The sequence below is a fragment of the Streptomyces sp. NPDC054872 genome (assembly GCF_053610705.1).
This window is the reverse complement of sequence record NZ_JBSGYY010000012.1, coordinates 201,570-243,053: the sequence shown is the minus strand read 5'-3', so window position 1 is coordinate 243,053 and position 41,484 is coordinate 201,570. Positions and strand designations below refer to the sequence as shown.

Annotated in this window: 48 protein-coding genes, 1 tRNA gene and 1 pseudogene; 5 read left to right on the top strand and 45 right to left on the bottom strand. The window is 66.3% G+C overall.

The features are described from left to right. Window positions 1-236: 236 nt before the first annotated feature. From rpsK to rpsJ, 28 genes are all read right to left on the bottom strand, one after another. Complete coding sequence (rpsK, locus tag ACWGIH_RS17590; RefSeq protein WP_003948617.1) at window positions 237-641, bottom strand: 30S ribosomal protein S11; 405 nt, start codon at window positions 639-641, stop codon at window positions 237-239. 65 nt (window positions 642-706) lie between these two features. Then, window positions 707-1,087, bottom strand: a complete 381-nt coding sequence (gene rpsM / locus ACWGIH_RS17585) for a 30S ribosomal protein S13 (RefSeq protein ID WP_135332566.1) — start codon at window positions 1,085-1,087, stop codon at window positions 707-709. Window positions 1,088-1,266: 179 nt separating this feature from the next. After that, complete coding sequence (gene rpmJ / locus ACWGIH_RS17580; RefSeq protein ID WP_003948619.1) at window positions 1,267-1,380, bottom strand: 50S ribosomal protein L36; 114 nt, start codon at window positions 1,378-1,380, stop codon at window positions 1,267-1,269. Window positions 1,381-1,438: 58 nt separating this feature from the next. Further along, window positions 1,439-1,660, bottom strand: a complete 222-nt coding sequence (gene infA, locus ACWGIH_RS17575; protein ID WP_003948620.1) for a translation initiation factor IF-1 — start codon at window positions 1,658-1,660, stop codon at window positions 1,439-1,441. Between the two features lie 165 nt (window positions 1,661-1,825). After that, complete coding sequence (gene map / locus ACWGIH_RS17570) at window positions 1,826-2,662, bottom strand: type I methionyl aminopeptidase (RefSeq protein ID WP_453451894.1); 837 nt, start codon at window positions 2,660-2,662, stop codon at window positions 1,826-1,828. A gap of 114 nt (window positions 2,663-2,776) precedes the next feature. Then, window positions 2,777-3,430 carry an adenylate kinase gene (locus tag ACWGIH_RS17565; RefSeq protein ID WP_453451893.1) on the bottom strand — a complete coding sequence of 218 codons (654 nt, stop codon included), beginning with the start codon at window positions 3,428-3,430 and terminating at the stop codon, window positions 2,777-2,779. After that, a complete protein-coding gene (gene secY, locus ACWGIH_RS17560; RefSeq protein WP_453451892.1) occupies window positions 3,430-4,743 on the bottom strand; it encodes a preprotein translocase subunit SecY in 1,314 nt (437 codons plus the stop codon). The genes ACWGIH_RS17565 and secY overlap by 1 nt, the downstream gene beginning before the upstream one ends. Window positions 4,744-4,967: 224 nt before the next feature. Continuing rightward, on the bottom strand, window positions 4,968-5,423 hold the full coding sequence (gene rplO / locus ACWGIH_RS17555) for a 50S ribosomal protein L15 (RefSeq protein WP_098244248.1): 456 nt from the start codon (window positions 5,421-5,423) through the stop codon (window positions 4,968-4,970). A gap of 1 nt (window position 5,424) precedes the next feature. Next, complete coding sequence (gene rpmD / locus ACWGIH_RS17550) at window positions 5,425-5,607, bottom strand: 50S ribosomal protein L30 (RefSeq protein WP_056552385.1); 183 nt, start codon at window positions 5,605-5,607, stop codon at window positions 5,425-5,427. Next, window positions 5,607-6,209 carry a 30S ribosomal protein S5 gene (gene rpsE / locus ACWGIH_RS17545; protein WP_160506669.1) on the bottom strand — a complete coding sequence of 201 codons (603 nt, stop codon included), beginning with the start codon at window positions 6,207-6,209 and terminating at the stop codon, window positions 5,607-5,609. The genes rpmD and rpsE overlap by 1 nt, the downstream gene beginning before the upstream one ends. Before the next feature lie 46 nt (window positions 6,210-6,255). After that, window positions 6,256-6,639, bottom strand: a complete 384-nt coding sequence (gene rplR / locus ACWGIH_RS17540; protein ID WP_160506668.1) for a 50S ribosomal protein L18 — start codon at window positions 6,637-6,639, stop codon at window positions 6,256-6,258. Window positions 6,640-6,642: 3 nt separating this feature from the next. Next, window positions 6,643-7,182 carry a 50S ribosomal protein L6 gene (gene rplF / locus ACWGIH_RS17535; protein WP_363212682.1) on the bottom strand — a complete coding sequence of 180 codons (540 nt, stop codon included), beginning with the start codon at window positions 7,180-7,182 and terminating at the stop codon, window positions 6,643-6,645. Between the two features lie 21 nt (window positions 7,183-7,203). After that, the gene (rpsH, locus tag ACWGIH_RS17530; protein ID WP_160506666.1) at window positions 7,204-7,602 is read right to left on the bottom strand and encodes a 30S ribosomal protein S8; all 399 of its coding nucleotides are present in this window, start codon (window positions 7,600-7,602) and stop codon (window positions 7,204-7,206) included. 223 nt (window positions 7,603-7,825) lie between these two features. Beyond that, window positions 7,826-8,011, bottom strand: a complete 186-nt coding sequence (locus ACWGIH_RS17525) for a type Z 30S ribosomal protein S14 (RefSeq protein ID WP_003948630.1) — start codon at window positions 8,009-8,011, stop codon at window positions 7,826-7,828. Window positions 8,012-8,016: 5 nt separating this feature from the next. After that, the gene (rplE, locus tag ACWGIH_RS17520) at window positions 8,017-8,574 is read right to left on the bottom strand and encodes a 50S ribosomal protein L5 (protein ID WP_160506665.1); all 558 of its coding nucleotides are present in this window, start codon (window positions 8,572-8,574) and stop codon (window positions 8,017-8,019) included. Next, a complete protein-coding gene (gene rplX / locus ACWGIH_RS17515; RefSeq protein ID WP_160506664.1) occupies window positions 8,574-8,897 on the bottom strand; it encodes a 50S ribosomal protein L24 in 324 nt (107 codons plus the stop codon). Before rplX ends, rplE begins: the two co-directional genes overlap by 1 nt. 2 nt (window positions 8,898-8,899) lie before the next feature. Next, window positions 8,900-9,268 (bottom strand): 50S ribosomal protein L14, encoded by a 369-nt coding sequence (gene rplN, locus ACWGIH_RS17510; RefSeq protein ID WP_073768975.1) that lies wholly within the window; start codon window positions 9,266-9,268, stop codon window positions 8,900-8,902. Between the two features lie 107 nt (window positions 9,269-9,375). After that, complete coding sequence (rpsQ, locus tag ACWGIH_RS17505) at window positions 9,376-9,660, bottom strand: 30S ribosomal protein S17 (RefSeq protein ID WP_055564830.1); 285 nt, start codon at window positions 9,658-9,660, stop codon at window positions 9,376-9,378. Then, complete coding sequence (rpmC, locus tag ACWGIH_RS17500; protein WP_010036720.1) at window positions 9,660-9,884, bottom strand: 50S ribosomal protein L29; 225 nt, start codon at window positions 9,882-9,884, stop codon at window positions 9,660-9,662. The genes rpsQ and rpmC overlap by 1 nt, the downstream gene beginning before the upstream one ends. Continuing rightward, on the bottom strand, window positions 9,884-10,303 hold the full coding sequence (gene rplP / locus ACWGIH_RS17495; RefSeq protein ID WP_135332557.1) for a 50S ribosomal protein L16: 420 nt from the start codon (window positions 10,301-10,303) through the stop codon (window positions 9,884-9,886). The genes rpmC and rplP overlap by 1 nt, the downstream gene beginning before the upstream one ends. Before the next feature lie 5 nt (window positions 10,304-10,308). Continuing rightward, a complete protein-coding gene (gene rpsC / locus ACWGIH_RS17490) occupies window positions 10,309-11,151 on the bottom strand; it encodes a 30S ribosomal protein S3 (protein WP_160506663.1) in 843 nt (280 codons plus the stop codon). Then, a complete protein-coding gene (rplV, locus tag ACWGIH_RS17485; RefSeq protein ID WP_016645177.1) occupies window positions 11,151-11,498 on the bottom strand; it encodes a 50S ribosomal protein L22 in 348 nt (115 codons plus the stop codon). The genes rpsC and rplV overlap by 1 nt, the downstream gene beginning before the upstream one ends. Window positions 11,499-11,539: 41 nt before the next feature. Continuing rightward, a complete protein-coding gene (gene rpsS / locus ACWGIH_RS17480; RefSeq protein WP_160506662.1) occupies window positions 11,540-11,821 on the bottom strand; it encodes a 30S ribosomal protein S19 in 282 nt (93 codons plus the stop codon). 12 nt (window positions 11,822-11,833) lie between these two features. Further along, window positions 11,834-12,670, bottom strand: a complete 837-nt coding sequence (gene rplB, locus ACWGIH_RS17475) for a 50S ribosomal protein L2 (RefSeq protein WP_160506661.1) — start codon at window positions 12,668-12,670, stop codon at window positions 11,834-11,836. Window positions 12,671-12,709: 39 nt separating this feature from the next. Further along, window positions 12,710-13,126 (bottom strand): 50S ribosomal protein L23, encoded by a 417-nt coding sequence (rplW, locus tag ACWGIH_RS17470; RefSeq protein ID WP_190084419.1) that lies wholly within the window; start codon window positions 13,124-13,126, stop codon window positions 12,710-12,712. Next, the gene (gene rplD, locus ACWGIH_RS17465) at window positions 13,126-13,779 is read right to left on the bottom strand and encodes a 50S ribosomal protein L4 (RefSeq protein ID WP_363212684.1); all 654 of its coding nucleotides are present in this window, start codon (window positions 13,777-13,779) and stop codon (window positions 13,126-13,128) included. The genes rplW and rplD overlap by 1 nt, the downstream gene beginning before the upstream one ends. A gap of 7 nt (window positions 13,780-13,786) precedes the next feature. Next, entirely contained in the window at window positions 13,787-14,431 is a 645-nt protein-coding gene (rplC, locus tag ACWGIH_RS17460) for a 50S ribosomal protein L3 (protein WP_363212685.1), read from the bottom strand. A 13-nt stretch (window positions 14,432-14,444) separates the two neighbouring features. Continuing rightward, window positions 14,445-14,753, bottom strand: a complete 309-nt coding sequence (gene rpsJ, locus ACWGIH_RS17455; protein WP_003948644.1) for a 30S ribosomal protein S10 — start codon at window positions 14,751-14,753, stop codon at window positions 14,445-14,447. A gap of 823 nt (window positions 14,754-15,576) precedes the next feature. On the opposite strand from rpsJ, the gene ACWGIH_RS17450 reads away from it, so the two are divergent. Continuing rightward, entirely contained in the window at window positions 15,577-16,503 is a 927-nt protein-coding gene (locus ACWGIH_RS17450; protein WP_453451891.1) for a helix-turn-helix domain-containing protein, read from the top strand. Between the two features lie 89 nt (window positions 16,504-16,592). Beyond that, a pseudogene (locus ACWGIH_RS17445) lies at window positions 16,593-16,949 on the top strand (hypothetical protein). 205 nt (window positions 16,950-17,154) lie between these two features. Here ACWGIH_RS17445 and tuf read toward each other — a convergent pair. The 15 genes from tuf to ACWGIH_RS17370 all read right to left on the bottom strand — a co-directional run bounded on the left by tuf (window position 17,155) and on the right by ACWGIH_RS17370 (window position 36,396). Beyond that, the gene (gene tuf / locus ACWGIH_RS17440) at window positions 17,155-18,348 is read right to left on the bottom strand and encodes an elongation factor Tu (protein WP_351170407.1); all 1,194 of its coding nucleotides are present in this window, start codon (window positions 18,346-18,348) and stop codon (window positions 17,155-17,157) included. Between the two features lie 144 nt (window positions 18,349-18,492). Continuing rightward, entirely contained in the window at window positions 18,493-20,619 is a 2,127-nt protein-coding gene (gene fusA / locus ACWGIH_RS17435; RefSeq protein WP_453451890.1) for an elongation factor G, read from the bottom strand. 39 nt (window positions 20,620-20,658) lie between these two features. After that, window positions 20,659-21,129: a 30S ribosomal protein S7 gene (gene rpsG, locus ACWGIH_RS17430; protein WP_003974303.1), complete on the bottom strand. Its 471-nt coding sequence runs from the start codon at window positions 21,127-21,129 to the stop codon at window positions 20,659-20,661. 2 nt (window positions 21,130-21,131) lie between these two features. After that, window positions 21,132-21,503, bottom strand: coding sequence for a 30S ribosomal protein S12 (gene rpsL, locus ACWGIH_RS17425; protein ID WP_003948652.1), 372 nt, complete (start codon window positions 21,501-21,503; stop codon window positions 21,132-21,134). 501 nt (window positions 21,504-22,004) lie between these two features. Further along, complete coding sequence (locus ACWGIH_RS17420) at window positions 22,005-25,904, bottom strand: DNA-directed RNA polymerase subunit beta' (protein ID WP_361837202.1); 3,900 nt, start codon at window positions 25,902-25,904, stop codon at window positions 22,005-22,007. Between the two features lie 96 nt (window positions 25,905-26,000). Then, window positions 26,001-29,486, bottom strand: coding sequence for a DNA-directed RNA polymerase subunit beta (gene rpoB / locus ACWGIH_RS17415; RefSeq protein WP_365823555.1), 3,486 nt, complete (start codon window positions 29,484-29,486; stop codon window positions 26,001-26,003). A 588-nt stretch (window positions 29,487-30,074) separates the two neighbouring features. Further along, complete coding sequence (gene rplL / locus ACWGIH_RS17410; protein ID WP_365823557.1) at window positions 30,075-30,455, bottom strand: 50S ribosomal protein L7/L12; 381 nt, start codon at window positions 30,453-30,455, stop codon at window positions 30,075-30,077. Between the two features lie 113 nt (window positions 30,456-30,568). Beyond that, window positions 30,569-31,099 (bottom strand): 50S ribosomal protein L10, encoded by a 531-nt coding sequence (gene rplJ, locus ACWGIH_RS17405; protein WP_363212695.1) that lies wholly within the window; start codon window positions 31,097-31,099, stop codon window positions 30,569-30,571. A 261-nt stretch (window positions 31,100-31,360) separates the two neighbouring features. Further along, window positions 31,361-32,344: a hypothetical protein gene (locus tag ACWGIH_RS17400; RefSeq protein ID WP_453451889.1), complete on the bottom strand. Its 984-nt coding sequence runs from the start codon at window positions 32,342-32,344 to the stop codon at window positions 31,361-31,363. Between the two features lie 65 nt (window positions 32,345-32,409). Then, window positions 32,410-33,303, bottom strand: a complete 894-nt coding sequence (locus ACWGIH_RS17395; protein WP_453451888.1) for a hypothetical protein — start codon at window positions 33,301-33,303, stop codon at window positions 32,410-32,412. 157 nt (window positions 33,304-33,460) lie between these two features. Further along, window positions 33,461-34,183, bottom strand: coding sequence for a 50S ribosomal protein L1 (gene rplA / locus ACWGIH_RS17390; protein WP_160506642.1), 723 nt, complete (start codon window positions 34,181-34,183; stop codon window positions 33,461-33,463). A 113-nt stretch (window positions 34,184-34,296) separates the two neighbouring features. Then, entirely contained in the window at window positions 34,297-34,731 is a 435-nt protein-coding gene (rplK, locus tag ACWGIH_RS17385) for a 50S ribosomal protein L11 (protein ID WP_355803871.1), read from the bottom strand. 174 nt (window positions 34,732-34,905) lie between these two features. Next, window positions 34,906-35,835: a transcription termination/antitermination protein NusG gene (gene nusG, locus ACWGIH_RS17380; RefSeq protein WP_453451887.1), complete on the bottom strand. Its 930-nt coding sequence runs from the start codon at window positions 35,833-35,835 to the stop codon at window positions 34,906-34,908. Between the two features lie 89 nt (window positions 35,836-35,924). After that, window positions 35,925-36,212, bottom strand: a complete 288-nt coding sequence (gene secE, locus ACWGIH_RS17375; RefSeq protein WP_190084400.1) for a preprotein translocase subunit SecE — start codon at window positions 36,210-36,212, stop codon at window positions 35,925-35,927. 111 nt (window positions 36,213-36,323) lie between these two features. After that, window positions 36,324-36,396 (bottom strand) — tRNA-Trp (locus ACWGIH_RS17370). A gap of 181 nt (window positions 36,397-36,577) precedes the next feature. Here ACWGIH_RS17370 and ACWGIH_RS17365 point away from each other — a divergent pair. Then, complete coding sequence (locus tag ACWGIH_RS17365; RefSeq protein ID WP_453451886.1) at window positions 36,578-37,804, top strand: pyridoxal phosphate-dependent aminotransferase; 1,227 nt, start codon at window positions 36,578-36,580, stop codon at window positions 37,802-37,804. Between the two features lie 125 nt (window positions 37,805-37,929). Then, complete coding sequence (locus ACWGIH_RS17360; protein WP_453451885.1) at window positions 37,930-38,949, top strand: adenosine deaminase; 1,020 nt, start codon at window positions 37,930-37,932, stop codon at window positions 38,947-38,949. Here the strand turns inward: ACWGIH_RS17360 and ACWGIH_RS17355 are convergent. Then, entirely contained in the window at window positions 38,939-39,538 is a 600-nt protein-coding gene (locus tag ACWGIH_RS17355; protein ID WP_453451884.1) for a TetR/AcrR family transcriptional regulator, read from the bottom strand. The genes ACWGIH_RS17360 and ACWGIH_RS17355 overlap by 11 nt on opposite strands. Before the next feature lie 87 nt (window positions 39,539-39,625). Between ACWGIH_RS17355 and ACWGIH_RS17350 the strand changes: the two genes are divergently transcribed. Beyond that, window positions 39,626-40,258, top strand: a complete 633-nt coding sequence (locus ACWGIH_RS17350; RefSeq protein WP_453451883.1) for an NAD(P)-dependent oxidoreductase — start codon at window positions 39,626-39,628, stop codon at window positions 40,256-40,258. A gap of 46 nt (window positions 40,259-40,304) precedes the next feature. On the opposite strand, the gene ACWGIH_RS17345 is transcribed toward ACWGIH_RS17350, so the two are convergent. Continuing rightward, the coding region (locus tag ACWGIH_RS17345) for a UDP-N-acetylmuramate dehydrogenase (RefSeq protein ID WP_453691659.1) at window positions 40,305-41,484 on the bottom strand (1,180 nt) is incomplete at its 5' end.

Sequence of the window (41,484 nt, the reverse complement as noted above, 5' to 3'; positions counted from 1 at the left end):
GAAGCCCGGCTCCAGCGGCTCGATCACGAACCGGGAGCGGAATTCGTCGACGACCTCTTCGGTCAACGAGGGACGCTGAGCGATCAGCATGAAGTGTTTCCTTCAGTCAGGGACACCCACTATTTGATGTCCTTGCCACTGGGCGGCAGCCCAATGTTCATACAGTTACAAGGGTACGGGCGGTACGGCTCCGAGGAGCCGCACCGCCCGAAAATCCCTGGATCAAGCGACGTGCGTCAGACGCGGCGACGCTTGGGGGGACGGCAGCCGTTGTGCGGCGTCGGCGTGACGTCCTGGATCGAGCCGACCTCGAGGCCGGTCGCCTGCAGCGAACGGATGGCGGTCTCGCGACCGGAACCCGGACCCTTGACGAAGACGTCAACCTTGCGCATGCCGTGCTCCTGGGCGCGACGCGCGGCCGACTCGGCGGCCATCTGCGCGGCGAACGGAGTCGACTTGCGCGAGCCCTTGAAGCCGACGTGGCCGGCGGAGGCCCAGCTGATCACGTTGCCCGTGGGGTCCGTGATCGAGACGATGGTGTTGTTGAACGTGCTCTTGATGTGGGCGTGCCCATGAGCGACGTTCTTCTTTTCCTTGCGGCGCACCTTCTTGGCAGCGCCCTGACGACCCTTGGGGGGCATCTATTACTCCTACGGGAGGTGGTCGGTCCTGCAGCGACAGCTGTCGATAGACCGCTGAGCGAGGACTACTTCTTGCCCGGCTTCTTCTTACCGGCGATGGCGCGACGCGGGCCCTTACGGGTACGAGCGTTCGTGCTGGTGCGCTGACCGCGGACGGGCAGGCCACGACGGTGACGAAGACCCTGGTAGCAACCGATCTCGACCTTGCGGCGGATGTCGGCCTGGATCTCGCGGCGGAGGTCACCCTCCGTCTGGATGTTGGCGTCCACGTACTCGCGGATCTTGATCAGGTCCTCTTCGGACAGATCACGAACACGGGTGTTGCGGTCCACACCGGTGGCGTCCAGCGTCTGCTGGGACAGCGTGCGGCCAATGCCGAACACGTACGTGAGGGCGACCTCGACACGCTTTTCGCGCGGGAGGTCAACACCTTCAAGGCGTGCCATTCAAGGCTCCTGTTGATTTTCGGAGGTCTTCAGCAGGACCGTTCCCAGGTGCCGTACGAGGTACATCCTGGGTCCCCGGCCTCCGACCGGGGGTGTCGCCCTCCATCACTGAAGAGGGACGGGTCCTGCACATGTGCTTTACGTGCGTCGCGCGAAAATCTGCGAACTGCAGTCGTGCGTCAGCCCTGGCGCTGCTTGTGGCGCGGGTTGTCGCAGATGATCATGACCCGGCCGTGACGGCGGATCACCCTGCACTTGTCGCAGATCTTCTTGACGCTCGGCTTGACCTTCATTGGGTGAGGTTCTCCGGGTCAGTGCCATCACCCCACGTGAATGGGGTGCGGGCAAGATCTACTTGTACCGGTAGACGATCCGGCCACGCGTCAGGTCGTACGGAGACAGCTCCACCACGACCCGGTCGTCAGGGAGGATGCGGATGTAGTGCATGCGCATCTTGCCGCTGATGTGTGCCAGGACCTGGTGGCCGTTCTGGAGCTCAACCTTGAACATGGCGTTCGGAAGAGACTCAACGACAGTGCCCTCGATCTCGATGGCACCTTGCTTCTTGGCCACGCTTTGCCCTTCGAATCGACTACCTTGATCGACCGCGTACTTCCGTATCCCCGCAAGCAGGCACACGGATGCACGAGAGCCGACGAGTCAGTCTACGTCAGGCACCCCGGAAAGACGAATCGAGGAAGAATGCCCCACAGACAAGATCCTTAAGCGGCCGGGGTCCTACCCCAGCGGGTCCGGCGCCGTCGTAACCCCGTACTCCGCCAGCTTCGCCTTGCCGCAGTCCGGAGACGTGAGGACCAGCGGCCCTTCCTCCGTGAGAGCGATCGTGTGCTCCCAGTGCGAGGACCACGTGCCGTCCGTCGTGATGACCGTCCAGTCGTCCTCCAGGACCTCCGTGCGGGGCGTTCCGAGGGAGACCATGGGCTCGATGGCCAGGCAGAGGCCGGGGACCAGCTTGGGGCCCTTGCCGCGGCGGCGCTCGACGTAGTTCAGGACGTGCGGGTCCATGTGCATCTCGGTGCCGATGCCGTGGCCGCCGTAGTCCTCGACGATCCCGTACTTGCCGCCGCCGGGCTTCGGCTGGCGGCGGATGTACGTCTCGACCGCGCGGGAGATGTCCACGAGCCGGTTGCCCTGCTTCATGGCGGCAAGGCCCGCCCACATCGACTCCTCGGTCACCCGGGAGAGCTCGATCAGCTCCGGGGAGTGACCGGTGCCCACGAACGCGGTGTAGGCGGCGTCGCCGTGCCAGCCCTCGATGATCGCGCCGGCGTCGATGGAGATGATGTCGCCGTCCTTCAGGACGGTCTTGTCGTCCGGGATGCCGTGCACGACGACCTCGTTGACCGAGGTGCAGATCGTCGCCGGAAAGCCGCCGTACCCGAGGAAGTTGGACTTCGCGCCGTGCTCGGCGATCACCTTGCGGGCGACGTCGTCCAAGTCCTTCGTGGTGGCACCCGGCACCGCCGCCTCACGTGTCGCGGCGTGGATGGCAGCGACCACAAGGCCCGCCTCACGCATCTTCGCGATCTGCTCGGGGGTCTTGATCTGCACCATGGGGCTTCCGCTCTCCGTCATCCGTCCGACAACCGGCCACGTACGTAACCGCTACGTACACAACACTACGGCCGCGGTCCCCCGAGGGGCACCGCGGCCGAGACAGCGTACTGGCTACTTGTCGCCCTTGAGCGCGTCCATCGCGCGCTTGGTGACCTCGTCCACCTTGCCGAGCGCCGAGATCGTCACGACGAGGCCCTGGGCCTTGTAGTGGTCGATGATCGGCTCGGTCTCACGGTGGTACACGTCGAGACGCTTGCGCACGGTCTCTTCCTTGTCGTCACCGCGCTGGTAGAGCTCGCCGCCGCAGACGTCGCAGACGCCCTCGGCCTTCGGCTTGCTGTACGTCACGTGGAAAACGTGGCTGGAATCGTTCCGGCAGATGCGGCGGCCGGCGATGCGCTTGACCACCTCGTCCTCGGGGACCTCGAGGTCGAGCACCGCGTCGAGCCTCTGGCCGTCCGCCTTCAGCGACTCGTCCAGGGCCTCGGCCTGCGACACGTTCCGCGGGAAGCCGTCGAGCAGGAAGCCGTTCTCGGCGTCCGGCTGCGTCATGCGGTCGTGGGCCATGCCGATGGTGACCTCGTCGGGTACGAGGTTGCCGGCGTCCATGAACGCCTTCGCCTGCTTGCCCAGCTCCGTGCCCTGGCTGATGTTGGCGCGGAAGAGGTCGCCCGTGGAGATGTGCGGGATCTTCAGGTTCTTGGCGAGGAACGCGGCCTGCGTTCCCTTGCCCGCACCGGGCGGCCCGACGAGGACGATTCGCATCAGCGGAGGAACCCTTCGTAATTGCGCTGCTGGAGCTGGCTCTCGATCTGCTTCACGGTCTCCAGACCCACACCCACGATGATCAGGATGCTTGTCCCGCCGAACGGGAAGTTCTGGTTCGCGCCGAAGCCCACCAACGCCATCGTCGGTACGAGAGCGATCAGACCCAGATACAGCGAGCCCGGCCACGTGATCCGGTTGAGTACGTAGCTCAAGTACTCAGCGGTCGGACGGCCAGCCCGGATGCCCGGGATGAAGCCACCATACTTCTTCATGTTGTCCGCGACTTCCTCGGGGTTGAACGAGATAGCCACGTAGAAGAAGGCGAAGAACACGATCAACAAGAAGTACGTCGCGATGTAAATCGGGTGGTCGCCCTTGGTCAGGTTCGCCTCGATCCACTGCTTCCACCCGGAGTTGCCACCCGCGAACTGGGCGACGAGAGCGGGGATATAGAGCAGCGAAGAGGCGAAGATCACAGGGATGATGCCCGCCTGATTGACCTTCAGCGGAATGTACGTCGAAGTACCGCCGTAGGACCGGCGACCGATCATGCGCTTCGCGTACTGGACGGGAATGCGGCGCTGAGCCTGCTCCACGAAGACGACCAGACCGACCATGACAAGACCGACCGCGATGACCGTGCCGAACTCGATCCAGCCACCGGCCAGCGAGCCCTGACTCTTGATCGCCCACAGGGCGCTCGGGAAGGTCGCGGCGATCGAGATGAACATCAGGATCGACATGCCGTTGCCGATGCCGCGGTCGGTGATGAGCTCACCGAGCCACATGACACAGGCCGTGCCCGCGGTCATCGTGATCACCATGGTGATGGTCACGAAGATCGACTGGTCCGGCACGATCTCGGTGGCGACGGGGCAGCCGGAGAACAGCGAGCCCGTGCGTGCGGTCGCCACGAGGCCGGTGCCCTGGAGGATCGCGAGCGCGACGGTGAGATAACGCGTGTACTGCGTGATCTTCGCCGTGCCGGCCTGGCCCTCCTTCTTCAGCGCCTCGAGCCGCGGGATCACGACGGTCAGCAGCTGCAGGATGATGCTCGCCGTGATGTACGGCATGATGCCGAGCGCGAAGATCGTGATCTGCAGCAGCGCCCCGCCACTCATCATGTTGACCAGACCGAACAACCCCTGGTTGGAGTTGGCCTGGTCCATACATACCTGGACGTTCTTGTAGCTCACGCCCGGGATCGGAATGTGCGTTCCGAGCCGGTAGATCACGATGATGCCGAGAGTGAAGAGCAGCTTCTTGCGCAGGTCGGGCGTCTTGAACGCCCGGGCGAACGCGGTGAGCACGGTGCCTCCTGCGACCCCCGCGCGCGTGCGTCAGAGGTAGTGGTCTGAGGATCGACGAATACGTATCAGTCAGAAAAACCGCACGGGCAGACCGCACGGAGCTTAGACAGTGCACGCCACCTTACCGGCGACCGTGCCCCCCTTGGAACGACCAACCGGGGATGCCCCTTTTGTGGGGCATCCCCGGCTGGGAATCGCTCAAGTCATCGAGTGGCCTGAAGAATTCAGACGAGCTCGGTGACAGTACCGCCGGCGGCGGTGATCTTCTCCTTGGCGGAGCCGGAGACGGCGTCAACCGTCACCTGCAGCGCCACGGTGACCTCACCCTGGCCGAGGACCTTGACGAGGCTGTTCTTGCGAACCGCACCCTTGGCCACGAGGGCCTCGACGGTGACCTCGCCACCCTCGGGGAACAGCGCGCTCAGCTTGTCGAGGTTCACGACCTGGAACTCGGTCTTGAACGGGTTCTTGAAGCCCTTGAGCTTCGGGAGGCGCATGTGGAGGGGCATCTGCCCACCCTCGAAGCGCTCCGGAACCTGGTAACGGGCCTTGGTGCCCTTGGTACCACGACCAGCGGTCTTACCCTTGGACGCCTCACCACGACCCACACGGGTCTTGGCGGTCTTGGCGCCCGGGGCGGGCCGGAGGTTGTGGACCTTCAGCGGGTTCTGCTCCGCCATGTCAGTCGACCTCCTCAACCGTCACGAGGTGGCGGACGGTGTGCACCATTCCGCGGAACTCGGGGCGGTCTTCCTTGACGACCACGTCGTTGACCCGCTTGAGGCCAAGCGAACGCAGCGTGTCGCGGTGGTTCTGCTTGCTGCCGATGTACGACTTCGTCTGCGTGACCTTGAGGCGAGCCATTACGCACCCGCCCCGGCACGTGCACGCAGCAGAGCCGCGGGGGCCACGTCCTCGAGGGGCAGACCACGGCGAGCCGCGATCTCCTCGGGACGCTGCAGGCCCTTGAGGGCCGCCACGGTCGCGTGCACGATGTTGATCGCGTTCGACGAACCGAGCGACTTCGACAGGATGTCGTGCACGCCCGCGCACTCGAGCACGGCACGCACCGGGCCACCGGCGATAACACCGGTACCGGGGGAAGCAGGCTTGAGCAGGACGACGCCCGCGGCCTTCTCGCCCGTGATCGGGTGCGGGATGGTGCCCTGGATACGCGGAACCTTGAAGAAGTTCTTCTTGGCCTCTTCAACGCCCTTGGCGATGGCCGCGGGAACTTCCTTGGCCTTGCCGTATCCGACACCTACGGTGCCGTCACCGTCGCCCACCACGACCAGCGCGGTGAAGCTGAAGCGGCGACCACCCTTGACAACCTTGGCGACACGGTTGATCGCGACAACGCGCTCAACGTATGCGGTCTTCTCGGCGGCAGCGCCACCGTCGCGACCCTTCCGGTCCCGCCGCTCGCCGCCACCGGCACCGCTTCCGCGGCGCTGGGGTCCAGCCATTGGAATTACCTCTCTCTGTTACGTCCGCTAGCTCCGGAACCGGGGCTTAGAACTTCAGCCCGGCTTCGCGGGCGGCGTCCGCCAGAGCGGCAATGCGCCCGGCGTACTTGTTGCCACCGCGGTCGAACACGACGGCCTCGACACCCGCAGCCTTGGCACGCTCGGCGACGAGCGCGCCGACCTGCTTGGCCTGCGCGGACTTGTCGGCCTCGCCACCGCGGATCGTCGCGTCCAGGGTCGACGCCGACGCAAGGGTGTGACCCTTGAGGTCGTCGATGACCTGAGCAACGATGTTGCGGTTCGAGCGAGTCACGACGAGGCGCGGACGCTCCGCCGTACCCGACACGTTCTTGCGGATGCGGATGTGGCGGCGGGCCTTGGCGGCACGCTTGTAAGCGTCGCCCTTGGCGATCTTCACACCGTATGCCATGGCTTACTTACCTGCCTTTCCGACCTTGCGCCGGATGACTTCGCCCTCGTACTTGACGCCCTTGGCCTTGTACGGGTCGGGCTTGCGCAGCTTGCGGATGTTGGCCGCAACCTCGCCGACCTTCTGCTTGTCGATGCCCTCGACCGAAAGCTTGGTCGCGGACTCCACCTTGAAGGTGATGCCCTCGGGGGCCTCGACCAGGATCGGGTGGCTGTAACCCAGCGAGAACTCCAGGTTGGAGCCCTTCGCGAGGACGCGGTAACCGACACCGCTGATCTCGAGCTTCTTCACGTAACCCGCGGTCACGCCGGTGATCATGTTCGCCACCAGCGTGCGGGACAGGCCGTGCAGGGCCTTGTTCTGACGCTCGTCGTTCGGGCGGGTGACGTTCAGGACGCCGTCCTCACCCTTAGCGATGTCGATCGGCGCGACGACGGTGTGGGAAAGGGAGCCCTTGGGACCCTTAACCGAGACCGTCCGGCCGTCGATGGTGACGTCCACGCCGGCGGGAACCGTGATGGGGAGCTTGCCAATACGCGACATTAGCTATTCCTCCGTTCCCGACTACCAGACGTAGGCGAGGACTTCCCCACCTACGCCCTTCTTGCCTGCCTGCTGGCCGGTGAGCAGACCGTGCGACGTGGAGATGATCGCCACGCCCAGGCCGCCGAGCACCTTCGGCAGGTTGGTGGACTTCGCGTAAACCCGGAGACCGGGCTTGGAGATCCGCTTGATGCCCGCGATGGAGCGCTCACGGTTCGGGCCGAACTTCAGCTCGAGGACGAGGTTCTTGCCGACCTCGGCGTCCTCGGTCTTCCAGCCCGTGATGAAGCCCTCCTGCTGGAGGATCTCCGCGATGTGAGACTTGATCTTGCTGTGCGGCATCGCCACGGAGTCGTGGTACGCCGAGTTCGCGTTACGCAGACGAGTCAGCATGTCCGCGATCGGATCAGTCATGGTCATGAATTGGCCTTCGGCCTCTCTCGCCGTGGTTTCCTATCTGCGCCATCCCTCTCCCCACTCAGAGGCGGGACGGGTGCGGCGCGGGGACCTACGGCGTAGTAAGTCGGTCAGGGCGGCAGGCGCCCAACCCTCCTAGCCTAAGCCATGGAGAGGTGGGCCACCTACCGACCAGATACTTACCGAGAGCCTCCGGTAATTCCCAAGTCCCTTAGGACAGGGGGAATTACCAGGAGCTCTTGGTCACGCCCGGCAGCTCGCCACGGTGAGCCATCTCACGAAGGCAGACGCGGCACAGGCCGAACTTGCGGTACACGGAGTGCGGACGGCCGCAGCGCTGGCAGCGGGTGTAGCCGCGCACACCGAACTTGGGCTTACGAGCAGCCTTGGCAATAAGAGCCTTCTTCGCCATCTCGCTTACGCCTCCTTGAAGGGGAAGCCGAGGTGACGGAGAAGGGCACGGCCCTCAGCGTCGTTGGTCGCCGTGGTGACCACGGTGATGTCCATACCCCGGACGCGGTCGATCTTGTCCTGGTCGATCTCGTGGAACATGACCTGCTCCGTGAGACCGAAGGTGTAGTTGCCACGGCCGTCGAACTGCTTGGGGGACAGACCACGGAAGTCGCGGATGCGCGGAAGCGCGAGCGACAGGGTGCGGTCCAGGAACTCCCACATGCGGTCGCCACGGAGCGTGACGTGGCAGCCGATCGGCTGACCCTCGCGCAGCTTGAACTGCGCGATGGACTTCCGGGCCTTCGTGATGGCCGGCTTCTGACCCGTGATGGTGGTCAGGTCACGGACGGCACCGTCCATGAGCTTCGAGTCACGGGCGGCGTCGCCGACACCCATGTTGACCACGATCTTGACGAGGCCGGGCGTCTGCATGACGTTCTCGTACGAGAACTCTTCCTGCAGCTTCGCCGCGATCTCCTCGCGGTACTTCGTCTTCAGACGCGGGCTGGTGGTGGTCGTCATCAGATGTCCTCACCCGTCCGCTTGGCAACGCGGATCTTGTTGCCGTCATCGTCGAAGCGGAAACCGACACGCGTGACGACCTTGTTGCCGTCCTTCTCCACGACGAGCTGAACGTTGCTCACGTGGACAGGGGCCTCGGTGGTCACGATGCCGCCGGCCTGCGAACCGCTGGCGGTCGGGCCGGCCTTCGTGTGCTTCTTGACCCGGTTGACACCCTCGACCAGGACGCGCTCGTCGCGCGGGTAAGCGGCAATGACCTTGCCCTGCTTGCCCTTGTCCTTACCGGTGATGACCTGAACCAGGTCGCCCTTCTTGATCTTCATGCTTACAGCACCTCCGGCGCGAGCGAGATGATCTTCATGAACTTCTTCTCGCGCAGCTCACGGCCCACCGGGCCGAAGATACGGGTGCCGCGAGGGTCGCCGTCGTTCTTCAGAATGACGGCGGCGTTCTCGTCGAAGCGGATGTACGAGCCGTCGGGACGGCGGCGCTCCTTGACGGTGCGAACGATGACCGCCTTGACGACGTCACCCTTCTTCACGTTGCCACCGGGGATCGCGTCCTTGACGGTGGCGACGATGACGTCACCGATACCCGCGTAGCGGCGACCCGAGCCACCGAGAACACGGATGGTGAGAATTTCCTTCGCACCCGTGTTGTCAGCGATCCGAAGTCGCGACTCCTGCTGGATCACGTCTATCTCCTGTTTGTCTGCCGGTTCCCGGCGGGGGCGAATCCCTTACGGGAGCCGGCCCCCGCCGAGCCTGGCGGAACTGATCCGAGGGGAGATCCCCTCGGAAATTACTTGGCCTTCTCGAGGATCTCGACGATGCGCCAGCGCTTGGTCGCCGACAGCGGACGCGTCTCCATCAGGAGGACGCGGTCGCCGACGCCGGCAGCGTTCTGCTCGTCGTGCGCCTTGAGCTTGTTCGTACGGCGGATGACCTTGCCGTACAGCGCGTGCTTCACGCGGTCCTCGACAGCGACGACGACGGTCTTGTCCATCTTGTCGCTGACGACCAGACCCTCACGGGTCTTGCGGAAACCGCGGTCGGTCTTCGTCTCAGTCACGTTGCTCTCGCTCATCAGGCGCTCTCCACCGTCTCGATGCCCAGCTCGCGCTCACGCATGAGGGTGTAGATCCGCGCGATGTCCTTACGGACGGCCTTCAGCCGACCGTGGTTCTCGAGCTGACCGGTCGCCGCCTGGAAGCGGAGGTTGAACAGCTCTTCCTTGGCCTCGCGGAGCTTGTTGAGAAGCTCCTCGTTGCCCAGTTCGCGCAGCTCGGACGCCTTGGTACCGGCCGACATCACGACTCACCTGCCTCGCGCCGAACAATCCGGCACTTCATCGGAAGCTTGTGAGCAGCGCGGGTAAGCGCCTCACGCGCAGTCTTCTCATTCGGGTAGGACAGCTCGAACATCACCCGTCCGGGCTTGACGTTCGCGACCCACCACTCGGGGGAACCCTTACCGGAACCCATGCGGGTCTCGGCGGGCTTCTTCGTCAGCGGGCGGTCCGGGTAGATGTTGATCCAGACCTTGCCGCCACGCTTGATGTGGCGGGTCATCGCGATACGAGCCGCCTCGATCTGGCGGTTGGTCACGTACGCCGGAGTGAGGGCCTGAATGCCGTACTCGCCGAACGCAACCTGCGTACCACCCTTTGACATACCGCTGCGCTTGGGGTGGTGCTGCTTGCGGTGCTTGACCCTACGAGGGATCAGCATGTCGGTCAGGCCTCCGTTCCGGTGCTCTCAGCCGGAGCGGCAGCTGCGGCGGGAGCGTCGGCCTTGGGGGCCTCGGCAGCCGGCGCGGACTGCTGCTGCGGCTTGCGGCCGCGGCCGCCACGCTCGCCACCACGGCCACCACGGGCCGGGCGGTCGTTGCCGCCACCACGGGCCGGGCGGTTACCCGCACGGGCCGCGGCGTTCTCGGCGCGGACCTCGGCGATGTTCTTGACGTCGCCCTTGTAGATCCAGACCTTCACGCCGATACGGCCGAAGGTCGTCTTGGCCTCGAAGAAGCCGTAGTCGACGTTCGCACGGAGGGTGTGCAGGGGCACGCGGCCCTCGCGGTAGAACTCCGAGCGGGACATCTCGGCGCCGCCGAGACGGCCACCACACTGGATCTTGATGCCCTTGGCGCCGGCCTTCATCGTCGACTGCATGCTCTTACGCATGGCGCGACGGAAGGAGACGCGGGAGGACAGCTGCTCTGCAACGGCCTGCGCGACCAGCTGAGCGTCGACCTCGGGGTTCTTGACCTCGAGGATGTTCAGCTGAACCTGCTTGCCCGTGAGCTTCTCGAGGTCACCGCGGATGCGGTCGGCCTCGGCGCCACGGCGGCCGATGACGATGCCGGGACGCGCGGTGTGGATGTCCACCCGCACGCGGTCACGGGTGCGCTCGATCTCAACCTTCGAGATGCCGGCGCGCTCCATGCCGGACGTCATCATCCGACGGATGGCGACGTCTTCCTTGACGTAGTCCTTGTACAGCTTGTCGGCGTACCAACGCGACTTGAAGTCGGTGGTAATGCCGAGCCGGAACCCGTGCGGGTTTACCTTCTGGCCCATTACCGGGTTCCTTCCTTGCTGCTGACGACCACGGTGATGTGGCTGGTCCGCTTACGGATCCGGTAGGCACGGCCCTGTGCACGCGGACGGAACCGCTTCAGGGTCGGGCCCTCATCCACGTACGCCTCGCTGATGACCAGCGAAGAGGCGTCACTGTGGTCGTAGTTGTGTGCAGCGTTGGCGATGGCGCTGTCAAGCACCTTGCCAACCGGCACGCTCGCGGCCTGCGGGGCGAAACGCAGGACCGCCTGAGCCTCCGTGGCATCCATGCCACGGATGAGGTCCACCACTCGGCGGGCCTTCATGGGCGTGACGCGGATGTACCGCGCCTGGGCCCTGGCTTCCATGGTTGTCCCTTCGGTGTAAGTCATAGTCGTTCCACCCCGCGCTAGCGGCGCTTCGACTTCCGGTCGTCCTTGACGTGGCCGCGGAAGGTGCGAGTCGGCGAGAACTCGCCGAGCTTGTGGCCGACCATCGCCTCGGTGACGAACACCGGGATGTGGGTCTTGCCGTTGTGCACCGCGATCGTGTGGCCCAGCATGGCCGGGACGATCATCGAGCGACGGGACCAGGTCTTGATGACGTTCTTGGAACCTGCTTCGTTCTGGACATCCACCTTCTTGATGAGGTGTCCGTCGACGAAGGGCCCCTTCTTGAGACTGCGCGGCATCTAAACCCGCTCCTAGCGCTTCTTGTTCGTCTTGCGGCGGCGGACGATGTACTTGTTGCTCGCCTTCTTCGGCGAACGAGTACGACCCTCCTTCTGACCCCAGGGCGAGACCGGGTGGCGACCACCGGAGGTCTTGCCCTCACCACCACCGTGCGGGTGGTCGACCGGGTTCATCGCCACACCGCGAACGGTCGGGCGAACGCCCAGCCAGCGCTTACGGCCGGCCTTGCCCCAGTTGATGTTCGACTGCTCGGCGTTGCCGACCTCGCCAATCGTGGCGCGGCAGCGGACGTCGACCAGACGGATCTCACCGGACGGCATACGAAGGTGGGCCATGGAGCCCTCCTTCGCCAGCAGCTGCACGGAGGCACCCGCGGAACGGGCGAACTTCGCGCCGCCGCCGGGCCGCAGCTCGATGGCGTGGATGGTCGTACCGACCGGGATGTTGCGGAGGGCCAGGTTGTTGCCCGGCTTGATGTCCGCGCCCGGTCCGTTCTCGACCCGGTCACCCTGCGACAGGTTGCGGGGGGCCAGGATGTAGCGCTTCTCGCCGTCCGCGTAGTGCAGGAGCGCGATGCGCGCGGTGCGGTTCGGGTCGTACTCGATGTGCGCGACCTTCGCCGGCACGCCGTCCTTGTCGTGACGACGGAAGTCGATCACTCGGTAGGCGCGCTTGTGTCCGCCACCCTGGTGGCGAACGGTCACACGACCGGCGTTGTTACGGCCGCCCTTGCTGTGCAGCGGGCGGACCAGCGACTTCTCCGGCGTGGACCGCGTTACCTCGACGAAGTCGGCGACGCTGGAGCCACGACGGCCCGGCGTAGTCGGCTTGTACTTGCGGATTCCCATTTCTCAGTCCTCGTCCGATATTCGGACCAGGGCGCTCCGTTAGGAGGCCTGGCCGAAGATGTCGATACGGTCGCCCTCAGCAAGGGTCACGATCGCGCGCTTGGTGTCAGCGCGCTTACCGAACCCCGTGCGGGTGCGCTTGCGCTTGCCCTGGCGGTTGATCGTGTTGACCCCAGTGACCTTGACCGAGAAGACCGCCTCGACGGCCTGCTTGATCTGGGTCTTGTTGGCGCCGGGCGCGACGACGAAGGTGTACTTGCCCTCGTCGAGAAGCGCGTAGCTCTTCTCAGAGACGACCGGCTTGACGAGGACGTCACGGGGGTCCGTGAAGCTCTTGCTCAGCGGCGTCTCAACGGTGTTCTTGCCCTCGGTGGCGTGGCGCTTCGCCTTGGCGAGGCGCGCGGCCTTGGCGGCCTTGGCCGCCTTGGGGGCGATGCTCGGGTGACGCGTAGCCATCAGGCTTCGCTCCCTTCGGTCTCAGCGGCCTGGGGGCCAGACACGAAGGACTCGAAAGCGGCCTTGGTGAAGACCACGTCGTCCGAGACGAGCACGTCGTACGTGTTCAGCTGGCCCGGCTCCAGGATGTGCACCTGGGGCAGGTTGCGGGCGGAGAGCAGCGAAGTCTCGTCCGCGCGGTCGATGACCAGGAGCACGTTCTTGCGCTCGCTGACCTTGCCGAGCAGCGTCTTCGCGGCCTTCGTGGAGATGTCGCCCTCGACCACGTTGGTGACAACGTGGATACGAGCGTTGCGGGCCCGGTCGGTGAGGGCGTGGCGCAGGGCCGCGGCCTTCATCTTCTTCGGGGTCCGCTGCGAGTAGTCACGCGGCTGCGGGCCGTGGACGACGCCACCGCCGGCGAACTGCGGCGCACGGGTCGAACCCTGGCGCGCGCGGCCGGTGCCCTTCTGGCGGTACGGCTTCTTGCCACCACCGCGGACTTCACCGCGGCGCTTGGTCTTGTGCGTGCCCTGACGGGCAGCGGCCAGCTGAGCGACAACGACCTGGTGGATCAGCGGAATGCTGATCTTCTCGACGTCGAAGATCTCCGAGGGGAGCTCGACGGTCCCGGCCTTGTCGCCTGCCGGCGAAAGGATGTCAATGGTGCTCATCGGTTCCTCAAGCCCCCTTGGCCGCGGTACGGACCAGGACGAGGCCGCCGTTCGGACCGGGAACTGCGCCCTTGATCAGGAGCAGGCCCTTCTCCGCGTCAACGGCGTGAACGGTCAGGTTCTGGGTGGTGACCCGCTCGTTGCCCATACGGCCCGCCATGCGGAGGCCCTTGAACACGCGACCCGGGGTGGCGCAGCCACCGATCGAGCCCGGCGAGCGGTGCTTGCGCTGGGTGCCGTGACCGGCGCCGAGTCCCTTGAAGTTGTGACGCTTCATGACACCGGCGAAGCCCTTGCCCTTGCTCTTGCCCGTGACGTCAACCTTGACGCCGGACTCGAACACCTCGGCAGTCACCTCCTGGCCCAGCGTGTACTCGCTGGCACCGGGGGTGCGGATCTCCACCAGGTGGCGGCGGGGGGTCACGTCGGCCTTGGCGAAGTGACCCTTGAGGGGCTTGTTCACCTTGCGAGGGTCGATCTCGCCGAAGGCGATCTGGACCGACTCGTAGCCGTCGGAGTCATTCGTACGGACCTGGGTAACGACGCAGGGCCCGGCCTTGACGACGGTGACCGGGACGACACGGTTGTTCTCGTCCCAGACCTGGGTCATGCCGAGCTTCTCGCCCAGGACGCCCTTGATCTGCTTAGTCATCTGTCCGCGCCTCTCAGAGCTTGATCTCGATGTCGACGCCGGCCGGAAGGTCCAGGCGCATCAACGAGTCAACGGTCTTGGGCGTCGGGTCGAGGATGTCGATCAGGCGCTTGTGCGTGCGCATCTCGAAGTGCTCGCGCGAGTCCTTGTACTTGTGCGGCGACTTGATGACGCAGTACACGTTCTTCTCAGTGGGCAGCGGCACCGGGCCTGCGACCGACGCACCAGTGCGAGTCACCGTCTCGACGATCTTCTTCGCCGAAGAGTCGATGACCTCGTGGTCGTAGGCCTTGAGCCGGATGCGGATCTTCTGTCCCGCCATGGCTACTTGGTAGTCCTTTGTCTCGAAGGCTCTGGCTCCCGGGAGGCCCTTTTTTCTACTTCCTCCGACCCACGCGGTCGGGCGTGTCGCAGTCCCGCTCACGGAGATTTCCCGAAGGATTTCCCTGCTAGGGGCTGCGGCCCAGCTGACCGCGGGTCCGGGGGAAGAAACCCACCGGGCGCCTGGTTAAGTCTCCGCACCGCACTTCCCAGAAGATTCCCGTACGTCCGCTCCAGCGCTGCCTTACGGCAGATGGGGCGACGAGTACTGTGGGACTCGCTTCCGGTCCTCCCGGCGGGAGGCGCGCAGCATCGGCACTCAACCGAGCAACCCCGACAGTCTGCCATACGGGGCACGGGCCTGGCCAATCGAAGCTTGGGATCGTACCCGTAGGGCGCCGGAGATCAAACCTGGGCCCCCGCAGGGCGCGCCCTGAACCTCACGCCACCGGATCCCGTTCCCGCGTGCTCCGGTGCCACCGGCGCCTTTCTCCAAGAACCGGAGAGGGAGAAAGAACCCCACCAGGCCCCACCCCACCCGCCCACGGTCAGACGCGCTCGGCCCCGGTCGGGACCTGGTCGGGGTCTGGGTCTGGGTCTGGGTCTGGGTCTGGGTCTGGGTCTGGTCAGGGTCTGGTCGGCAACGCACGGGACCACGCTCACTCACGCGAGTGAACATCACCAGGTCGGCTGGCTTTCCGCTCCCCCAACTGCCCTACTCTCAGCCCCAGTAGGCGCAAACAACAGCAGACATGCGACGGCCCCCGCCGGGACGGCAATCCCGAGGCGAGGGCCTGACCACCGAGGAAGAAGCGAGCTTCCCGATGGACACCCAAAACCCTAGCGCGCCCCCGCGCGCCCAGTCCGCCGCGGGCGGCAGTCAATCCCACGCACGAGCGACCCGGCGCCCCCGCAGCCAGCCCCGCCCCACCGCTGCGCGCCCCTCCGGCATCTCCCACGAGAACGCCCGCCACACCACCCGCTTCACGGTGATCGGCAACCACCTCACGCAGCACCAGGAGCTCTCCCTCCTGGCCATCGGCCTGGGCTGCCACATGCAGTCGCTGCCCGCCGGAGCCCGCGTCGACATCAAGACTCTCGCCGCCCGCTTCCCCGAAGGCGCGACCCGCATCGCAGCCGCCCTGCGCGAGCTGGAGGCCCACGGCTACCTGCGCCGGGAGCGTGAGCGCACCCTCGCCGGCCGCATCGTCACCCGCACGATCTCCTGCAACCAGCCGCACGCGGCGGCCCAGCGAAGCTCGCACACGCCCGCCGCGGCCCAGCCCCCGCCTCGCGGGACCAACGGGACTCCGGCCCCAAAGGCCCGCCCCAAACAACCCCGCCCCCTCCCCGCCGTACCGCACCCGGCCTTCCCCACCTCCACCCTCCTCCAGCAGGCCACCGACCTCCTCGCCGATCTGCGCCGAGAGGACCCGCGCCTGCTTCTCTCAGCCCGCGACACCGCCCACCTCGCCTCCGGCGTCGCCACCTGGCTGGAATGCGACGTCGCCCCCACCTCCGTAGTCCATGCCCTCACTCACGACCTGCCGCCCGAAGGCCCACGCCGCCCCGCGGCCCTGCTCGCCCACCGCCTGACAGCGCTGCTCCCACCTCCACCCCCCTTCCACGGCCCGCAGCCCGCCCGGCACCCCCTCCAGAACTGCGAGGGCTGCGACCGCGCCTTCCGCGCACCAGCGCCAGGCCACTGCCGCGACTGCCACCACTCCCCGTACACCCCCTACACCCGCTGACCAGGGGGAAACACTCAGCAATGTTCGCGTCCCCACACCCCGCGAGCCCCGGCCGACCAACCTGGCCAGTGCACTCCCGGGAGGACTCCATGAGCACGCAGGCCGATCACGGACACGAGCTGGCGCCCCGCCCCGAACAGACCCCGGACGCCCTGCGCGCCGCCCTCGCCGTGGTTGCCCCCCGCGCGCCTGCCGGAGATGCAGCGGACCAAGGACGAGGCCTTCGCCAAGGCAGTCGAGTGGCAGTCCCTCAGCCCGGTGCAGAGCTGGGTCCTCACCTGGGCACCTGGGCCCGGGACATCGAGATCGCCCGCCGCCCCGACCTCTCCACCCGGCACGCCCGCGCCACACGGGATCTGGAGCATGAGGACGCCGCCGTCGCCCAGGAGGCATTGCGCGAGCTGAGCGCCGTCCTGGACCAGGCCATAAAGGCAGTACGGACTTGAGCTGGAGCTGGGAGTACGCCTTCGCGGCAGAGGAAGCCGCTCGCACCGCGTCACCAGCCTTTCTCACTGAAGTGGAGCGCAAGGCCGCGCAACTAAAAAGGGCCCGCACGACCGAAGTCGTACGGGCCCTTCCGTTACCGCGTGTACTGCTGTGCTCTCAGTTCAGAGCAACCGGGTCTCCCCGATCAACGTGCAAGCGAAATGCTTACTTGTTGATCTTGGTGACCTGGCCGGCGCCGACGGTCCGGCCACCCTCACGGATGGCGAACTTCAGGCCCTCTTCCATCGCGACGGGCTGGATGAGCTCAACGGTCATCTCAGTGTTGTCGCCCGGCATGACCATCTCGGTGCCCTCGGGGAGGGTCACGACGCCGGTCACGTCCGTGGTGCGGAAGTAGAACTGCGGGCGGTAGTTGTTGAAGAAGGGGGTGTGACGGCCACCCTCGTCCTTCGACAGGATGTAGGCCTGGGCCTCGAACTCGGTGTGCGGCGTGACCGAACCGGGCTTGATGATGACCTGGCCGCGCTCGACGTCCTCGCGCTTGATGCCACGGAGGAGCAGACCGACGTTCTCACCGGCCTGGCCCTCGTCGAGCAGCTTGCGGAACATCTCGATGCCGGTGACCGTGGTGGTGGTCTTCTCGGTCTTGATGCCGATGATGTCGACGGTCTCGTTGACCTTGAGGATGCCACGCTCGATACGACCGGTGACGACGGTGCCACGACCGGTGATCGTGAAGACGTCCTCGATCGGCATCAGGAACGGCTTGTCGACGTCACGCTCGGGCTCCGGGATGGACTCGTCGACAGCCTTCATCAGGTTGAGGACGGACTCACCCCACTCCTTGTCGCCCTCGAGCGCCTTGAGCGCCGAGACCTTGACGACCGGCAGGTCGTCGCCCGGGAACTCGTACTCGGAGAGGAGCTCACGGACCTCGAGCTCGACGAGCTCCAGGATCTCCTCGTCGTCCACCATGTCGGCCTTGTTCAGGGCGACGACGATGTACGGAACGCCGACCTGGCGGGCCAGGAGCACGTGCTCCTTGGTCTGCGGCATCGGGCCGTCGGTGGCGGCAACCACGAGGATCGCGCCGTCCATCTGCGCGGCACCCGTGATCATGTTCTTGATGTAGTCCGCGTGACCGGGGCAGTCGACGTGCGCGTAGTGACGCGTCTCCGTCTGGTACTCGACGTGCGCGATCGAGATCGTGATACCGCGCTGGCGCTCTTCGGGAGCCTTGTCGATCTGGTCGAAGGCCGAGGCCTCGTTCAGGTCCGGGTACGCGTCGTGCAGCACCTTGGTAATGGCGGCCGTGAGGGTCGTCTTACCGTGGTCGATGTGACCGATGGTGCCGATGTTGACGTGCGGCTTAGTCCGCTCGAACTTTGCCTTCGCCACTGAATCCTCCTGCGGAGTGGTTCTGTACGCCTTGCTTCATCGGCGCCAGGTGATCTTTGCTGGGAAGCCAGCCGCCGGGGTTCTTGCCTTATGGGGTCGAACCCCGGCGGATGGTGTCAAGCCTAAAGCGTCAACTCGGGTGAGTTACTCGCCCTTGGCCTTCGCGATGATCTCCTCGGCGACGTTCCGCGGAACCTCGGCGTAGGAGTCGAACTGCATTGAGTAGCTTGCGCGACCCGACGTCTTGCTGCGGAGGTCTCCGACGTAGCCGAACATCTCCGAGAGGGGCACGAGGCCCTTCACGACGCGAGCGCCGCTGCGCTCCTCCATGGCCTGAATCTGGCCACGACGGGAGTTGATGTCACCGATGACATCGCCCATGTAGTCCTCGGGCGTGGTGACCTCGACGGCCATCATCGGCTCGAGCAGCACGGGCTTGGCCTGACGCGCGGCCTCCTTGAAGGCCTGCGAACCGGCGATCTTGAAGGCGAGCTCGGAGGAGTCGACCTCGTGGTAGGCGCCGTCGAGAAGCGTGATGCGAACACCAGTCATCTCGTAGCCCGCCAGGATGCCGAACTGCATGGCCTCCTGCGCACCGGCGTCCACCGACGGGATGTACTCCCGCGGGATACGGCCACCGGTGACCTTGTTGACGAACTCGTACGACGCCTCGCCGCCCTCGATGGGCTCGATCGCGATCTGCACCTTGGCGAACTGACCGGTACCACCGGTCTGCTTCTTGTGGGTGTAGTCCACGCGCTCGACGGCCCGACGGATCGTCTCGCGGTACGCGACCTGGGGCTTGCCGACGTTCGCCTCGACGCGGAATTCGCGCTTCATGCGGTCGACGAGCACCTCGAGGTGAAGCTCACCCATACCACCGATGATGGTCTGGCCGGTCTCCTCGTCCGAGTGGACCTGGAAGGAGGGGTCCTCCTCCGAGAGACGCTGGATGGCTACACCCAGCTTCTCCTGGTCACCCTTGGACTTGGGCTCGATGGCGACCTGAATGACCGGCGCCGGGAAGTCCATGGACTCCAGGATGACCGGCTTCTTGTCGTCACACAGCGTCTCACCGGTGGTGGTCTGCTTCAGGCCCATGACGGCGACGATGTCGCCGGCGCCCACCGACTCGATCTCCTCACGCTTGTTCGCGTGCATGCGGTAGATCTTGCCGATGCGCTCCTTCTTGCCCTTGACCGAGTTCAGCACCGCGGTGCCGGCCTGCAGGCGACCGGAGTAGATCCGGACGAAGGTGAGCTTGCCGAGGTGCGGGTCGCTCGCGATCTTGAACGCGAGAGCCGAAAGCGGCTCCTCGTCCGAAGGCTTGCGCTTGACGACGACCTCGGGGTCCTTGACGTCGTGGCCCTCGATGGCCTCGACGTCCAGGGGCGACGGGAGGTAACGCACGACCGCGTCGAGCAGGGGCTGGACGCCCTTGTTCTTGAACGCGGTGCCGCAGAACACGGGGGTGACAGTGGTGTCGCCGCCCTTGCCGGAGGCGATGGTGACGCGGCGAATGGCCTCGTACAGCTGGTCCTCGGTGGGCTCCTGGCCCTCGAGGTACAGCTCCATCATCTGCTCGTCGTTCTCGGCGACGGCCTCAAGGAGCTTGCCGCGCCACTCTTCGGCAGCCTCGGCGTGCGTCGCCGGGATGTCGACGATGTCGTACGCCTCGCCCATCTTGGTCTCTGCGGACCAGACGAAGGCCTTCATCGTGACGAGGTCGACGACACCCTTGAAGTCAGCCTCTGCGCCGATGGGCAGCTGCATGACGATCGGGGTCGCACCGAGGCGGTCGACGATCATGTCGACGCAGCGGTGGAACTCGGCACCCGTACGGTCGAGCTTGTTGACGAAGCAGATACGCGGGACGCCGTAGCGGTCCGCCTGACGCCACACGGTCTCGGACTGGGGCTCAACACCGGCGACGCCGTCGAACACCGTCACGGCACCGTCGAGCACACGGAGCGAACGCTCGACCTCGACGGTGAAGTCGACGTGGCCCGGGGTGTCGATGATGTTGATGGTGTGGTCGACGTCGTTCATCGGCCAGTGACAGGTGGTGGCAGCAGAGGTGATCGTGATGCCACGCTCCTGCTCCTGCTCCATCCAGTCCATCGTGGCGGCGCCGTCGTGGACCTCACCGATCTTGTACGACACACCCGTGTAGAACAGGATCCGCTCGGTGGTCGTCGTCTTGCCCGCGTCGATGTGGGCCATGATGCCGATGTTGCGCACCTTGGCCAGGTCAAGTGAAGTGGTAGCCATATCGGCTCAGTCTTCTCTCGGTCTCGATGTGGGTAGCGACTACCAGCGGTAGTGCGCGAAGGCCTTGTTGGACTCGGCCATCTTGTGGGTGTCCTCACGCTTCTTCACAGCGGCACCAAGGCCGTTGGAGGCGTCGAGGAGCTCGTTGAGCAGACGCTCGGTCATGGTCTTCTCGCGACGGGCGCGGGAGTAACCGACCAGCCAGCGCAGGGCGAGCGTGTTCGCACGGCCCGGCTTGACCTCGATCGGGACCTGGTAGGTCGCGCCACCGACACGGCGGGACTTGACCTCGAGAGTCGGCTTGATGTTTTCCAGCGCGCGCTTGAGCGTGATGACCGGGTCGTTGCCGGTCTTCTCGCGCAGGCCCTCCATGGCGCCGTACACGATGCGCTCGGCGGTGGAGCGCTTGCCGTTCAGCAGCACCTTGTTGATGAGGGAGGTCACCAGAGGAGAACCGTAGACCGGGTCGATGATGACCGGGCGCTTCGGGGCGGGGCCCTTACGAGGCATTCTTACTTCTCCTTCTTGGCGCCGTAGCGGCTGCGGGCCTGCTTGCGGTTCTTGACGCCCTGGGTGTCAAGGGAGCCGCGGATGATCTTGTAGCGAACACCCGGCAGGTCCTTCACACGGCCACCACGCACGAGCACGATGGAGTGCTCCTGCAGGTTGTGTCCCTCACCCGGAATGTAAGCGGTGACCTCGATCCCGCTGGTCAGACGCACACGCGCGACCTTACGCAGGGCCGAGTTCGGCTTCTTCGGGGTGGTCGTGAACACACGCGTGCAGACGCCGCGGCGCTGGGGCGAACCCTCGAGTGCGGGCGTCTTGTTCTTCTCGACCTTGTCCTGCCGGCCCTTCCGGACCAGCTGCTGGATCGTAGGCACTACTTCTCCGGTTTCTGTGTGCCGAATGGTAAAGCTAACCTGGAACATCGCCGACCCACGCGGTCGGGTGTGTCGAATCCTGCAGACTCCCGCCGCAAGGCGAGGAGGGGCGCAGATTTACGGTGGCCGTTCTCGGACTCGCGATGCGGCTGAAGACACGCGCGCGAGCCCAGGCACACCCCAGGCACAAGGTCTGAGCGTACCTACCTCATCGGGTTCGGTCAAAACAAATGCGATCGACCCCGACACGCCGGGCTTCTGAACCCATCAGGGACGCCGCACGGAAAGCCTTGACAGCGACCCTCGCGGCCACTACACAGCCTGCGGCCGCAAGCTGCGGACCAGCGGCTTTCGCCCCCGAGAACGGCTGCTCAGCCCCACTGCGCCCCCTCCCCCAGGGCCGCGACGCACGCCGTCAGTCCGTGTCGTACGTCATACCGCCGGCCAACGCCGAAGGGCGGCCACCCTCACGGGGTGACCGCCCTTCAACAGACCTGGGTCCTACTGGTTGTACGGCCCGTAGTCGTAGTCCTCCAGCGGCACAGCCTGGCCCGAACCCGTCCCGAAGGGCGAGTAGTCGATGTCGTCGTAGCCGACGGCCGAGTACATCGCGGCCTTGGCCTCTTCGGTCGGCTCGACCCGGATGTTGCGGTAGCGGGAGAGACCCGTACCGGCCGGGATGAGCTTACCGATGATGACGTTCTCCTTGAGGCCGATCAGGGAGTCGGACTTGGCGTTGATCGCCGCGTCCGTCAGGACCCTGGTCGTCTCCTGGAAGGAAGCCGCGGACAGCCACGACTCCGTCGCCAGCGAGGCCTTGGTGATACCCATCAGCTGCGGACGGCCGGAGGCCGGGTGGCCGCCTTCCGTCACGACACGACGGTTCTCGGTCTCGAACTTCGAGCGCTCGACGAGCTCGCCCGGCAGCAGCTCCGCGTCGCCGGACTCGATGATCGTCACGCGGCGCAGCATCTGCCGGATGATGATCTCGATGTGCTTGTCGTGGATCGACACGCCCTGGCTGTTGTAGACCTTCTGGACTTCGCCGACCAGGTGGACCTGGACCGCGCGCTGACCGAGGATCCGCAGCACGTCGTGCGGGTTGGTGGCACCGAAGGTGAGCTTCTGGCCCACCTCGACGTGGTCACCCTCACGCACGAGGACCTTGGCGCGCTTCGAGATCGGGAAGGGAGTCTCGTCGCTGCCGTCGTCCGGCGTGACGACGATCTTCTTGGTCTTCTCGGTCTCCTCGATACGGATGCGGCCTGCCGCCTCCGAGATCGGGGCGACACCCTTGGGCGTACGAGCCTCGAAGAGCTCGACGACACGGGGCAGACCCTGGGTGATGTCGTCACCGGCCACACCACCGGTGTGGAACGTACGCATCGTCAGCTGCGTGCCGGGCTCACCGATGGACTGGGCGGCGATGATGCCGACCGCCTCACCGATGTCGACCAGCTTGCCGGTGGCGAGCGAACGGCCGTAGCAGAAGGCACAGGTGCCGACCGCCGACTCACAGGTCAGGACCGAACGGGTCTTGACCTCCTCGACGCCGTTGGCGACCAGGGCGTCGATGAGGACGTCACCGAGGTCGACGTTGGCCGGCGCGATGACCTTGCCGTCGATGACGACGTCCTCGGCCAGCATGCGGGCGTACACCGAGGTCTCGACGTTCTCCGTCTTGCGGAGCACACCGTCCTCGCCCTTGACCGCGATCTTCAGCTTCAGACCGCGCTCGGTGCCACAGTCCTCCTCGCGAATGATGACGTCCTGAGAGACGTCGACCAGACGACGGGTGAGGTAACCGGAGTCAGCGGTACGGAGAGCCGTGTCCGCAAGACCCTTACGGGCACCGTGCGTGGAGATGAAGTACTCGAGCACCGACAGGCCTTCGCGGAACGAAGCCTTAATCGGGCGCGGGATCGTCTCGTTCTTCGCGTTCGACACCAGACCACGCATACCGGCGATCTGACGCATCTGCATCATGTTTCCTCGGGCACCCGAGTCAACCATCATGAAGATGGGGTTCGTCTTGGGGAAGTTCGCGTTCATCGCCTCGGCAACCTCGTTGGTCGCCTTGGTCCAGATCGCGATGAGCTCCTGCGTGCGCTCGTCCTTGGTGATCAGACCGCGCTCGTACTGCTTCTGGACCTTCTCGTCCTGCGCCTCGTAGCCCGCGACGATCGCCTTCTTGGCCTCGGGGACCACGACGTCGGAGATGGCCACGGTGACACCGGAACGGGTCGCCCAGAAGAAGCCCGCCGCCTTCAGGTTGTCGAGCGTCGCCGCCACGATGACCTTGGGGTAGCGCTCGGCCAGGTCGTTGACGATCTCGGAGAGCTGCTTCTTGCCCACCGAGTAGTCGACGAACGGGTAGTCCTCGGGCAGCAGCTCGTTGAAGAGCGCGCGGCCCAGGGTCGTACGCAGCCGGAAGCTGTCGCCCTGCTGGTACTCCTGCTCGCCCTCTTCGACGGCCGGCGGGGTCCAGCCGCGCGGCGGGATGGTGCCCACCGGGAAGCGGATGTCGACCTTCGCCTGGAGCGAGAGCTCCTTGGCGTCGAACGCCATGGTCGCCTCGGCGGAGGAACCGAACGAACGGCCCTCACCGATGACCTTGCGCTCTTCCTCGTCCGTCGTGAGGAAGAAGAGACCGAGAACCATGTCCTGGGTCGGCATGGTGACGGGACGGCCGTCTGCCGGCTTCAGGATGTTGTTCGAGGACAGCATCAGGATGCGGGCCTCGGCCTGCGCCTCCGCGGAGAGCGGCAGGTGCACGGCCATCTGGTCACCGTCGAAGTCCGCGTTGAACGCGGTGCAGACGAGCGGGTGGATCTGAATGGCCTTGCCCTCGACCAGCTGCGGCTCGAAGGCCTGGATGCCGAGGCGGTGCAGCGTGGGCGCACGGTTCAGGAGAACCGGGTGCTCCGCGATGACCTCTTCCAAGACGTCGTACACGACCGTGCGGCCTCGCTCGACCATGCGCTTCGCCGACTTGATGTTCTGCGCGTGGTTGAGATCGACCAGGCGCTTCATCACGAACGGCTTGAAGAGCTCCAGAGCCATGGCCTTCGGCAGACCACACTGGTGCAGCTTCAGCTGCGGGCCGACGACGATCACGGAACGCGCGGAGTAGTCCACACGCTTACCGAGAAGGTTCTGACGGAAACGACCCTGCTTGCCCTTGAGCATGTCGCTCAGGGACTTCAGCGGGCGGTTACCGGGACCGGTGACCGGGCGACCACGACGACCGTTGTCGAAGAGGGCGTCCACGGCCTCCTGGAGCATGCGCTTCTCGTTGTTCACGATGATCTCGGGAGCACCGAGGTCGAGAAGCCGCTTCAGGCGGTTGTTGCGGTTGATCACGCGGCGGTACAGGTCGTTCAGGTCGGAGGTCGCGAAGCGGCCACCGTCCAGCTGCACCATCGGACGCAGGTCCGGCGGGATGACCGGCACGCAGTCGAGCACCATGCCCTTGGGGCTGTTGCTGGTCTGCAGGAACGCGGAGACGACCTTGAGGCGCTTGAGCGCACGGGTCTTCTTCTGGCCCTTGCCGGTACGGATGATCTCGCGAAGCCGCTCGGCTTCCTCATCCAGGTCGAACGACTCAAGGCGCTTCTGCAGTGCAGCGGCACCCATCGAACCGTCGAAGTACGTGCCGAAGCGGTCACGCAGCTCGCGGTAGAGCAGCTCGTCACCCTCCAGGTCCTGGACCTTGAGGTTCTTGAAGCGGTTCCACACCTCGTCGAGACGGTCGATCTCGCGCTGCGCACGGTCACGCAGCTGCTTCATCTCACGCTCGGCACCTTCGCGCACCTTGCGGCGTACGTCGGCCTTGGCGCCCTCGGCCTCGAGCTCGGCCAGGTCGGTCTCGAGCTTCTTGGCGCGGGCCTCCAGGTCGGAGTCGCGACGGTTCTCGACCTGCTGACGCTCCACGGAGACGTGCGCCTCCAGGGACGGCAGGTCACGCGTACGGCGCTCCTCGTCCACGAACGTGATCATGTACGCCGCGAAGTAGATGACCTTCTCGAGGTCCTTCGGGGCGAGATCAAGCAGGTAGCCGAGGCGCGACGGAACGCCCTTGAAGTACCAGATGTGCGTGACAGGCGCGGCCAGCTCAATGTGGCCCATCCGCTCACGACGCACCTTGGCGCGAGTGACCTCGACGCCGCAGCGCTCGCAGATGATGCCCTTGAAGCGGACACGCTTGTACTTACCGCAGTAGCACTCCCAGTCCCGGGTCGGACCGAAGATCTTCTCGCAGAAGAGTCCGTCCTTTTCGGGCTTGAGCGTGCGGTAGTTGATGGTCTCCGGCTTCTTGACCTCGCCGTGGGACCACTGTCGGATGTCGTCCGCGGTGGCAAGGCCGATCCGCAGCTCGTCGAAGAAGTTGACGTCGAGCACTTTGTCGTCAATCCCTCTTTCGGGGTCGAGTCTCAATCATGGTCTGAACGGGTCCGGGGAGAGCCGGCCGGACACGAGGTCCGGCCGGCCAACCCGTCAGACCTCTTCGACGCTGCTCGGCTCGCGCCGGGACAGGTCGATACCGAGCTCCTCCGCCGCGCGGAAGACGTCCTCGTCGGTGTCGCGCATCTCGATGGACATGCCGTCCGAGGACAGCACCTCCACGTTGAGGCAGAGCGACTGCATTTCCTTGATGAGCACCTTGAAGGACTCGGGAATGCCGGGCTCGGGGATGTTCTCGCCCTTGACGATGGCCTCGTAGACCTTCACGCGGCCGGTCACGTCGTCGGACTTGATCGTCAGCAGCTCCTGGAGGGCGTACGCGGCGCCATAAGCCTCGAGCGCCCACACCTCCATCTCACCGAAGCGCTGACCACCGAACTGAGCCTTACCACCCAGCGGCTGCTGGGTGATCATGGAGTACGGACCGGTCGAACGGGCGTGGAGCTTGTCGTCGACCAGGTGGTGCAGCTTGAGGATGTACATGTACCCGATGGAGATCGGGTCCGGGAACGGCTCGCCGGAGCGACCGTCGAACAGCCGCGCCTTGCCGGACGGGAGGACCATGCGGTCGCCGTCGCGGTTCGGGACGGTGTGCTCGAGGAGGCCGGTCAGCTCGTCCTCGCGGGCGCCGTCGAAGACCGGGGTCGCGACGTTCGTCCGCGGGGCGACCTGATCGGCGCCGATGCGCTGCAGGCTCTGCGCCCACTCCTCGCTGAGACCGGAGACGTCCCAGCCCTGGCTGGCGAGCCAGCCGAGGTGGATCTCCAGGACCTGACCCGGGTTCATTCGGGACGGGACACCCAGCGGGTTGAGGATGATGTCGACCGGCGTGCCGTCCTCAAGGAAGGGCATGTCCTCGATCGGAAGGATCTTGGAGATGACGCCCTTGTTGCCGTGACGACCGGCGAGCTTGTCACCGTCCGTGATCTTGCGCTTCTGCGCCACGTAGACACGAACCAGCTGGTTCACGCCCGGCGGCAGCTCGTCGCCCTCTTCACGGTCGAAGACGCGGACGCCGATGACCTTGCCGATCTCACCGTGCGGCACCTTCAGCGAGGTGTCGCGCACCTCGCGCGCCTTCTCACCGAAGATCGCGCGCAGCAGACGCTCTTCCGGCGTCAGCTCGGTCTCACCCTTGGGCGTGACCTTGCCGACGAGGATGTCGCCGGCGACGACCTCGGCACCGATACGGATGATGCCGCGCTCGTCCAGGTCGGCGAGGACCTCTTCGGAGACGTTCGGGATGTCCCGGGTGATCTCCTCCGGGCCCAGCTTCGTGTCACGGGCGTCGACCTCGTGCTCCTCGATGTGGATCGAGGAGAGGACGTCGTCCTGCACGAGGCGCTGCGACAGGATGATCGCGTCCTCGTAGTTGTGACCTTCCCAGGGCATGAACGCCACGAGCAGGTTCTTGCCGAGGGCCATTTCGCCCTCTTCGGTCGCGGGACCGTCGGCGAGGACCTGACCCTCGATGACCCGGGCGCCCTCGTCGACGACAACCTTCTGGTTGACCGAGGTGCCCTGGTTCGAGCGGGAGAACTTGGCGATGCGGTACGTGGTGTACGTGCCGTCGTCGTTCGTGACGGTAACGTAGTCCGCGGAGACCTCCTGGACCACACCCGCCTTCTCGGCCTTGATCACGTCACCGGCGTCGACCGCACAGCGGTACTCCATGCCGGTGCCGACGAGGGGAGCCTCGGCGGTGATCAGCGGCACGGCCTGACGCATCATGTTCGCGCCCATGAGGGCACGGTTGGCGTCGTCGTGCTCGAGGAACGGGATCATCGCGGTCGCGACCGACACCATCTGGCGCGGCGAGACGTCCATGTAGTCGACGTCGTCGCCGGGGATGTAGTCGATCTCGCCGCCACGACGGCGGACGAGGACGCGCGCCTCGGTGAAGCGCATGTCCTCACCCAGCACGGCGTTGGCCTGGGCGATGACGAAGCGGTCCTCTTCGTCGGCCGTCAGGTAGTCGACGTCGTCGGTGACGACGCCCTCGACGACCTTGCGGTACGGCGTCTCGACGAAGCCGAACGCGTTCACACGGCCGTAGGAGGCCAGCGAACCGATCAGACCGATGTTGGGGCCTTCGGGCGTCTCGATCGGGCACATGCGGCCGTAGTGAGACGGGTGAACGTCACGGACCTCGAAGCCGGCCCGCTCACGGGAGAGACCACCCGGGCCAAGCGCCGACAGACGGCGCTTGTGGGTGAGACCCGACAGCGGGTTGTTCTGGTCCATGAACTGCGACAGCTGCGAGGTGCCGAAGAATTCCTTGATCGACGCCACGACCGGGCGAATGTTGATCAGGGTCTGCGGCGTGATCGCCTCGACGTCCTGCGTCGTCATGCGCTCACGCACGACGCGCTCCATACGAGCCAGACCCGTGCGGACCTGGTTCTGGATGAGCTCGCCGACGTTACGCAGACGACGGTTGCCGAAGTGGTCGATGTCGTCGGTCTCGACGACGATCGACGTACCGCTGTCGCCAACGGTCTCGGTCTCACCGGCGTGCAGCTTCACCAGGTACTTGATCGAGGCGATGATGTCCTCGACCGTGAGGATGCCCGCGTCGAGCGGAGCGTCCGCACCCAGCTTCTTGTTCACCTTGTAGCGGCCGACCTTCGCGAGGTCGTAGCGCTTGGGGTTGAAGTAGAGGTTCTCAAGCAGGGTCTGAGCGGCCTCACGGGTCGGCGGCTCGCCCGGACGGAGCTTGCGGTAGATGTCGAGCAGCGCGTCGTCCTGGCCCTGGGTGTGGTCCTTCTCCAGGGTGGCGCGCATGGACTCGTACTCGCCGAACTCCTCGAGGATCTGCTCGGTCGTCCAACCGAGAGCCTTGAGCAGAACGGTGACCGACTGCTTGCGCTTGCGGTCGATGCGTACACCGACCATGTCGCGCTTGTCGATCTCCATCTCCAGCCAGGCACCCCGGGACGGAATGATCTTGGCGGAGAAGATGTCCTTGTCGGACGTCTTGTCGATCGAGGAATCGAAGTAGACACCCGGCGAACGGACCAGCTGCGACACGACGACACGCTCGGTGCCGTTGATGACGAAGGTGCCCTTGTTCGTCATGAGCGGGAAATCGCCCATGAAGACCGTCTGGGACTTGATCTCGCCGGTCTCGTTGTTGGTGAACTCGGCAGTGACGAAGAGCGGGGCGGCGAACGTGAAGTCGCGCTCCTTGCACTCGTCGATGGAGTTCTTCGGAGGCTCAAAACGGTGGTCGCGGAACGTCAAGGACATCGACCCGGAGAAGTCCTCGATCGGAGAGATCTCCTCGAAGATCTCTTCCAGACCGGACTTGGTGGGGACGTCCTGTCCGCTGTCCAGAGCCGCCTCGACACGAGCCTTCCACGCTTCATTGCCGAGCAGCCAGTCAAAGCTCTCGGTCTGCAGCGCAAGAAGGTTCGGAACCTCGAGGGGCTCCTTGATCTTTGCAAAGGAGATGCGCAGCGGGGCGGTGCTTGCGCCGTTGTTCGTATTCGCGGTCGAGGCAGTGCGCGAGGCGGCCAAGAGGGGGTCCTTCCGAGGGCTCGGACTCACTACGCGCGTACCGGTCCCAGGTTGGACGCAGAGACGGAACATCCCAGGTCAGGGAAGTCCAGTCCACTGTGCTCAAGCATGGGCATGCCCCTGGTGACGGGCAGGAGGCAGCTAACAGGCAGCGCAAAGGGTCAGTGTAGCCACTAGGCCCACTGATGTCCAGTGCGGGTTTTTGAAGACCCTCGTTGTTCTCAACCCCTGCTGCAAGCCACGCCCTCGATGCACATCGATACTGCCCTCTTCGCCGTCGATCCATGCCTCGGATGCGGATCGATGTGACGACGCGTCCTGAGAATTGCGCGCTGCGTGCAGTTCGTCAAGGCCCCCCTGCCCCGACTTGGCTTTCAGCTCGTCACCGTCACGGCCGTTCCGGGGCACGACGAAGATCACCATACTCGTCGGGGCGGGCTTCGCAAGGCAGCCGTGGGGTGCGCCGGAGAACGCCGAAGGGCGACCACCCAGATGGGTGATCGCCCTTGACGTGCGCTGCCTGAAGCAGCGCCGAAAAGTCCTGCCGCCTACGCGCCCACAGGCGCGCGGCAGACGACTCGCGAGGTGTTACTTGACCTCGACGGAGGCGCCGGCGGCCTTGAGGGACTCGGCAGCCTTGTCAGCGGCCTCCTTGGCGACCTTCTCGAGGACCGGCTTCGGGGTGCCGTCGACGAGGTCCTTGGCCTCCTTGAGACCCAGGGAGGTGAGCTCGCGCACGACCTTGATGACCTGGATCTTCTTCTCGCCGGCGCCGGTGAGGATGACGTCGAACTCGTCCTGCTCCTCGGCAACCTCGGCGGCGGCGGCCGGGCCGGCCGGGGCAGCGGCGACGGCCGCGGCGGCGGTGACGTCGAACTTCTCCTCGAAGGCCTTCACGAACTCGGAGAGCTCGATGAGGGTGAGCTCCTCGAACTGGGCAAGCAGGTCTTCCTGGCTGAGCTTCGCCATGATGGGCGATCCTTCCACTAATTCGGCTGGTGCCGGGTGTATATGAAGGCGGGCGTACGTTCGGCCCGCTGCGACCGTCGCCCTAACGGGCGGCGATCAATGCGCGAGCCGAATTACTCGGCACCGCCCTGCTCGGCCTTCTTGGCACGAAGCGCCTCCGCGGTGCGGACGAACTTCGAGGGAAGCGCCTGGAAGAGCTGCGCAGTCTGCGTCTGCTTGCCCTTCATGGCGCCCGCCAGCTTGGCGAGCAGAACCTCGCGGGACTCGAGGTCCGCGAGCTTCTTGATCTCGTCGGCGGACAGCGCCTTGCCGTCAAGGACACCGCCCTTGATGACGAGGTTGGGGTTGTCCTTGGCGAAGTCACGAAGACCCTTCGCCGACTCCACCGGGTCACCGGTGACGAAGGCAACAGCGGTCGGACCCGCGAACAGGTCGTCCAGCTGGTTGATCCCGGCCTGGTTGGCCGCGATCTTGGTCAGCGTGTTCTTCACCACGGCGTACTCGGAGTTCTCACCGAGCGAACGGCGCAGCTGCTTGAGCTGGGCCACGGTGAGACCCCGGTACTCGGTCAGCACGGCGGCGTTCGAGCTGCGGAACTTGTCCGTGAGCTCGGCTACCGCGGCAGCCTTGTCGGGCGTCGGCATAGAGCGTCGGCCTCCTTCCGGGTGATGAGGACCGCTCAGAAGGGGCTGACAAAACAAAACGCCCCAGCGCAGGCGCATGGGGCGTGAGCTCGACCCGACGAGAACCCGTCCGGGAGCACTTCCTCAGTCACCTGCGCGGGTCGTCCGCAGTTTCAGCGGATCCTTCGGCCACCGCACACTCTTGCGAGCACACGGCAACGACCAGCGGTCTTTGGCTTCTGGGGAAGACTACGCGAACGGGTTCGCGTCAAGCAAATCGGCTCAGAAGCCGCTGTCGGCGCCGCTCTCCGCGCCGCTCCCGCCGAGCTCCTTGAACATCTCCATCAGGTCGAAGGTCTCCCCGGCCGGCGGTGCGGACACCTTGGCGGAGGCCCCGTAGTCCGAGAACTTCTGCGAGGTCTTCATCGTGCCCTCAGGGCTCTTGATGTCGATGTCCATGCGGACGGGGTAGTCGTCCTCATTGACCCAGACCTCGGTGTCGTACCCCTTGATGCCCGACTTCTCGATGCTCTTGAAGAGTTCGTCGCGCTCGCTCTTGCTGAGCAGGTCACTCAGGCCCTTGTTCGACTCCATCATCTCCTTGACGGAGAGCCGACCCTTGTAGCGCTGGGTCTGCGCACCGTCGACCTTGGCCGGGCCGACGTGCTTCAGGTTCGGCGAGTCCAGGAGCATCGCGAGCTGCTGCGCCGGGTCCTGGTTCATGCTGTCCAGGCCGCCGGTCATCTGCTTGGCGAGCTTCTCGTCACCGGCCTGCTCGGCGATGGAGTTGAGGTCCATCTTCATCCACCGCTTACCGTCCATGTCCTTGGCGGCGGCGGTCCCCATGTCCATGTACATCACGTTGTCGAGCCAGCGCATCCGGATCTCCTTCGGAGCCTCCGGGTCGCCTTCCGTGAGCGCCGAGCCCGACATCGTCATGTCCATGACGGTCGGGTCCCAGCCCATGATGCCGGACATCTTCATGTCGCCGGACGCGCCGGACGCACCGGCCATCGACTTCGGCGCCGACATCGTCATCTCGACCTTGGCCGACTTGGCCTTCGCGGTCTTCTCGTACGCCGCCGTGATGACCTCGGTCACCTGCGACCGGGACTGGGTCTCCCCCGAGCCCGCCCCCTCGGCCTTGCCGTCCTTGTCGGAGCCTCCGCAGGCCACCGCGCCGGTACAGAGCAGCGCGGTGACGAGCACGGCGCTCGCGACCCTCTTGTTACGTCCCTTGTCCCCACGTACGGAAACAACGTTCATGACCCCACCCCTAGGAACACATGATCGACACAATTCTGTGTGGTGAGAGTACCTGAAGGGCGAGATCAGGCCTGCGGCTGCTGGTTCATGAGGTCCTTGAAGCTCACGGTGTCCGAGGCCGGGGGCTTCTCCACGGAGACCGGGGTGCCGTAGTCGCTGTAGTAGACCGTCTGGGAGAAGGCGCCGGTCTTCATGTCGGCCTTCTCGGTCTTCTTGACCAGCAGATCGTCGTCGTTGACCCAGATGTCGATCGTCTCGGTGCTCATCCCCGCCTGGCTGAACTGCTTCTTCAGCTCGGCCAGTTGAGACGCGTCCAGGTCGGAGTTCTTGCCCGTCAGATCGGCGACGTCGACCTCTCCGGAGTAGTGCGTCGTCTTCGTTCCGCGCACCGTCTCCTCGCCCACACGCTTCACGTCACCCGAGGCGAGCAGCATCTTCACCGACTGGTTCGGGGTGGTGTTCTGCATCTGGTCCTTGAAGGCGTCACCGGCGGCGCCGCCCAACTCGGCCAGCGTCTCGTAGTCGTACTCGATCCAGTGCTTGCCGCCGCCGGCCTGCGAGGCGAACTGGTCGCCCATGTTCGCGTAGAAGCCCGTCTTCAGATAGCGGTAGTCGATCTTCGACTGGCCCATCTGCTTCATCTGGTCGGCCTGGGTGCCGCCGGTGAGGGTCGCGGTGACGTTGCCGGTGATGCCGTCCGACCACGCCATGGCGCCGTCCATGTTCATCGACATCTGGCTGCCCATGACCGTCTTGCCCTCGATCTTGGCCGAGTCGGCGTCGTCGGTCTTGTCCTCGATGGAGCGCAGGGCGGCTATCGGGCTGAGGGCGACGGAGCCGTTCTTCTTGTCCTTCGCCTCACCGTCGCCGCCGCCGGAGGAGCCACAGGCCGCGACCCCGGTCAGCGCGGCGGCCACCGCGATCGACAGGCCCGCGCGCCGCATGGTCGTGCTGTTCATGACATCCCACCCCTTGTACTCGTGTGAATCCTGCACGCTAGCGCAGTCCCCCGACAGCTCTGACGGACATGCACGAATACGAGGACGGGCCCCGCACCTCGAAAGGTTGCGGGGCCCGTCGACACAGAACGCGTACGCGACGCGACTGCCGTCAGAATCAGACGGCGGCCGGGTCCTCCTCGACGAGGAGGTTGCGGGTGCGGTTGCTGTCCAGCGGAATGCCGGGGCCCATCGTGGTGGTGAGCGCGGCCTTCTTGATGTAGCGACCCTTGGCGGCCGACGGCTTCAGACGGAGGATCTCCTCCAGCGCCGCGGCGTAGTTCTCCACCAGCTTGGTGTCGTCGAAGGACACCTTGCCGATGATGAAGTGCAGGTTCGAGTGCTTGTCGACGCGGAACTCGATCTTGCCGCCCTTGATGTCGTTGACAGCCTTCACGACGTCGGGGGTGACGGTGCCGGTCTTCGGGTTCGGCATCAGACCACGCGGACCGAGCACGCGGCCGAGGCGGCCGACCTTGCCCATGAGGTCCGGGGTGGCGACGACGGCGTCGAAGTCCAGGCGGCCCTTCGCGACCTCGTCGATGAGCTCGTCGGCGCCGACGATGTCGGCCCCAGCGGCTTCCGCGGCCGCAGCACGGTCACCGGTCGCGAAGACCAGGACCCGGGCGGTCTTGCCGGTGCCGTGCGGGAGGTTCACGGTGCCACGGACCATCTGGTCGGCCTTGCGCGGGTCGACACCCAGGCGGAAGGCGACCTCGACGGTGCCGTCGAACTTGGTCGCGGAGGTCTCCTTGGCGAGACGGACGGCCTCGAGCGGGGCGTAGAGCTTGTCCCGGTCGATCTTGGCGTCCGCAGCGCGGAGAGTCTTGCTGCGCTTCACTTCTGCTCCTGTAGCGGTTACATCATGCGGCTGGGCCGCGTGACAGGTGTGGGAGTCGTGGTGCGGGCCGGCGCTTGGCCCTACCACTGAGAAAGGTCAGACGGGGAAAGCTCTCAGCCCTCGACCGTGATGCCCATGGAACGGGCGGTGCCGGCGATGATCTTCGACGCGGCGTCCAGGTCGTTGGCGTTGAGGTCTTCCATCTTGGTGGTGGCGATCTCGCGGACCTGCGCCTCGGTGATCTTGGCGACCTTGGTCTTGTGCGGCTCGCCGGAGCCCTTCTCGACACCCGCGGCCTTGAGGATCATCTTGGCGGCCGGCGGAGTCTTGGTGATGAAGGTGAAGGAGCGGTCTTCGTAGACCGTGATCTCCACCGGGATCACCCAGCCACGCTGCGACTCGGTCGCGGCGTTGTAGGCCTTGCAGAACTCCATGATGTTGACGCCGTGCTGGCCCAGCGCGGGGCCGACCGGCGGGGCCGGGTTGGCTGCGCCGGCCTGGATCTGGAGCTTGATAAGCCCCGTGACCTTCTTCTTCTTGGGAGGCATTGCTCTCTCCGGGTCCTAGTGAGAGTTTCCAGCCACCATCCAGTCATCCGGATGGAGGCATACCGCACCACGATAACGGGTATAGTCGCGCGGCCAAAAACCGAGCAGGTCAGACAGGCTTTGAGAGCCCGTCTGACCTGTTCGGAGGCGTATGTTCCAGAGGAGCCGCGAAGGCTAGTTCTTCTGGATCTGGTCGAAGCTGAGCTCGACCGGGGTCTCGCGGCCGAAGATCTCGACGAGGCCCTTGACCTTCTTCGAGTCGGCGTTGATCTCGTTGATCGTCGCCTGCAGCGTCGCGAACGGCCCGTCGGTGACGGTGACGGAGTCGCCGACCTCGAAGTCGAGCACCTGGACCTCGACCTTGCGGGACGGAGCCGGCTTGCCCTCGGCCTCGGCAGCCTCACGGGCGGCCTTCTCCTCGGCCTCCGGAGCGAGCATCTTGACGATCTCGTCCAGGGTCAGGGGGTACGGGTCGTACGCGTTGCCCACGAAGCCGGTGACGCCGGGGGTGTTGCGGACGACGCCCCAGGACTCGTTCGTCAGGTCCATGCGCACCAGGACGTACCCGGGGAGCTTGTTCTGACGGATGGTCTTGCGCTCGCCGTTCTTGATCTGCGCGACTTCTTCCTGCGGCACCTCGGCCTGGAAGATGAAGTCCTCGACGTTCAGCGAGACGGCACGCTGCTCGAGGTTGGTCTTCACGCGGTTCTCGTAACCGGCGTAGGTGTGGATGACGTACCACTCGCCGGGAAGGGTGCGGAGCTCGTCGCGCAGGGCCACGATCGGGTCGACCGGCTCGGCCTCCTCCTCGTCCTCTGCGGACTCGGCGGACTCAGCGGCCTCTTCGGTCTCGTCCTCGGCGGCGGTCTCGCCGTCCTCGTCGCTCTCGGCGTCGTCGGCCGACTCGACGTCATCAGCGGACTCGGCGTCGGGCTCGACGTGCAGGGCCGACTCTTCGGCGGGTGCGCCCGCGGCGGCGTCAGCAGCCTCGGCCTGGTCCGGGTCCTCGGCATCCGCCGCCTCGACGATGTCGAGCTGGTCCTCCACGGACTCCTCGGAATCCACGCGCGGCTCAACGGCGTCGTTCAGGTTCGGGTCAGACACGGTGGCTGCTTCTTCCTGGATACAGAGGGGTGGAACGCGCGAAACGGGCGCCGGGTACGGCGCCCTTCGCTCTTGGCTCAGCCATCAGCTCAGCCGAAGACGTACTTGACGGCCTGGTTGAACCCATAGTCAATCACGGTCACAAGGCCGATCATGATGACGACGAAGACAATCACCACGGTCGTGTACGTCGTGAGCTGACTGCGAGTCGGCCAGACGACCTTGCGGAGTTCCGCGACGATCTGGCGGTAGAAGAGCGCGAGACGGCCGAAGGGGCCCTTCTTGCCGCGCTTGCCGCCCTTGCGGGCCTTCTTCTTGGACTCCGGCGCCTCGTCCTGGGCATCAGGCATGTCGATGGAGCCCACGGCGTCCGTCACTCGTCCTCACCTGATTCCGGGTCGTGGCCGTGCCGCGCCCGGTATGAGCCGCACGGCGGTGCAATGCAGTACGTACATGTGCGCACACATCCTGGCGAAAGGAGTGTGTAGCAGGGCCGGAGGGACTTGAACCCCCAACCGCTGGTTTTGGAGACCAGTGCTCTACCAATTGAGCTACGACCCTTTGATTTCCCCCAACCTACCGCATCCGCCCGGGTGCACAGAGTGCGAGGAGAAGGTGCGGCCGGTGAGGGCCAACGAGCAGTGAGTGTACGTGCTCTGCGGCGCCCCGTCGAACAGAAACGGATCCGGTGGTCTCGCAAAGCCATGTGCCGGGGGTCTTTCCGGTCTGGAACGATGGGGCGATGAGCGCTTCCACTTCTCCCACCGAGCGCCGGGTCTCCGCCCGCATCGGCGCGATCTCCGAGTCCGCGACCCTCGCTGTCGACGCCAAGGCGAAGGCCCTCAAGGCCGCCGGGCGGCCGGTGATCGGTTTCGGCGCGGGTGAGCCCGACTTCCCGACGCCGGACTACGTCGTCGAAGCCGCCGTCGAGGCGTGCAAGAACCCGAAGTACCACCGCTACACCCCGGCCGGCGGGCTCCCCGAGCTCAAGGCCGCGATCGCCGCGAAGACGCTGCGCGACTCCGGGTACGAGGTCGACGCCTCGCAGGTACTGGTGACGAACGGCGGCAAGCAGGCCATCTACCAGGCGTTCGCCGCGATCCTCGACCCGGGCGACGAGGTCATCGTCCCGGCTCCCTACTGGACGACGTACCCGGAGTCGATCCGTCTCGCGGGCGGCGTGCCGGTCGATGTCGTCGCCGACGAGACCACGGGCTACCGCGTCTCGGTGGAGCAGCTGGAGGCCGCGCGCACGGAGCGCACGAAGGTCGTCCTCTTCGTGTCGCCGTCCAACCCGACGGGTGCCGTCTACAGCGAGGCCGACGCCGAGGCGATCGGCCGCTGGGCCGTCGAGCACGGCCTGTGGGTCATGACCGACGAGATCTACGAACACCTCGTCTACGGAGACGCCCGGTTCACCTCGCTCCCGGCGATCCTGCCCGAGCTGCGCGACAAGTGCATCGTGGTCAACGGCGTCGCCAAGACGTACGCGATGACGGGCTGGCGCGTGGGGTGGATCGTCGGTCCGAGGGACGTGGTGAAGGCCGCGACGAACCTGCAGTCGCACGCCACGTCGAATGTCTCCAACGTCGCGCAGGTGGCGGCCATCGCGGCCGTCTCCGGCGATCTGACCGCCGTCGAGAAGATGCGCGAGGCCTTCGACCGGCGCCGCAAGACGATGGTGCGGATGCTGAACGACATCGAGGGCGTTTTCTGCCCCGAGCCCGAGGGCGCCTTCTACGCGTACCCCTCGGTGAAGGGCCTCATCGGCAAGGAGATCCGCGGCAAGCGCCCGCAGGACTCCGTGGAGCTCGCCGCGCTGATCCTGGAGGAGGCGGAGGTCGCGGTCGTCCCGGGCGAGGCCTTCGGGACGCCGGGTTACCTCCGCCTTTCGTACGCCCTGGGTGACGAGGACCTCGTCGAGGGCGTCTCGCGGATCCAGAAGCTGCTGGCCGAGGCGCGCGACTGAGCACCTCTTCGTTCTGCGCGCGGGCCGTCTCCCTCCGGGGGAGGCGGCCCGTTTCTTCGTTCGGAGACAGGCCCGAAAGGGAAAGTGCCTACCGGGACGCCACGTACGTACGGCAAGATCCTGGAATGGAGCGTGTACGTGACGTAAGAGAGCTGCCCAAGGCCCATCTGCATCTGCACTTCACCGGGTCGATGCGGCCCACGACCCTGCTGGAGCTCGCCGACAAGTACGGGGTGCGGTTGCCCCCGGCGCTGACCGGTGGGGAGCCTCCGCAGCTGCGGGCGACCGACGAACGCGGGTGGTTCCGCTTCCAGCGCCTCTACGACATGGCACGGTCCTGCCTGCGGGAGCCCGAGGACATCCAGCGCCTGGTGCGGGAGGCCGCCGAGGAGGACATCCGGGACGGGTCGGGGTGGCTGGAGATCCAGGTCGACCCGACGTCGTACGCGCCGCGGCTCGGTGGGCTCATCCCGGCCCTGGAAATCATCCTGGACGCCGTTGAGAGCGCCTCTCGGGACACCGGCCTCGGAATGCGCGTGCTCGTCGCCGCGAACCGCATGAAGCACCCTCTGGACGCCCGCACGCTGGCCCGCCTCGCGGTGCGGTACGCCGACCGCGGCATCGTCGGCTTCGGGCTGTCCAACGACGAACGCCGGGGATTCGCGCGGGACTTCGACCGGGCCTTCGCGATCGCGCGGGACGGCGGCCTGCTCGCGGCGCCGCACGGCGGCGAGCTCAGCGGGCCCGCCTCGGTGCGGGACTGCCTGGACGACCTGCACGCGGGGCGGATCGGGCACGGGGTGCGGGCGGCGGAGGACCCGCGGCTCCTGAAGCGTCTTGCGGAGCGGGGGGTGACCTGCGAGGTGTGTCCGGCGTCGAACGTGGCCCTGGGTGTCTACGAGAAGCCCGAGGACGTACCGCTGCGCACCTTGTACGACGCCGGGGTGCCGATGGCTCTGGGAGCCGACGATCCGCTGCTCTTCGGGTCACGGCTGGCCGCGCAGTACGAGATCGCGCGCAAGCACCACGCCTTCGACGACAGCGAGCTGGCCGAGCTCGCCCGGCAGTCGGTGCGCGGCTCGGCGGCCCCGGTGGACGTACAGCAGAAGCTGCTTTCGGGCGTCGAGGAGTGGCTCAGCGGCTGATGCCCGCGAGGAGCGTGCGGGCGAGGGCGGCGGCGAACTCCTCGACGGGCTGCGGGGGTTGCTTGCCGATCGTGGAGTCGTAGGCGAAGGCGCGCTGGGCGCAGGCGCCCAGGAGGAGCGAGGCGGCCGCGAACGTGTCGGCGCCGGGGGCGATCCGGCCTGCGTCGCGTTCGGTGCGGAGGTAGGCGTCGAGGGCCTCGATGGGCACGTGCGGGCCCGTGCCCATCTCCTGCATGGAGTCCTCGTGGCGGCGCTTGAGCCTGGTCTCGGCGTAGAGGGACGCGGCGATCGGGAAGCTCTGGGCGTAGAAGTGGCTGGCCAGGCGGGCGATCTCGGCGAGGTTCTCCTCCACGGGGCGCTCCCCCGGGTCCTCCGCGAGGCGGCGCAGGAGCGGGCCGAGCCGGGGAAGCCTCTCCTGGAGGACGCCCACGAACAGCTCCTCCTTGCTCGCGAAGTGCTTGTAGAGGGCCGCTTCGGAGCAGCCCGCCGCCTTGGCGATCTCCTTGGTGGTGGCACGGGCGAGGCCGATGGTGAGCATGAGGTCGTGGGCCGCGTCGAGGATGCGGGCCCGGGTGGGCTTCTGCTGCATGTGCCGTCCAACCAACCTTGACGTCGAGGTGAGCGGATACTCACCCTAGGGGTGAGTGAATACTTACCCACCTGGGGAGGGTGTGCGATGAGGCTCACGGTGTTCGGTGCGACCGGAGGTGTCGGCGGGGAGATCGTCAGGCAGGCGCTCGCGGCGGGCCACGAGGTCACGGCGGTCGTGCGTGACCCCTCGCGGCTGAGGGCGACGGGTGAGGGCCTTGAGGTGTTCCGGGCCGACCTGACCGATCCGGAGGCCCTGCGGGCGGCGGTGGCCGGACGGGACGCGGTCCTCTCGGGGCTCGGGCCGCACAAGAGGGCGGACGCGGGGATTGCCGCCGAGCTCACGCGTGCGGTGCTGCACGCGATGGAGGCCGAGGGGGTGCGCAGGCTGGTGGTGGTGAGCGCGTCGCCGGTGGGTCCTCCTCCCGCGCGCCAGACGGTGGTCGACCGGATCGCGGGTGCCCTGATCAGCAAGATCCTGAAGCCGGTGTACGACGACCTGCGGGCCATGGAGGCGGATCTGGCGACCAGCGCGACGGACTGGACGTCCGTGCGCCCGCCGAGGCTGCAGGACAAGCCGGCCACGGGCGTCTACCGCCGGGTCGTCGGGGGCACGCCGACCAGCGGGCGGTTCATCGGCCGGGCCGACGTGGCGCACGCGATGCTGGGGGCGGTCGACGACCTGTCGACGGTGAAGCAGGGCGTGGGCGTCGCCTACTAGCCCCTTCTGACGGATTTCCGTCGGAGGAGTCCGCCGCCCCCAGGGCTCAGAGACTGACACCCACCGTCACCGGCTCGTTGACCAGCGTGACCCCGAAGGCGTCCCGTACTCCGGCGACGACCTCACGGGCGAGGGCCAGCAGGTCCTCCGTGGTCGCGCCGCCGCGGTTGGTCAGGGCGAGGGTGTGCTTGGTGGAGATGCGCGCCGGGCCCTCTCCGTACCCCTTGGTGAAGCCCGCCTTGTCGATGAGCCAGGCGGCGGAGGTCTTCACGCGGCCGTCCTCCGTGGGGAAGGCGGGAGGCGCCACGTCCGGGCCGAGACGGTCCACCACGCGCGCGTGGAACGCGGTGAACTCCTCCTCGGTGAGGATCGGGTTGGTGAAGAAGGACCCGGCCGACCAGCTGTCGTGGTCCTCGGGGTCCAGCACCATGCCCTTGCCCGCGCGCAACTTCAGGACGGTCTCACGGGCGACGGCCGCGGGCACCCGGTCGCCGGCCTGGACGCCGAGCGTGCGGGCCGTCTCCGGGTACTTCAGGGGGGCACTCATCCCCTGGGCGTCCTCCAGCGCGAAACGGACACGCAGCACGACGAAGCGGTCGGGCTCGGCCTTGAAACGGCTGTGGCGGTACGAGAAGTCGCACTGGGCGTTCGCGACGGTGACCGTCTCGTGGGTCTTCCTGTCGTACGCGACCACTTCGGTGATGGTCGCCGAGACCTCTTGGCCGTACGCCCCCACGTTCTGGATCGGCGTCGCGCCCGCGGAGCCCGGGATGCCCGCGAGGCACTCGATGCCCGCCAGGCCGGCCTCCACGACGCGGGCCACGGCGTCGGTCCACACCTCACCGGCCGCCAGCTCCAGCTGGGTGCCGTCGAGTGCGAAGCCCTTCGTGGCGATGCGCAGGGCGGTCCCGTCGAAGCCCTTGTCCCCGATGACCAGGTTCGAGCCGCCGCCGATGAGCAGCAGCGGGGTTCCGGAGTCGTCGGCTTCGCGGACGGCGGCGATCACCTCGGCGTCGGTCGTCGCGGTGATCAGACGGGCCGCGGGACCGCCGAGCCGGAAGGTGGTCAGCGGGGCGAGGGGGGCATCGTGGAGTTCCTGCACGTGCTCAAGAGTACGGTCCGTGGCCCCGCCGCGCCGGCGGGGCCCCGGCCCGGGGGGCGGGCCCGCGCGACGGCCCCGGGCGGCGGCCCGCCGGCGGGCGGGGCGGGGGGGGGCCGGGGCCCCG

Coding starts and splice junctions, on each gene's coding strand:
- rplP (WP_135332557.1), bottom strand. CDS start 10,303: ATGCTGATCCCTCGTAGGGTCAAGCACCGCAAGCAGCACCACCCCAAG.
- rplK (WP_355803871.1), bottom strand. CDS start 34,731: ATGCCTCCCAAGAAGAAGAAGGTCACGGGGCTTATCAAGCTCCAGATC.
- rplJ (WP_363212695.1), bottom strand. CDS start 31,099: ATGCCGACGCCCGACAAGGCTGCCGCGGTAGCCGAGCTCACGGACAAG.
- rpsH (WP_160506666.1), bottom strand. CDS start 7,602: ATGACCATGACTGATCCGATCGCGGACATGCTGACTCGTCTGCGTAAC.
- rpsK (WP_003948617.1), bottom strand. CDS start 641: ATGCCCCCCAAGGGTCGTCAGGGCGCTGCCAAGAAGGTGCGCCGCAAG.
- rpmJ (WP_003948619.1), bottom strand. CDS start 1,380: ATGAAGGTCAAGCCGAGCGTCAAGAAGATCTGCGACAAGTGCAGGGTG.
- rplO (WP_098244248.1), bottom strand. CDS start 5,423: ATGGCGGAGCAGAACCCGCTGAAGGTCCACAACCTCCGGCCCGCCCCG.
- rpsM (WP_135332566.1), bottom strand. CDS start 1,087: ATGGCACGCCTTGAAGGTGTTGACCTCCCGCGCGAAAAGCGTGTCGAG.
- rplD (WP_363212684.1), bottom strand. CDS start 13,779: ATGAGCACCATTGACATCCTTTCGCCGGCAGGCGACAAGGCCGGGACC.
- fusA (WP_453451890.1), bottom strand. CDS start 20,619: ATGGCTACCACTTCACTTGACCTGGCCAAGGTGCGCAACATCGGCATC.
- rpmC (WP_010036720.1), bottom strand. CDS start 9,884: ATGTCGGCCGGTACCAAGGCGTCCGAGCTGCGCGAACTGGGCAACGAG.
- rpsS (WP_160506662.1), bottom strand. CDS start 11,821: ATGCCGCGCAGTCTCAAGAAGGGGCCCTTCGTCGACGGACACCTCATC.
- rplX (WP_160506664.1), bottom strand. CDS start 8,897: ATGAAGATCAAGAAGGGCGACCTGGTTCAGGTCATCACCGGTAAGGAC.
- rplW (WP_190084419.1), bottom strand. CDS start 13,126: ATGGCTACGCGTCACCCGAGCATCGCCCCCAAGGCGGCCAAGGCCGCC.
- ACWGIH_RS17360 (WP_453451885.1), top strand. CDS start 37,930: ATGGAGCGTGTACGTGACGTAAGAGAGCTGCCCAAGGCCCATCTGCAT.
- rplB (WP_160506661.1), bottom strand. CDS start 12,670: ATGGGAATCCGCAAGTACAAGCCGACTACGCCGGGCCGTCGTGGCTCC.
- ACWGIH_RS17565 (WP_453451893.1), bottom strand. CDS start 3,430: ATGCGAATCGTCCTCGTCGGGCCGCCCGGTGCGGGCAAGGGAACGCAG.
- rpsJ (WP_003948644.1), bottom strand. CDS start 14,753: ATGGCGGGACAGAAGATCCGCATCCGGCTCAAGGCCTACGACCACGAG.
- ACWGIH_RS17365 (WP_453451886.1), top strand. CDS start 36,578: ATGAGCGCTTCCACTTCTCCCACCGAGCGCCGGGTCTCCGCCCGCATC.
- map (WP_453451894.1), bottom strand. CDS start 2,662: ATGGTGCAGATCAAGACCCCCGAGCAGATCGCGAAGATGCGTGAGGCG.
- ACWGIH_RS17450 (WP_453451891.1), top strand. CDS start 15,577: ATGGACACCCAAAACCCTAGCGCGCCCCCGCGCGCCCAGTCCGCCGCG.
- rplC (WP_363212685.1), bottom strand. CDS start 14,431: ATGACTAAGCAGATCAAGGGCGTCCTGGGCGAGAAGCTCGGCATGACC.
- rpmD (WP_056552385.1), bottom strand. CDS start 5,607: ATGGCTCGCCTCAAGGTCACGCAGACGAAGTCGTACATCGGCAGCAAG.
- rplL (WP_365823557.1), bottom strand. CDS start 30,455: ATGGCGAAGCTCAGCCAGGAAGACCTGCTTGCCCAGTTCGAGGAGCTC.
- ACWGIH_RS17525 (WP_003948630.1), bottom strand. CDS start 8,011: ATGGCGAAGAAGGCTCTTATTGCCAAGGCTGCTCGTAAGCCCAAGTTC.
- rplE (WP_160506665.1), bottom strand. CDS start 8,574: ATGACGACCACCACCAGCCCGCGTCTGAAGACGAAGTACCGCGAGGAG.
- rpsQ (WP_055564830.1), bottom strand. CDS start 9,660: ATGAGCGAGAGCAACGTGACTGAGACGAAGACCGACCGCGGTTTCCGC.
- rplV (WP_016645177.1), bottom strand. CDS start 11,498: ATGGAAGCCAGGGCCCAGGCGCGGTACATCCGCGTCACGCCCATGAAG.
- rplF (WP_363212682.1), bottom strand. CDS start 7,182: ATGTCGCGTATTGGCAAGCTCCCCATCACGGTTCCCGCCGGCGTGGAC.
- ACWGIH_RS17355 (WP_453451884.1), bottom strand. CDS start 39,538: ATGCAGCAGAAGCCCACCCGGGCCCGCATCCTCGACGCGGCCCACGAC.
- rpsE (WP_160506669.1), bottom strand. CDS start 6,209: ATGGCTGGACCCCAGCGCCGCGGAAGCGGTGCCGGTGGCGGCGAGCGG.
- ACWGIH_RS17400 (WP_453451889.1), bottom strand. CDS start 32,344: ATGAACGTTGTTTCCGTACGTGGGGACAAGGGACGTAACAAGAGGGTC.
- rpsC (WP_160506663.1), bottom strand. CDS start 11,151: ATGGGCCAGAAGGTAAACCCGCACGGGTTCCGGCTCGGCATTACCACC.
- rplR (WP_160506668.1), bottom strand. CDS start 6,639: ATGGCATACGGTGTGAAGATCGCCAAGGGCGACGCTTACAAGCGTGCC.
- ACWGIH_RS17350 (WP_453451883.1), top strand. CDS start 39,626: ATGAGGCTCACGGTGTTCGGTGCGACCGGAGGTGTCGGCGGGGAGATC.
- rpsG (WP_003974303.1), bottom strand. CDS start 21,129: ATGCCTCGTAAGGGCCCCGCCCCGAAGCGCCCGGTCATCATCGACCCG.
- ACWGIH_RS17395 (WP_453451888.1), bottom strand. CDS start 33,303: ATGAACAGCACGACCATGCGGCGCGCGGGCCTGTCGATCGCGGTGGCC.